This window comes from Syntrophales bacterium (genome assembly GCA_023228425.1).
Classification (GTDB): Bacteria; Desulfobacterota; Syntrophia; order Syntrophales; family UBA2210; genus MLS-D.
The window spans coordinates 57,672-107,500 of the sequence record JALOBE010000006.1; the positions used below are offsets into that span (position 1 = coordinate 57,672).

General features: G+C 56.5%; 44 protein-coding genes (2 of these 44 cut by a window edge). 18 read left to right on the top strand and 26 right to left on the bottom strand.

Annotation, left to right across the window (positions count from 1 at the left end):
- Together ptsP and M0Q23_03600 are read left to right on the top strand one after the other, a co-directional pair.
- On the top strand, positions 1-1,031 hold the 3' portion of the coding sequence (gene ptsP / locus M0Q23_03595; GenBank protein MCK9527730.1) for a phosphoenolpyruvate--protein phosphotransferase. Its footprint begins 754 nt before the window's first position; the window shows 1,031 of its 1,785 coding nt (coding positions 755-1,785); its start codon lies beyond the left edge, outside the window; its stop codon occupies positions 1,029-1,031.
- 74 nt (positions 1,032-1,105) lie between these two features.
- Entirely contained in the window at positions 1,106-3,793 is a 2,688-nt protein-coding gene (locus M0Q23_03600; GenBank protein ID MCK9527731.1) for a 1-acyl-sn-glycerol-3-phosphate acyltransferase, read from the top strand.
- A gap of 53 nt (positions 3,794-3,846) precedes the next feature.
- Here M0Q23_03600 and eno read toward each other — a convergent pair whose 3' ends face one another.
- The 11 genes from eno to M0Q23_03655 all read right to left on the bottom strand — a co-directional run bounded on the left by eno (position 3,847) and on the right by M0Q23_03655 (position 14,682).
- Positions 3,847-5,133 (bottom strand): phosphopyruvate hydratase, encoded by a 1,287-nt coding sequence (gene eno, locus M0Q23_03605; GenBank protein ID MCK9527732.1) that lies wholly within the window; start codon positions 5,131-5,133, stop codon positions 3,847-3,849.
- A 280-nt stretch (positions 5,134-5,413) separates the two neighbouring features.
- On the bottom strand, positions 5,414-5,725 hold the full coding sequence (locus M0Q23_03610; protein MCK9527733.1) for a hypothetical protein: 312 nt from the start codon (positions 5,723-5,725) through the stop codon (positions 5,414-5,416).
- A gap of 98 nt (positions 5,726-5,823) precedes the next feature.
- Positions 5,824-6,252 (bottom strand): DUF61 family protein, encoded by a 429-nt coding sequence (locus M0Q23_03615; GenBank protein MCK9527734.1) that lies wholly within the window; start codon positions 6,250-6,252, stop codon positions 5,824-5,826.
- Positions 6,242-6,892 carry a V-type ATP synthase subunit D gene (locus M0Q23_03620; GenBank protein ID MCK9527735.1) on the bottom strand — a complete coding sequence of 217 codons (651 nt, stop codon included), beginning with the start codon at positions 6,890-6,892 and terminating at the stop codon, positions 6,242-6,244. The genes M0Q23_03615 and M0Q23_03620 overlap by 11 nt, the downstream gene beginning before the upstream one ends.
- 40 nt (positions 6,893-6,932) lie before the next feature.
- Positions 6,933-8,327, bottom strand: a complete 1,395-nt coding sequence (locus M0Q23_03625) for a V-type ATP synthase subunit B (protein ID MCK9527736.1) — start codon at positions 8,325-8,327, stop codon at positions 6,933-6,935.
- On the bottom strand, positions 8,327-10,087 hold the full coding sequence (locus M0Q23_03630) for a V-type ATP synthase subunit A (GenBank protein MCK9527737.1): 1,761 nt from the start codon (positions 10,085-10,087) through the stop codon (positions 8,327-8,329). The genes M0Q23_03625 and M0Q23_03630 overlap by 1 nt, the downstream gene beginning before the upstream one ends.
- Before the next feature lie 81 nt (positions 10,088-10,168).
- Entirely contained in the window at positions 10,169-10,531 is a 363-nt protein-coding gene (locus M0Q23_03635; protein ID MCK9527738.1) for a V-type ATP synthase subunit F, read from the bottom strand.
- The gene (locus M0Q23_03640; protein ID MCK9527739.1) at positions 10,528-11,568 is read right to left on the bottom strand and encodes a V-type ATPase subunit; all 1,041 of its coding nucleotides are present in this window, start codon (positions 11,566-11,568) and stop codon (positions 10,528-10,530) included. Before M0Q23_03640 ends, M0Q23_03635 begins: the two co-directional genes overlap by 4 nt.
- Before the next feature lie 6 nt (positions 11,569-11,574).
- A complete protein-coding gene (locus M0Q23_03645) occupies positions 11,575-12,162 on the bottom strand; it encodes a V-type proton ATPase subunit E (protein MCK9527740.1) in 588 nt (195 codons plus the stop codon).
- A 25-nt stretch (positions 12,163-12,187) separates the two neighbouring features.
- Positions 12,188-12,658, bottom strand: a complete 471-nt coding sequence (locus M0Q23_03650) for a hypothetical protein (GenBank protein MCK9527741.1) — start codon at positions 12,656-12,658, stop codon at positions 12,188-12,190.
- A gap of 23 nt (positions 12,659-12,681) precedes the next feature.
- Positions 12,682-14,682: a hypothetical protein gene (locus tag M0Q23_03655; protein MCK9527742.1), complete on the bottom strand. Its 2,001-nt coding sequence runs from the start codon at positions 14,680-14,682 to the stop codon at positions 12,682-12,684.
- Between the two features lie 462 nt (positions 14,683-15,144).
- Between M0Q23_03655 and M0Q23_03660 the strand changes: the two genes are divergently transcribed.
- Together M0Q23_03660 and smpB are read left to right on the top strand one after the other, a co-directional pair.
- On the top strand, positions 15,145-15,954 hold the full coding sequence (locus M0Q23_03660) for a hypothetical protein (GenBank protein MCK9527743.1): 810 nt from the start codon (positions 15,145-15,147) through the stop codon (positions 15,952-15,954).
- On the top strand, positions 15,951-16,427 hold the full coding sequence (gene smpB, locus M0Q23_03665; protein ID MCK9527744.1) for an SsrA-binding protein SmpB: 477 nt from the start codon (positions 15,951-15,953) through the stop codon (positions 16,425-16,427). The genes M0Q23_03660 and smpB overlap by 4 nt, the downstream gene beginning before the upstream one ends.
- 530 nt (positions 16,428-16,957) lie before the next feature.
- Here the strand turns inward: smpB and M0Q23_03670 are convergent.
- The 5 genes from M0Q23_03670 to hflX all read right to left on the bottom strand — a co-directional run bounded on the left by M0Q23_03670 (position 16,958) and on the right by hflX (position 21,781).
- A complete protein-coding gene (locus M0Q23_03670; protein MCK9527745.1) occupies positions 16,958-17,860 on the bottom strand; it encodes a thiamine pyrophosphate-dependent enzyme in 903 nt (300 codons plus the stop codon).
- Complete coding sequence (locus M0Q23_03675; GenBank protein ID MCK9527746.1) at positions 17,857-19,071, bottom strand: pyruvate ferredoxin oxidoreductase; 1,215 nt, start codon at positions 19,069-19,071, stop codon at positions 17,857-17,859. The genes M0Q23_03670 and M0Q23_03675 overlap by 4 nt, the downstream gene beginning before the upstream one ends.
- Entirely contained in the window at positions 19,064-19,357 is a 294-nt protein-coding gene (locus M0Q23_03680; GenBank protein MCK9527747.1) for a 4Fe-4S binding protein, read from the bottom strand. The genes M0Q23_03675 and M0Q23_03680 overlap by 8 nt, the downstream gene beginning before the upstream one ends.
- Positions 19,341-19,934, bottom strand: a complete 594-nt coding sequence (locus tag M0Q23_03685; GenBank protein MCK9527748.1) for a 2-oxoacid:acceptor oxidoreductase family protein — start codon at positions 19,932-19,934, stop codon at positions 19,341-19,343. The genes M0Q23_03680 and M0Q23_03685 overlap by 17 nt, the downstream gene beginning before the upstream one ends.
- A 248-nt stretch (positions 19,935-20,182) precedes the next feature.
- Positions 20,183-21,781 (bottom strand): GTPase HflX, encoded by a 1,599-nt coding sequence (gene hflX, locus M0Q23_03690; protein ID MCK9527749.1) that lies wholly within the window; start codon positions 21,779-21,781, stop codon positions 20,183-20,185.
- A gap of 381 nt (positions 21,782-22,162) precedes the next feature.
- Between hflX and acs the strand changes: the two genes are divergently transcribed.
- The 13 genes from acs (at position 22,163) to M0Q23_03755 (ending at position 39,754) form a co-directional block, all read left to right on the top strand.
- Entirely contained in the window at positions 22,163-24,130 is a 1,968-nt protein-coding gene (gene acs / locus M0Q23_03695) for an acetate--CoA ligase (protein MCK9527750.1), read from the top strand.
- A 121-nt stretch (positions 24,131-24,251) separates the two neighbouring features.
- Positions 24,252-25,022, top strand: a complete 771-nt coding sequence (locus tag M0Q23_03700) for an electron transfer flavoprotein subunit beta/FixA family protein (protein ID MCK9527751.1) — start codon at positions 24,252-24,254, stop codon at positions 25,020-25,022.
- 22 nt (positions 25,023-25,044) lie between these two features.
- Positions 25,045-26,019, top strand: a complete 975-nt coding sequence (locus M0Q23_03705; GenBank protein MCK9527752.1) for an electron transfer flavoprotein subunit alpha/FixB family protein — start codon at positions 25,045-25,047, stop codon at positions 26,017-26,019.
- 190 nt (positions 26,020-26,209) lie between these two features.
- On the top strand, positions 26,210-28,423 hold the full coding sequence (locus M0Q23_03710; GenBank protein ID MCK9527753.1) for a heterodisulfide reductase-related iron-sulfur binding cluster: 2,214 nt from the start codon (positions 26,210-26,212) through the stop codon (positions 28,421-28,423).
- A gap of 79 nt (positions 28,424-28,502) precedes the next feature.
- Complete coding sequence (locus tag M0Q23_03715) at positions 28,503-28,958, top strand: NAD(P)H-dependent oxidoreductase (protein ID MCK9527754.1); 456 nt, start codon at positions 28,503-28,505, stop codon at positions 28,956-28,958.
- A 571-nt stretch (positions 28,959-29,529) separates the two neighbouring features.
- The gene (fmt, locus tag M0Q23_03720) at positions 29,530-30,471 is read left to right on the top strand and encodes a methionyl-tRNA formyltransferase (protein ID MCK9527755.1); all 942 of its coding nucleotides are present in this window, start codon (positions 29,530-29,532) and stop codon (positions 30,469-30,471) included.
- A complete protein-coding gene (locus tag M0Q23_03725) occupies positions 30,452-31,291 on the top strand; it encodes a DUF3047 domain-containing protein (protein MCK9527756.1) in 840 nt (279 codons plus the stop codon). Before fmt ends, M0Q23_03725 begins: the two co-directional genes overlap by 20 nt.
- Positions 31,288-32,682 (top strand): 16S rRNA (cytosine(967)-C(5))-methyltransferase RsmB, encoded by a 1,395-nt coding sequence (rsmB, locus tag M0Q23_03730; protein ID MCK9527757.1) that lies wholly within the window; start codon positions 31,288-31,290, stop codon positions 32,680-32,682. Before M0Q23_03725 ends, rsmB begins: the two co-directional genes overlap by 4 nt.
- Positions 32,683-32,775: 93 nt before the next feature.
- Positions 32,776-33,405, top strand: coding sequence for an MBL fold metallo-hydrolase (locus tag M0Q23_03735; GenBank protein MCK9527758.1), 630 nt, complete (start codon positions 32,776-32,778; stop codon positions 33,403-33,405).
- A 55-nt stretch (positions 33,406-33,460) separates the two neighbouring features.
- On the top strand, positions 33,461-33,844 hold the full coding sequence (locus M0Q23_03740) for a hypothetical protein (GenBank protein MCK9527759.1): 384 nt from the start codon (positions 33,461-33,463) through the stop codon (positions 33,842-33,844).
- Positions 33,845-33,964: 120 nt separating this feature from the next.
- A complete protein-coding gene (gene dnaJ / locus M0Q23_03745) occupies positions 33,965-35,023 on the top strand; it encodes a molecular chaperone DnaJ (GenBank protein MCK9527760.1) in 1,059 nt (352 codons plus the stop codon).
- Positions 35,024-35,140: 117 nt separating this feature from the next.
- Positions 35,141-38,365, top strand: a complete 3,225-nt coding sequence (gene carB / locus M0Q23_03750; GenBank protein MCK9527761.1) for a carbamoyl-phosphate synthase large subunit — start codon at positions 35,141-35,143, stop codon at positions 38,363-38,365.
- A 3-nt stretch (positions 38,366-38,368) separates the two neighbouring features.
- Positions 38,369-39,754, top strand: coding sequence for an amidophosphoribosyltransferase (locus M0Q23_03755; GenBank protein ID MCK9527762.1), 1,386 nt, complete (start codon positions 38,369-38,371; stop codon positions 39,752-39,754).
- On the opposite strand, the gene M0Q23_03760 is transcribed toward M0Q23_03755, so the two are convergent.
- Positions 39,736-40,665: a M23 family metallopeptidase gene (locus M0Q23_03760; GenBank protein MCK9527763.1), complete on the bottom strand. Its 930-nt coding sequence runs from the start codon at positions 40,663-40,665 to the stop codon at positions 39,736-39,738. The two genes, M0Q23_03755 and M0Q23_03760, sit on opposite strands and share 19 nt — an antisense overlap.
- Before the next feature lie 175 nt (positions 40,666-40,840).
- Here M0Q23_03760 and M0Q23_03765 point away from each other — a divergent pair, with 175 nt between their 5' ends.
- Positions 40,841-41,242: a DUF3568 domain-containing protein gene (locus tag M0Q23_03765; GenBank protein ID MCK9527764.1), complete on the top strand. Its 402-nt coding sequence runs from the start codon at positions 40,841-40,843 to the stop codon at positions 41,240-41,242.
- 6 nt (positions 41,243-41,248) lie between these two features.
- Here M0Q23_03765 and M0Q23_03770 read toward each other — a convergent pair whose 3' ends face one another.
- The 9 genes from M0Q23_03770 to M0Q23_03810 form a co-directional block, all read right to left on the bottom strand.
- Complete coding sequence (locus tag M0Q23_03770) at positions 41,249-42,628, bottom strand: sigma-54 dependent transcriptional regulator (protein MCK9527765.1); 1,380 nt, start codon at positions 42,626-42,628, stop codon at positions 41,249-41,251.
- On the bottom strand, positions 42,600-44,849 hold the full coding sequence (locus M0Q23_03775) for an ATP-binding protein (protein MCK9527766.1): 2,250 nt from the start codon (positions 44,847-44,849) through the stop codon (positions 42,600-42,602). The genes M0Q23_03770 and M0Q23_03775 overlap by 29 nt, the downstream gene beginning before the upstream one ends.
- A 10-nt stretch (positions 44,850-44,859) precedes the next feature.
- Positions 44,860-45,462, bottom strand: a complete 603-nt coding sequence (locus tag M0Q23_03780; GenBank protein MCK9527767.1) for a DUF4390 domain-containing protein — start codon at positions 45,460-45,462, stop codon at positions 44,860-44,862.
- Between the two features lie 141 nt (positions 45,463-45,603).
- Positions 45,604-46,515 (bottom strand): UDP-3-O-acyl-N-acetylglucosamine deacetylase, encoded by a 912-nt coding sequence (gene lpxC, locus M0Q23_03785; GenBank protein MCK9527768.1) that lies wholly within the window; start codon positions 46,513-46,515, stop codon positions 45,604-45,606.
- Between the two features lie 187 nt (positions 46,516-46,702).
- Positions 46,703-47,272, bottom strand: coding sequence for an epoxyqueuosine reductase QueH (locus tag M0Q23_03790; protein MCK9527769.1), 570 nt, complete (start codon positions 47,270-47,272; stop codon positions 46,703-46,705).
- 27 nt (positions 47,273-47,299) lie between these two features.
- Entirely contained in the window at positions 47,300-48,322 is a 1,023-nt protein-coding gene (gene ruvB, locus M0Q23_03795; GenBank protein MCK9527770.1) for a Holliday junction branch migration DNA helicase RuvB, read from the bottom strand.
- A 17-nt stretch (positions 48,323-48,339) separates the two neighbouring features.
- The gene (gene ruvA / locus M0Q23_03800) at positions 48,340-48,933 is read right to left on the bottom strand and encodes a Holliday junction branch migration protein RuvA (protein MCK9527771.1); all 594 of its coding nucleotides are present in this window, start codon (positions 48,931-48,933) and stop codon (positions 48,340-48,342) included.
- A complete protein-coding gene (gene ruvC, locus M0Q23_03805; protein MCK9527772.1) occupies positions 48,934-49,413 on the bottom strand; it encodes a crossover junction endodeoxyribonuclease RuvC in 480 nt (159 codons plus the stop codon).
- Between the two features lie 47 nt (positions 49,414-49,460).
- A protein-coding gene (locus tag M0Q23_03810; protein MCK9527773.1) for a YebC/PmpR family DNA-binding transcriptional regulator crosses the window boundary here: on the bottom strand, positions 49,461-49,829 show its final stretch. 381 nt of this gene lie beyond the right edge of the window; only the last 369 of its 750 coding nucleotides appear in the window; its start codon lies beyond the right edge, outside the window — the gene reads right to left on this strand; its stop codon occupies positions 49,461-49,463.

A 49,829-nucleotide genomic window follows, 5' to 3' on the forward strand; every position in this document is an offset into this window, starting at 1 on the left:
ACAAGAAACTTCATTACCGCCTCCTGGAGGAGACCTACCTCAAGGAGGCGCGCCTGCCCGCCGTGACCCGGGACAACCTCAGGATTGGCGTTGGCGCAAATCTTGAATTTATTGAGGAAATTCCATCAGCAGTGCATCACGGCGCCAATGGTGTCGGCCTGTTCCGCACTGAATTTTTTTACATCAACAGGGAGCAGCCTCCCACAGAGGAGGAGCATTTCAATCATTACCGGCCCCTCATTGAAAATGAGCACCTGAAATGGGCCACCATACGAACCTTTGACTTGGGAGGAGACAAATTTATATCCGACCCGTGCCTCGCCGAGGAAATGAATCCTGCCATGGGGCTTCGGGCCGTCCGATATTGCCTGCAGGAACCGGAGTTTTTTGAAGTACAGATCCGGGGAATCCTTCGGGCCAGCGCCTTCGGAAACACGGGAATCATGATTCCGATGATTTCAGGCGTTGAGGAAATCAGGAGGGTGAAAACAATAATCGAGAGGGTGAAGGAAGGACTTCGCACCGAGGGAATCCCCTTCAATGAGGGCATAAAGCTGGGGATTATGATCGAAGTTCCCTCGGCGGCAATGATGGCAGGAGCCCTTGCCCGGGAAGTTGATTTTTTCAGTATCGGTACCAACGATCTTATTCAGTATTCCCTGGCCATCGACCGTGTCAACGAAAATGTGGGATACCTCTACAAGCCTTGTCATCCGGCGGTGTTGCAGCTTATCAGACATATCGTCACCGCCGGTCATCAGGCCGGAATCAAGGTGGCCATGTGCGGTGAAATGGCGGGAGATCCCTTCTGCACCATGCTCCTGCTGGGGCTTGAACTTGACGGCCTGAGCATGACACCCCTGGCCATTCCCAGGGTGAAAGGAATCATTCGGGAATCGACCTTCAAGGAATCGAAGGAGCTGCTCCGGAGGGTTCTCGCCTTTGACCAGGCCGACGAAATCGAAGAATATGTCAGGGAATACATGGTTCAACGATTTCCTGAGTACTGTGTTGACGATCACGCTGATTGACGGGATGATCCCATGGCTGCCGTAAAACCTTCCGATCACCCCTTGTGGTCCGTACCAACAACGAGGAGCCGACAGTGCTCGAAAAACTGACGCATCGTATAGAACGAGGGGATTATCCCTCCCGGAAGCTGCTGTCACGCCTGTACCGGTGGATCAGCCGGGCCGGTGAGCATTACGAGGGGGAACTCTCCGCTCCGACCCGGTATCCGTTCTTCTGGATCCTGGACCGAATGCTGTCACGGGTTACCATAGCGCAGGAGGATGTTGAAACCCTGAAGGACCTTTCGACACGGGGTATCGTCGTATACAGTCTTAAAAACCGCAGCCAGCTCAACTGCCTTATCATACGCAGCCTGCTTGCCGGGAACGATATCGATCCACCGGCCTACTGCCACGGAACCGGCATGCTCCTCTGGCAACCGTACCGAAAGGCGATCAGAACACTGGTCTCGAGAATTATCAACAATCCTTACAGGAACAAGTACCTCAAGCGGATCACCACTGAGGGGAAAAGCAGCCTCATCTATGTCCGGGGTTCCGCCCATGTCAGCAGCCCCTACCCGAAAGACCCCCTTCTTCAGCTTATCGAAGCCCAGCCTGAGATGACCGCGCCTGTTTTTCTCGTTCCCCAACTCGTCGTTTACGGCAGGAGAAGGGAGCGGGAAGTGCGAAGTTTCATGGAGATTCTCTTCGGACCTTCCGACAACCCCGGTCCTGTCCGCCGGTCCGTCCTGTTCTTCCGATTCTCCCGGAAAGCCGCCGTTATTTCCTGCAAACCCATCGACCTTCAACAATTTATGGCAGAGAACAGAAACGCGTCGCCGGGAATCCTGTCGAACCTGCTCCGGCAGGAAATTACTTCCAGGATCAATGCCGAACGGCGCTCAATATTGGGCCCTCTGCTTAAATCACGTGATGAAATCGTCGGCCAGGTTCTCAGGGATGTAGAGATGGTTCGAGTCATGCAGGAAATCGCCGAGGAGGAAGGCAGTGAACTGCAGGATGTGGTGCGGAAAGCCTCCCGTTACCTGCATGAAATAGCCGCCGACTATCGCGACAGTTATATCGCCGTCCTCGACCGGATCCTTACCTGGGTTTGGAACAACATCTATGACGGTGTCGTTATCGACCGGGAGGGTCTCGCAAAAATACGTGAAATATCAAAAAAAATGCCCTTTGTCATTGTTCCCTGCCACCGCAGCCACATCGACTACCTCCTGATTCACTACATATTTTATTACAACAATATTCAGCTTCCCTTCATCGCCGCCGGGAACAACCTCCTGGTATGGCCTATCGGACATATCTTCAGACGGTCGGGTGCTTTTTTCCTGAGAAGGACCTTCGCGGGGAACAGGCTCTACGCACAGGTTTTTGAAAAGTACATCAAAGTGCTTCTGCAGGAAGGTCATCCCCTCGAGTTCTTCATTGAAGGGGGCCGGAGCCGGACAGGCAAGATGGTCATGCCCAAGTACGGCCTTCTTTCCATGGTAATCCAGGCATACCGCGAAAAGGCCTGTGATGATATCGCCATCATTCCCGTGTACATAGGATATGACAAGGTCATAGAAGAAAAATCCTACCTGCAGGAATTGGGCGGCGGAGTCAAGAAGAAGGAATCCACGGCGGGCATCGTCAAGTCGAGCCGTGTGCTCAAGAAACGCTACGGCCGGGTGTACCTCAACATCGGCGAACCGATACAGATCAAGGAATACCTGGACCGGGCCGATCCATCCATAGAGGAGCGGACCACCGAGGAACGGCAAAGCCTGTACCGGAAAATGGGCTACGAGATCGCCCACAGGATCAACGACGTATCCGTGGTGACGCCCTTCGCTCTGGTGGCGGCGGCACTGCTCGGGCACTACCGGCGGGGCATCGCCCACGACGATCTCAGAAGCATCATTGACGAGTTGCATGACTACCTCGAGCATCGGAAGGTCTGCTTTTCCTCGACCTTCGCTGGAATCGATTATGCCATAACCGAAGCCCTCAACTTCTTTGAATCATCGGGGAACATATCGAAGATGGGCATCGATGAGGATGACGAGCCCGACGAGGAATTCGCCGAGATCATTTATTCTGTTGAAAGTGGTCGCCGTATGGGGCTTGAGTATTACAAGAACACCATACTGCACTTTTTCCTGCCCATTTCATTTGTGGCCGCCTCGATCCTTTCCAGTGACGAGGATACCATTCTCCTCTCCCGGGTCATGGAGGACTACCGGTTTCTGAAAAGGCTGTTCTGGAATGAATTCATATTCGATGACGAAAGCGACGACCTCGAAGAAATACGGGAAACCCTGCTGTACCTTGCCGATCGCGGCATGGTCGCCCGGGATCATTTCTTCGATGAAACATCGCGTCTGATCATCACGGGCAGGGGCAGAATCAGCCTCGCGCCCTTCGCGGGCCTGATACAGAACTATATAGAATCCTATTGGATCGTTCTCCGGGGAAGTTCGTACCTGAAAAACAAGGAGCGGAGTGACCGCGATCTTCTCAGGAAAACCCACAAACTGGGAATGAAGATGTATAAAAAGGGAGAGATCGCCCGGGAGGAAGCCCTCTCACCGCCGAATTACCAGGGGGCCCTCCGTTTCCTCAACGATGCCGGAGTCGTCACCGTTTCCTCGGGAAGTGTCGAGGGAGGCCGAAAGCGGGAGAAAAAAAGGGAAACAAAAACAGTTGTCCTCAACGAAGACCGGAGCCGGCTCGAGACGATCCGGCAGAAACTGTTCAAGTTCGTATCCCCCCGCTGAAATACCGGCGCGGCGGGAGCGATACGCGTTTTCCCCCCCTTCCAGGCCCCGCGCTACATGATGCAGTACAGCGCCGCCCGGCCGCGGTAGATGCCGGCTGAACTCAGTTCCTCCTCGATTCTGAGGATACGGTTGTATTTCGCAAGCCGTTCGCTCCGCGACAGAGAACCGCTCTTGATCTGCCCGCAATTCATGGCTACGGCCACGTCGGCTATAAAGGTGTCTTCCGTTTCGCCCGATCGGTGGGAAATGACCGTTGTGTAGGCCGCCTCTCTGGCGTGCAGGATTGTCTCGAGAGTTTCCGACAGAGTCCCTATCTGGTTGAGCTTGATGAGAATCGAATTGCCCACGCCACGGGAGATCCCCCTGGCAAGCCGTTCCTTGTTGGTGACGAAGAGATCATCGCCCACGATCTGAATCTGTCCGCCCAGCCTGTCCGTCAGCAGTTTCCAGCCATCCCAGTCGTCCTCGGCCAGGCCGTCTTCGATGGAGACGATCGGGTAGCGCGAGACGAGCCGTTCGTAGTAATCGACGAGTTCTTCCGCCGAGTGTTCGGACTTCCTTTCCGCCGCAAGGACGTATCGCCCCTCCCGGTAAAAAGAACTTGCCGCCGCATCCAGGGCGATAGCCACGTGGGTTCCCGGTTCATACCCGGCCTGTTGGACGGCCTCCATGATAACCATCAGGGCTTCTTCATTAGACTTCAGGTCCGGCGCGAAGCCTCCTTCGTCTCCGACGGCGGTGTTATATCCCCTTTCTTTCAGAACAGACTTGAGGCTGTGGAAGACTTCCGCCGCCATGCGCAGTCCTTCCCTGAAGGAAGGCGCTCCCAGGGGCATGATCATGAATTCCTGTATGTCCACGTTATTGTCGGCATGCTGCCCTCCGTTTATGATGTTCATCATGGGAACGGGCAGTTCACACGCGGAGACTCCGCCGAGATAGCGATAGAGGGGAAGCCCGAGCACTTCAGCCGCCGCCCTGGCGCAGGCCAGGGAAACGCCCAGCATGGCATTGGCTCCGAGACCGCTCTTGTTGGGAGTTCCATCAAGTTCGATCATCAGCAGGTCAATCGCTCTCTGGTCCAGGCAGTTCATGCCGGTTATTTCAGGACCGATCCTTTCAATAATATTTCGCACGGCCTTTTGAACACCCTTGCCGCCGTAACGGCCGGTGTCGCCATCGCGCAGCTCCAGCATTTCGTGTTCACCCGTTGAAGCTCCCGACGGAACCGAAGCCCTGCCCATGATTTCGGAACTGAGGGTAATATCGACTTCCACGGTCGGATTCCCTCGGGAATCAAGGATTTCACGTGCGGATACGTCAACGATTTCAGTCATGGTGCCACTCCGCCTTTTTTTAGGGGATTTCTTACACCTGTTTGAGTGCTATTTCAAGAAAAGACGACTCCCTGACAAGGCAGGATGTCTGGTTGGAGCGCATCACCCGTCACCGAGACGCGCCCCGTGTGCGCCTCTTTCTCCGGGACCCGTTTACAAAGCCGTCCCGCATCGGACGTTTTTCGGCTTTGTACGGGGTCGTCAGGATTGTCATGCGATCCTTTGGAACGGGCAACCGACGAAGTGGCCATTGACCTCGTCGCGGTCTTCAGTACGTGCCCTAGTACGTGCCCTTCATATGGACGAGAATATCCCGGACGACGCTGTCGATCTTTCCGGAAGCGATTTTTTTGAGCTTCGCTGCCCGAAGCTCGGCTTCTTCCATGTTCTTGCGCGCTTCGTCCTCGGCCTGGGCGACAATCTCTTTTTCCTGGTCGGCAACGTCCTCCAGGGACAGTTCGACGGAAATAATTTCCCGGGCTTTCGTCCGGGCGGCATCGATCGCCTTCTGCGCCTCGGCCCTGGCCTCATGTATGATTTTTTCCGCTTCAGCCTCGATGTCCCTGATACTTGTATAGGTGTCCGCGGTCATAGGCTACTCTCCTTACTGTATTTGAATTGTCCACTGTTCTCCCTGTCGTCCCCCGACACGGCGGACAGGGAGAACAGGACGCTCACGGTCTGTTCCTTTCAGGGTATGAAAACATACTGGGTGCAGGTCTTCAAGATCGTGCGTATCCGCCCCAACTGGGCTTTGAAGATCAAGACCCTGCCCCCGGTGAGGGACAGTTTCATGCCGAGAATGTTCGACAACACCCTGGCTTCAATTCCCTTCGGCGAAGGGATGGCCATCGCGCTCTCCCCGGACGACACCTCGATAATCATGGGCAGCATCAGATCATTCGATTCTTCCCGGTCAAGCATGCCCGCGAGGAGGGCCAGCTCTTTTTTTTTGAAGAAATGGGCGCTTCCGTCACCGCACATAATGTGGGGCGGTTTTTCTTCAAGCAGATCCGCCAGGCTTTTGCGACGCCGCGGTACATGGGCGTTGATGGCCCTGAACTCATCAAAGAGATATCGTTCCGCCGGCGTTTCACGCATCCTGTCATCAGTAAGCATGGGCTTCTTTGCGCTCCAAAAGCTGCTTCACATACTTGAGCCGGGCCGTTTCCTCACGATCCCGCTCCTCGAATTTCATGTTCAGGTAGCGAATTGTCACGTCAAGTGCCGGAATAACGATAAATTCCAAAGCATTGTTGACCCGCTTCACTTTGTTTATTTCCGTACCCAGGAGATCCAGTGAGTTCTGGAGTTCCGTCAGTTGTATGATCGTTTCAAGGCACTTCCGCGACTGTTCTATGCTGCTGTCAAGAACTGCCGATCCGTCGATACGGTTCCGAATCCTCTCCGTTCCTCCCTCGCCTCTTTCGATCTCGAAAAAGGGCAGCTTGACCCCCGCCACGTTCCTGGTTCCCGCGCTGACGGTGAAGGGCATCGCCGTAAGGGCCATTTCCTTCTCCAGGGGAACCTTTCCATGATAGCCCGACGCGATGGAGTAGGCCTTGTAGGCCTCGGCAAATTCCGCGAGGAGCTGCTCCCGGACGGCGGCGCATTCCTTGACCGTCTGCAGAAATTCCATGATCAGGAGGGAAAGCCGGTCCTTCACGATTTTCTGAATACGCTTTGCAAGCCTCTGCCGCCGCTTCAGGCGGGCCAGCTCCATCTTTGTCGGTCGCGTTACCTGTATCTTGACAGCCATAAACCGTTGTTCCGCCTTTCACCATATCCCCGCCGGGAGGTCATCCCTTCTTCGGCAGGTACCGGTCAATGTACTCCTGCCGGATGAGCTTCAGATCCTCAACAGGCAGCACGGAAAAGAGATTCCAGCCGATCCCCAGGGTCTCCTCTACGGAGCGCCGTTCGAACTCTCCCTGGGAAATGAACTCCTTTTCGAAGCGTTCTGATACTTCGAGATAGGTCTTGTCCCGGTCGCTCAGGGCTTCTGAGCCGATCACTGTGGATATTTCACGAAGATAGTTGCCTTCGGCGTACATGGCGTAGGACTGCATGAAGACATTGTTGTGGTCCTCCCGAGTGTTCCCTTCGCCGATGCCTTCCTTCATCATTCTCGAGAGGGAGAGGAAGACGTCGATGGGCGGATATATGCGTTTCCGCTCCAGTGCCCTGGAGAGAACGATCTGGCCTTCGGTGATGTAGCCCGTCAGATCGGCGATGGGGTGGGTGATGTCATCATCGGGCATGGTCAGTATGGGAAGAATGGTAACCGAACCCTCTTTCCCCTCGATTCGGCCCGCCCGCTCATAGAGTGACGCCAGGTCGGTGTACATGTATCCGGGATATCCACGCCTGCTCGGTATCTCGCCGCGCATGGCCGCCAGTTCCCGCAGGGCGTCACAGTAGTTGGTGATGTCCGTCAGGATGACCAGGACGTGCATGTTCCGCTCCCAGGCAAGGTACTCGGCCGCCGTCAGCGCCAGTCGAGGGGTTGAAAGCCGCTCGATGACCGGTGACGACGCGGTATTGATGAAAGCCACGGCACGGCTCAAGGCACCTGTTTCTTCGAGATTGGAAATGAAGTAGCCCGCGTCATCGTAGCTGACACCGATGGCCCCGAAGACAATAGCGAACTCCTCCGCCTTGCCCTTCAGGGACGCCTGCCGCAGAATCTGTGCCGCAATCTTGTTGTGGGGAAGGCCCGAACCGCTGAAAATGGGCAGCTTCTGCCCTCTGACCAGAACGTTCAGGCCGTCCATGGCAGAAATACCTGTTTCGATGAATTCAGCGGGCGGGATGCGGGACGCCGGGTTGGCGGGTATGCCGTTGATATCCAGATAGGCGTCGGAAACGATGGGGGGGCCGCCGTCTATGGGGTTTCCGCTGCCGTCGAAGATCCTCCCCAGAATGTCCGGGGAAACGGGCAGTTTCAGGGTCTCGCCCTTGTAGATGACCTTGCTTTCAAGAAGGTCGACCTCGCTGACGCCTCCGAAAACCTGGACGACGGTCGTTTCCTTTCCGACTTCGATAACCTGGCCCGTCCTCAACTCGCCGTTGCCGAGCTGAACGTCAACCACCTCGTCATACCGAATCCCCGGAATACTCTCGATTACCAGGAGTGACCGCCGAGCCACGGCGATTGCCTTTGTTTGTCGAGTAAAGAGTTGCGGAGCCTCCATCACGTGCCTCCTCCTTCTTGATAGCCGGTGCTTCTGCTTTTTTCGATATCCGACAGAAGCTCTTCGACGTACCGGTCGAAATCCTCTCCGGGAATATCTTTCATGCGGGATATCCGCTGCCTCACGTTAAGAGCCGCTATTTCGCCGACGAGCGTGCCCGATTCAACCATCTCCCTGCTCATGTCATAGAACTTGATGATGGCGTTGATCATCCTGTGCGTTCGTTCCGGTTCGGTGTAGGTGTCCACGGGGTGGAAGGCGCTCTGCATCAGGAAGTCTTCCCGAATCATTCGAGCCGCCAGGAGCAGCAGCTTGTCGTCTTCGGGCAAGGCTTCCGGTCCCACGAGTCGCACGATTTCTTCGAGATCGGCCTCCTTCTGGAGGGTGGTCAGTGTCTTGTTCCTCACGTCGTTGTATTCGTCACTGATTCTGTTCCACCACAGGTCCACGGAATCGGCATACAGGCTGTAGCTCTGGAGCCAGTTGATCGTGGGGAAGTGTCGCTTGTTGGCCAGCGCGACGTCGAGCGAATACAAAGCATCGATTATTCTCAACGTGGCCTGGGTAACGGGTTCACTGAAGTCCGCTCCGGGAGGGCTCACGGAACCGATGACCGTGGCCGATCCCATACGTTCCGGGCTTCCTACGCACTCAACCCGTCCTGAACGTTCGTAGAACATGGACAGCCGCGATCCGAGGTAGGTGGGAAAACCCTCCTCGCCGGGCGTTTCCTCCAGTCTGGCGCCGATCTCCCGCATGGCCTCCGCCCAGCGGGACGTTGAATCAGCCACGAGAAGAACATCATAACCCATGTCCCGGAAGTATTCAGCCATGGTGATGCCGATGAAAATACTGATTTCGCGGGCGACAACGGGCATGTTCGACGTGTTGGCCACGAATATTTCCTTTTCCTGGAGCATCCTCCCCGTTGCGGGGTCCTTCAGCTGCTTAAAGCTGTGGAGAACATCGGCCATCTCGTTCCCCCGCTCACCGCAGCCAACGTAGATATTAAGATGCGTCTGGGACCACCGGGCCATCTGCTGAAGATTGACCGTTTTCCCCGTGCCGAATCCTCCCGGAATTGCCGCCTTTCCACCCAGGGCAAGAGGGAAGAGATAGTCGATGATTCTCGTGCCCGTCACCAGGAGATCGATGGGATCGAAACGACGCTTGTAAACGCGGGGCTTCCGGGCGGGCCAACGCTGCACCATGGTCAGCTCCCGACGGTCTCCGTTGTTTTCCAGGACCGCGATGGTATCTTCTATGGTGAAGTGCCCTTCTTTAATTTCCCTGATAGTACCCTCAAGACCTATGGGAATCATGATTTTGTGCTCTATGAGGCCTGTTTCCGGAACGCTTCCGATGATATCACCCTCCCGCACGGTATCACCGGCCTTGACGGTGGGAGTGAAGTGCCATTTTTTGTCTCTGTCAAGGGGGGGGGTACGGGTTCCCCGGACAATGAAATCTCCGATTTCATCCTGCATGGTCACCAGCGACCGCTGGACCCCGTCATAGATATTCCCCACCATGCCGGGGCCGAGCTCGACCATGAGTATTTCCTGCGTTCCCGTGACCGGTTCGCCTACGCGCAGTCCTGCCGTGTCTTCATACACCTGGATGACGGCCTTGTCCCCTTCGAGTCCGATAATCTCTCCGGTAAGACGGTCGTCGCCCACGTCGACCACCTCGTAGACCTGTGAACCGCGCATGTCTTCGGCAATTACGACCGGTCCTGAAATTCTCCAGATTTTCCCCATTTGTCTCGCCTCACTTTGTTGTTTTACTGTTACCGGATTATCGAGCCCGGTACCGGTTCATGACTGTCCAGCCTGGGGGTTCTATATCTCCACATTAAAACCGATAAGGTTCTTGGTATAATTTTTGTAAAAGGATTTCACATCCATGGGTTCCGTCCTCAGGCCCGGCGGATATTCAATAACCGCTTTCTTCGGGACGCCCCGCGCCTGCCTCATCCGTACCAGCATGTCAGCCACGTGAACGGTCCAGTCGTCGGGAATCATGATGATCCCCACCGACCGGTCCTGGAGAAACGTTTCAAAGCCGATCCGGATTTTTTCTCGAAGATCCACGCCGCTGTCTTCCTCCACACGGCAGTACTTGCCGACTCCGGCCAGCCTCATGAGTGATGTCTGGTCATCGGTGCCGATTATCGCTATTTCCAGATCCTGCAGTATTCTCATGATAGCATCACCAGATAGTCGCGTGTTTCTGACGGTTCCACGCCGTCATTGACTGTTTTCAGAAGCAGCCGCACGTTGCGTATTTCGAGTTCCTTGAGCAGGAAGTACCACAACAGGTTGCAGGGAGAAAGTACCCTCGGAGACAGCAGATCCTGCAGGACCTTGTATTTGTGTTTCTCGACAACGCGGTCCACGGCATCTATCATCCCCGTTTTATCGTAGAGTTTGACAAGTTCCTGGGCCGCCAGCTCGTAATCGGTTCCTTCGAGGTGTGCTGTTATCTCCAGCGGTTTCACCGTAAGAAGCTCACGGAGGGTCGCCTCGGGAAATGCCTGCCCGCCGAGAAGAAAAAACTCGCTGGACGTATCCGTTTTCCTGAAGGAGGACCGGAAGAGAAGAGACAGATTGGTGCTGTCAATGATGGTGATCAGCGCCGTCGCCAGAATAGCCCCGTCGATCATATCTGAAACCGCATGCAACAGGTGATTGAAATACCTGTTGTCGATCCCGGCTTCACCGTCAATGAGGGAGCGGCGGTCCAGATCCCTGATGCCTTCAAGAACATCGCCATAGTCAATGAAGTCTGCCTTGACAAGAACCTCGTTAATGTCCCTGACAGTTTCAGCCATCATGAGTTCATCGAGGTAGCCCAGCTCATAGATGTCACCCATGGGAACGGGAGGAGGCAGTTCCTTGCCGGTTACTTTCCTGAGGGCGATTTTCACGTTCAACAGGTCATACTTCCTGAGGTACAGGTCCATCAGCAGGGCCATGTCACGGGGCAACCTGAATGCCGCGAGGCGGTTTCGGCAAAAACGCAAATAATCCCACAGCGCCTCGTCGAGTTCGTCGATCCTGTTCACGGGCTGTTCCCAGAGGTGGTCGCCGATGTCGGTACTCCTGATGGTTTCGATGGCTTCCCGTACCGTCGAGGTCCGCTGGAGCATGCCCTCCACGTGATCCGACGTTACACAGCGTGCTTCCTCGCCCTTGAGATAGGCTGAAGCAAAGGAATAGGAAGGGCTGACAAGCTTCAATGGTTTTCAGCTCCCGAAAAGTGTCTGCCCGATTTCAGGCAGTATTTTGGGTATCAGCATCTCCAGCCTTCGTTCGAAGCTGTTGTCGATGCTGATCATACCGTCGGTCGTTTCGGCTATGATGCCGCCGAGCATGTCTTTTTCGTATATATCCGCGACTTGTTTTTTGAGGGCATCGTCCGAGCGGACGACGTTCAGGATGGTTTCACGATCCCTGGGAGCTACGAAGAGTTGTATTTCCCCATCACTTTCAAAGGCATCAACAATTTCCTTGAGAAGTATTCTCGCCTCGGCGGCGCTCAGAATACTCTTTTCAAGCTCGTCGCGCACCCGGGCAATGATTGTATTTATGACATCGTCTTTCTCCCGTAAAACCGTCTGTCGTTCTTTCAGGGTCGACTGGGCGAGGATTTTTGCCGCTTCCCGCCTGGCCCCGGCAATTCGCTTCTGTTTTTCTTCCTCGAGGAGTTTTTTTTTCTGATCTCGGGCCTGCTCAAGTATGGCGCTCGCCCTGTTCTGAGCTTCCGCAACAATCCGTTCGGCTTCATCGCGCGCCTTTTTGAGGATAGCTTCCCGTATTTCTTTCGTTTCCATGAGTATCACCTTTACGTATCTGTAATTACATGAGTCCCAGCAGGCTCAGGGCCATGATGCTGAAAACGAGCCCGAGAACACCGAGAAGTTCGACAAAGACGGCAAGCATCAGGGAAACCGTCAGGATTCTTCCCCGCGTCTTGGGTAGCAGGGCGATTCCCGAGGCGCAGACGGAACCCTGGAACATGGCTGAGAAGGCCTGTGCCAGTCCGCCCATTATGCCGATGCCGAGAACGGCAAATCCGGCGCCGATTGCCGCATCGGCCAGATTTGGAATGACAACGGTAAGTATGATGATGAGGATGATAAGACCGTAGAAACTCTGGGTCATGGGCAGCGAAGCCAGGACGATGACGTTCCTGAGCTGCCCGGGATCTTCCGACAAGGTAGCCGTTCCGGATGATGCCGCGTTGCCAATACCTATTGACGATCCCGCAAGACCGCCCCCCAGCGCCATGGCGCCTCCAAAAATAGCCAAACCCTCAATCAAAGTCATTGTCGTACACCTCTCCTTCAAGGTTATTTGCCCAGAACGACCTCTCGACGAAATCTCATGTGAAACGGCGTATACTCCCGTCCTCCCCCCTCGTAAAACTTGAGGAGGTATTCTACGAAGCAGAGCCTGAGCGAATGTATGAATGAGGCCAGGCTGCTCAACAGCATATTTAACACGTGAAACATGATGAGCAGAACCATGCAGACAAGAAAACCCGCCGCCTTGCCGGGGAATCCGGGAATCACGGCGATCGCTATTTCAGCGACCCATCCCGAAAGAAGATTGAAGGATGACGCCAGGTACGAGGTGGCGAGCCCCACTCCGGCGAGCCGGGAGTAGGACATGATGTCCCCCAGGACACCCGTGAGATCGAAGATCCAGAAAAGGGAACCAAGCGCCCCCATGGACATGAAGGAACCGATGATAAGGAGTACGATCCCGAAGAGTATGACATACAGGAAGGCGGCATAGGCCGCGGCATCGACGGGGATGATGGGGATCTTGAACAGAACAAAAACAATGTAGGGGATGCCGAAAATCTGAACCAAGAACAGCCCGATTTTATTAATAATAGTTCCCCGATCCCTCTCTTTTGCCGCCCGTATCAGCCCCAGCACGTGGGCTATGTTGAGGTGCACTACTCCGATGACCAGTGCGAGAATGATAAAAAATATGGGGTTCGACAGAACGTTCTGAACCGTCAGGATCACCGCCAGGGACGCGAGGTCGATTCCGAAAAATTTCTGTGGGAAATCACCCAGGTATGCCCCGGAAAGGATGCTGAACACAGCCGTGACGGTACCGCATATGTACAGCACTCTCCTGAAGAGTCTCGTCCCCTCCGAATCAGGGTCTTCCGCGATCTTGTCAAGGACAAAACGGGCCATGAGCAGCAAACCCAGGGCGTACACCAGATCGCACAGCATGATGCCGAAGAAGAACGCGAAGAAATAGGCAACACTGGGGGTGGGATCCCAATCACCGTAGCGGGGGAGGCTGAAAAGGCGGATAATTACTTCAAAAGGCTGAATTCCCTTTATGTTTTTGAGTTTCGTGGGCGGTCTGTCGACGGCGACAGGCCGGATCATCTCCACAAAAACAGTGTCCACAGCCTCCTTGAGATCCCGCTCAATCGTTCCTGCCGCATATTCGGGGATCCAGCCCTCGACGAGGCTGACGTATTGTGCCTCGGCCGCCTGGAGAAGGACCGTATACCGTCCGAACCCGGCCAGAAGTATCTCTCTGAAGAGAGCTATGTTTTCCAGTTCACCGCTGATCCCCTCCCGAATTTCGTTCTGGAGCCGTTCCGATTCTTCGAGCTTCCCGGCAATGTCACGGCGGTTCTGAACGATGAATTCCGACAGGGGGAGATCATGATCCGGTATGTCGAGAACGCTTATACCCAGGTCTTTTATTACCTGCTCCACCTGTTTCCCGGAATCGGCCCCGGTTATGAAAAAACACACCACCATGCCGTCTTCGGTCGACGGGGAAACATTCTGAAGCAGCTGTCCACCGACTTTGTCATTGAAGATCCTGAAGGTTTCATCTGTGAGAACGATAACGTTACTGAACAGGAAATCGCCGGAATAGTGAAGATCCTTGACGACGGGGTTGATTTCCTCTGCCAGCCGGCTCAGGTACCTGTCAAGCAATTCGGAACGATTGAGTTCTTCCCTCTGCAGGTTATATTTTTTGATCACCCGCGACAGGGACTGATGAAGCTTACCTACGGCGTCGATGACATGGGGCAGGGTGTCCCGGGTTCCCGCGTCGCCCACGTAGACTGTCCGGGGTTCCGGAAGATACGAGATGATATCGTCGAGGAGATTGATGGATTCACGTATGCGGCGCCGTTCGTTTTCGATGCGCTCGCGATCAACGGGACCCAGGTCGGAGGCTTCTTCGATATGAAGAACACCCAAGTCCTGGAGTCTTTCTAGGGTTTGTTGTGATTGGTCTTTAATGGCTATTACCCTGACCCGCATCATGGGTTCAGGAGTGTTAATGAAAATTGCTGACATAAGACTGGACTCCCCAATGCCGCTAGAGACATATTCAGGAAACCCTCTGGTTTCCTTTCAGCATCTGCCACAAAAATCTATGAGAGGCTCAAGCAACGTTCCGTTTGAATGTGCGAATCAGGTCTTTTGAAACATTACGCTTCCAGAAGCATGGTGCATTTCTGGAGAGCTTTCGGTTCAAAGAACGAGAGAAGGAGGCTTTTTACCAAGTCAGCCTATGAAAAAAAAGAAATGCCACTATAGTTTTAATATAAAGTTTATAAAAGTCAAGTATTTTCGAAAAAAATGAAAAAATCTCGGCGGAGGCACCATTTATATCAGTAATTCTGATGCTATACCCGCGGTCACAGGCCTGCTGCAACCCCACCGGCCCACAGGGTGATGATGCTATATTCTTTGCTGATGGACCCCGTTTCTGCTATAAGGCAGCATAACCCGCCACGGTTCACAGGAGAGTGCCGAGTGGAGGAAAAAAAAGATACCCGCCTGTTTCTGCACCTGAAAAAATGGCTTGAGAAGGCGGCTCTGGATTACGGAATGATCGAAAAAGGGGACCGTGTACTGGTCGGTGTTTCGGGCGGAAGGGACAGCCTGGTCCTGCTGGACCTTCTGTCCACGCCCATGCTGCACCTGCCGCCCTTCGAAATCGCCGCTGTTCACATAGATCTGGGCTTCGATCCGGATTACAGGGGATGCACCCGGGTGGAACGGATGTTTCAGGAGCGCGGGCTGGAGTTCATCATCAGAAAAACAGATATAGGGATCACCGCCCACAGTGACGTGAACCGGAAAAATCCTTGTTTTCTATGCTCACGCCTGCGCAGAAAAGAAATATTTACCGCCGCTGAGGAGTTGGGATGCAATAAAATCGCTTTCGGGCACCACAAGGATGATATTATCGAGACGCTCCTTATTAACATGTTCTATGGCAGGGAAATCAGCACGATGGTACCGGCACTGTCACTCTTCAGGGGGAAATATCACCTGATACGCCCCCTGGCCTGCCTGGACGAGGTCACGGTGAAACGCTATGCCGCCGAACGCGGTTTTCCCCACATAAAGAATGCCTGTCCCACGGAGCCCTCGTCCCGGCGGGCCTATATCAAGGATCTTCTGAAGGAACTCGAGAAAGATAACAAAGACATACGCAATAACATCGTGACATCCATGAGCCACGTAAAACCCGATTACCTCTTCAGAAGAACAACCTCTGAACCGCGTGGCGATCGGAAAAAAAAGGCGGAACTGTCCGGCACCGGTGAGATGGAATGACAAAGAAGAGGGACAGAACCGGCGAAAAGCCGATATGCCGCAACAAACGTGCCTATGTCGACTATGCCATAGGCGATGTCTTCGAAGCCGGCATTGTCCTGGTGGGAACAGAAGTGAAATCACTCCGGGAGGGAAGGGCCAATCTCAAGGACAGTTACGGAACCATAAGAAACGGTGAGGTGTACCTCGAGGGCATGCATATAAGTCCCTACATCCACGGGAACCGATTCAACCACGATCCGCTCAGAACCCGGAAACTCCTGCTGCACAAACGGGAAATAAGGCGACTCTACGGGAAGTTTCAGGAGAAGGGGTTGACCCTGGTGCCCATACGGGCCTATTTCAGAAATGGAAAGGTAAAAATCGAGATCGGGATCGGCAGGGGCAAAAAACTCTACGACAAGCGGGAAGACCTCAAGAGAAAAACGGACCGCAGAGAGATGGAGCGGGCCATAAAAGAACGGCACCGCTGAGGGACACAAACCCGTTGCCTCATACATACATGTTACTCAGAGCGAGACGATCTTTTTGAGTTTAGTCGGTCCTGAAAATTATTCTATCTATATAATATAACTTGATATATGTTTGTTTTTGTGCCATATATTTTTGCAAGAGTTCACCAAGAAAACCAAAGAAAGCTTGCAAATGATACCCATGAAACCAAAGCGACCACCCCAGCACAATCGGCAAGAAGACTTGTTCCGATCGGAGCTTTCACGGGCCATAAACAGGAGTTTCGGAGTTAATGACGGCACAGCGCCGCAAGTACCTCTTTCTTCCGGTGCGGCAGCCCGCCGCGCACCTTGGTGCGCATTGCCGACAACTCGTGACGAATCGTATCCAGTTTGCTCTGAAGGGCATACTGATGCCAGCGCGCCGTCGCCGGATTGCCGTTCTTTCATACCACCCATGTCTTGTTTGGCACCTGGTGCGGGAACCGAACCCGCACAGAACGAACTCCCGGGGATTTCAAGCTTCCACAGGACGACCCCCGCGGCGGGGATCACATCTCGGCGCGCCTCACGAACTCGTTCCAGCGCTTGTCCACCCAGGCCTGTATCTGGTTGAGCTGTTCGATGCTCATCTTTCTGAACCGTCCCTGCCGTTCCACGTATTGAATGATGGGCGTTCTCTTCCCCTTTTCCGCCAGGGTCTTGCTTCGCCCCGTGAAGCGGAGCTTGCCCTCCTCGATTTCCAGCAGCGGGAAGATGCCCGTTTCAACGGCCATCCTGCCGACTCTGACGGTGTCTTTCGACGGGTAGCCCCACCCGGGAGGGCAGGGAGTATCGATCTGAATGTAGCGGGTTCCCTTGATGCGACCGGCCTTGACGAATTTATCGTACAGGTCGATGGGAAACGAGGGGGACACCGTGGCGATGTAGGGTATGTTGTGGGCCTCCATGATTTTGATGAAATCCTTCTTGTGGTCCCGCTTGGTGAGAATCGGTGTTGTGGTGGTGAGGGCCCCCATGGGGGTCGCTCCTGAGCGCTGGGTTCCGGTGTTCATGTAGGCTTCGTTGTCGTAGCAGGCGAAGATGAAATCCGTGTTGCGCTCGGCGGCGCCGCTCAGGGACTGGATGCCGATGTCGTAAGTGCCGCCGTCGCCGGACAGGGCGAGGACATTGACGTCGGGCCGGTTCATTGCCCTCAGGGCGGCCACGAGGCCTGCGGCGCAGGAGGCGTTGGCGGCAAAGGCGCTGTTCACGGCCGGTACGGTGACCGATGTCAACGGGTACAGTCCGTGCAGAACACAGAGGCAGCTCGGGGGAATGGCCACGACGGTGTTCTCCCGAAGGGCCTTCAGTATATACCGGTAGGCCAGGGAAAGACCGCAGCCCTGGCACGCGCGGTTTCCGGGGAGTATGTACTCCCGTTCGTTGATTTTGAAAAAGTTTTCCTGAATCATTCCTCTTCTCCCTGACAGTTGATCCATACCGTCCTGTTGGCGCGGTCTCCGGCGTTATATCGCTCGAGGGCGTCCGTGGAGGCCTCGAGGAGATCGTCGGTCGTGACGTCCCGGCCGCCGAGGCCCGCGATGAAATCAATTATCGGCGCGTCGATGCCTGACCCGTAGAGGGCCGCCTTGAGATCCGACGTGAGGCCCCCCTCGTAGCCGTAACTCAGACACTTTTCGAAGACCATGATGAAACGGGCCTGCTTAAGCGCCAGGGCAAGGGCTTCCCGGGGAAAGGGTCTGAAGGACCGGATCCCCACAACGCCCGCCTTGACTCCTCCGTTCCTGAGGAGGTCCGCGACCAGCGTCGTTTCGGCAGCGATGGAACCCATGCCGGCCAGGATCACGTCGGCGTCTTCAGTCCGGTAGGACCAGATGAGGCCGCCGTAGTCACGGCCAAACTGTTCCCCAAAGTCCCTGTTGACTTCCGTTATGACTTCCTTGGCTCGTTCCAGGCTGTTTTGAAGCTTCCTGCGCATTTCCATGTAGCCGTCACAGAGAACGCCTTCATCGTTGTAACGACGGTTGGGAAAGAAAACGGGGTTGATCGTCCGGGGCCGCTCGGGATCGAGAAAGGTGTGGGGACGGTAGGGCGGCAGGAACCGCTTCACATCGCCGGCTTCGGGGATTTCCACGGGCATCATGGTGTGGGACAGGGTAAAACCGTCGTAACAGACCATGACGGGGGCATAGATTTCCTCGGCGATGCGGTAGGCCTGGACCACCGTGTCGATGATCTCCTGGTTGTTCCTGCAGTAAAGCTGAATCCATCCCGTGTCGCGCTGGGACATGGAGTCCTGCTGGTCGTTGAAAATGGACCAGGGAGCAGCCACGCCCCTGTTGACGCAGCACATGACGATGGGGAGCCGCGATCCCGCCGCCCAGTGCAGCTGTTCGTGCATGTAGAGAAGGCCGTTGGCGCTGGTGGCGGTGAAGGTACGCACTCCCGCCGTTGAGGCGGCGATGAGTACCGACAGGGCGGAATGCTCGCTTTCCACCCGTACGTACTCCGCTTTCAGCGTGCCGTTTTCGACGTATTCCGAAAGGAGTTCGGAGATCCTGGTTTGGGGCGTGATGGGGTAGGCCGCTACGACCTGCGGCTCGCAGAGGATGACGGCCAGGGCCGCCGCCTCGTTTCCCGTTATGATGCGCACCTTACTCATCGATCCTCACCTCCCGGACCATGGTTATGGCGTTGGGGGGACACTCTTCGGCGCAGATGCCGCACCCCTTGCAGTAATCGAAATCGATCGTGACGGGTATCGCCATGGAAACCACGCCTTCCGGGCAGTAGAGCCAGCAGAGAAAGCATGCGGGTTTTTCCTTCACGGAGGGAATGCATTTTTCATTGTCGATGATGGGTTTCATCTCGCTCCAGTCGCCTGTTTTTCCCGCTTCACCGATGGCGGGCGTGCAGACGCCGGAGATGTTTCTATCCTTCTGTTCCATTGGTTCTTTCTCCCAGGACAGTTCGTTCGTAGGCAAGCCGGGTCGCCTTCACATTGTCGTACGCTCCGGAGGCGGACATTTTCAGGGTCAGACCCCGCTCTATGCTTTCCAGGCGTACGGTGTTCCAGGCCCGGACCAGCGATCCGAGAAGAGGCGTGTTCACCACCGGCGCGCCCCCCACGCTGAGGCCGCATTCGCGGGCGATGGGAACGGCATCCACCGTGGCCGTCAGGACTCCCGGCTTGTCATCAGGACGGAAACGGTCCGGAGGCTTCGGGCTGTTGACGATGAGAATCCCCCCGTCCCGGAGTCGGCCCGTGACGTCCGCCACGCGAAAAATAGACTCATCGAGGACCACTACGATGTCGGCCATGACGATCTGCGAAAAGGTCCTGATGGGTTCGTCGGCGATTCTCGTGGATGCCGTCAGAGGTGCTCCCCGCCGCTCGGGACCGAAGGTCGGCGCCGAGGTTACGCCTTTGTAGCCCTGAAAATAGGCGGCTTCGGCGAGGATCTCCGACGCCATGACCACGCCCTGTCCCCCCCGTCCGTGCCAGATGATTTCATACATAACCATGACTCCCGGCGGCGAAAGGCCGCAAACAAAAAGGAAACAAAAAGGCCGCGGTACCGTTCCGCGGCCTCATCGAGTGTGTGCTGGTTAATCCTGTTGTGTGTACGCGAGTGCGATGACGAGGCCCCTATGTGGGTCCTGTAAGAGCGAGATTACCCTGCAACAGCAGCTCGTTCACGGTCATCATCGTCACTGTGTTCTCCTGTATCGGTATATAATGTTACATTGGTTAACGGAAGAATCGGGATATGTCAAGAAAAATCTTGCTCAGAAAAATCCTGTTCAAAAAACCCCGCTTCACTGAAACCATCGGTGTAGGCCTTTTCTTCCGGGAGCAGCTTTTCTATGTGTTCCATGAGCGTGCCGAAGCCGGCCGGGTCAAGGGCCGATATAAGCAGGCCCTGGTAGCGGCGGCCTGTGTTCTCAAGCAGGGTCCTGTCCGGGCAGAGGTCGATCTTGTTGAACACCCGGACCATGGGAGTCCGTGACAGCCCCAGTTCATTCAGGATGGATTCAACGGCGGCCATCTGCTCCTCGAATGCGGGGTTCGAGATGTCGATCACCTGCAGGAGCAGGTCCGCCTCGTGCAACTCCTCCAGGGTGGCCCGAAAGGCGGCCATCAGTTCCCTGGGCAGGTCCCGGATGAACCCGACGGTGTCGGTGATGACGGCGGACCGGTCACGGGGGAAACGGAGGCGGGAGCTCTTGGGGTCCAGGGTGGCGAAAAGACGGTCTTCGGCGCGGACGGTGCTGCCCGTCAGGGCGTTGAGCAGGGTTGATTTGCCGGCGTTGGTGTATCCCACGATCGATATGATCGGCAGGCCTTCCCGTTTTCTCAGGGAACGCCGCTGTGTCCTTCCCCGGCGTACCCTGGTCAGTTCCTTTTCCAGGCGGTTGATGCGGTCCCGGACCAGGCGGCGGTTGATTTCGAGCTTTGTCTCGCCGGGCCCCCGCCCGCCGATGCCGCCGGTGAGACGGGACATGGCGGTGTTTTTTTTAGCCAGCCGGGGGAGAAGGTATTTCATCTGGGCCAGTTCAACCTGTATCTTGCCGTCTCTCGAATGGGCCCGCTGGGCGAAGATATCGAGGATGAGCTGGGTCCGGTCGATGACTTTCATTTCCGTCATGTCGGCGATGGACCGGGCCTGCCCCGGGGTCAGCTCGCGGTCGAAGATCAGGAGGTTCGCTCCTATCTGGAGGGCCTTCATCACCATCCGTGACAGTTTTCCCCTGCCCAGGACGAAGCGCGGGTCAACCTTGTTTCGGCGCTGGATCAGGGAGTCGAAGACCTCTACGCCGGAAGAACGGGCCAGTTCTTTCAACTCGGCAAGGGAACTTTCGCTGTCGAATGACGGGTCGTCGGAGACGCTCACCAAAATGGCCCTGTCGGCGGATTCAACCTTCCGCAGGGCCTGGCGCCGGGCCAGCTCTCCTTCCAGGGCCTGAATGAACGAGGAAAAATCAAGGTCAAGCTCCGCCGGATGCAGGGGCTTCATGAGAAGCCAGTAGTCGCCGTGGGCGTTTTCCGGGACCAGGTGCCCCAGGTGCAGGTGATGGGGCAGACCCGTGCTGTCCATGGTCAGAGCTCCCACGAGGTCCAGCCGAAGCAGCGCCATGTCCGTCAGGTCCTCCCGGCTGAGAGCCTCGCCGGCCAGGTGGGTGTGAATCAGGCGGAGACCTGCCAGACGGGATGAGGGACCGCGGCGGGCTTCGATGTCGGGAATGACGATCTGACGGTGGTCGCCGAGAATGACGAACTCCGTTTCGCCCCGCCGGTTGACCAGGACACCGATCTGGCGGCCCAATCTGTGGGAGAGTTCCGTGAGCGCCCGCGCGTATTCCTGGCTCACCACCCTGTCGGGGGTGAGGCGCCGGCGGTAGAATTGCTCCAGGGCCCGAATGTCGCCGGACTTGAGGCCCGTTGTGTTTCCGTAAATCCGTTGTGCTATGGTAGTATCTCCATCAATGACGCTTACATCTGTTTGGTATGATAGGTCGCCGCCGGTGGAGCGTCAAGAAAATAAAATGCCACGAATTCGACCGTGTGCCTGACCGGCAGTCACCAAATCAACGGCTGCCCTCCCGCCCGATAGCCCATGGAATTGCGGGAAATTTTTCCTTGACAGAGGAGGGTGGTTACATTATATAGCACCGGATTCAAAAGGTTATGATAATCAGCAGGCGCTCCGGCGTCTCCACGAAGAATCGTCAATACATAATGGAGGTAGAACATGGCAGATGTTGAATTGAAGGAAGTGTATCCGGTACCACCGCAAGCGTTGGAGCGCGCTCACATCAAGGGCAAGGAACAATACGAAGCCCTGTACAAGCGTTCTCTGGAAGATCCTGAAGGGTTCTGGACGGAAATTGCCGAAGAGTACGTCACCTGGTTCAAAAAATGGGACGGCAAGGTCGAAGACTACAACTTCGACAAAAATAAAGGCCCCGTCTATGTCAAGTACTTCGAAGGCGGCAAGCTGAATGTTTCTTATAACTGTCTCGATCGTCACCTGGACAAGCGGGCCGACCAGGTCGCCATCCAGTGGGAGGGGAACGAGCCCGGAGAAGAGCGGGGCATAACGTACAAGGAACTTCACGAGCAGGTCTGCAGGTTCGCCAATGTTCTGAAAGCCCTGGGCATAAAGAAGAGTGACCGGGTCTGTCTCTACATGCCCATGATTCCCGAGTTGGCAATCGCCATGCTCGCCTGTACGCGGATCGGCGTAATCCACAGCATCGTCTTTGGAGGATTCAGCGCTGACGCGCTCCGTGATCGCATACAGGACAGCGAATCCCGTATCGTTGTGGTCTGCGATGGCACGTTCCGGGGAAGCAAGGCCGTTCCCCAGAAGGCGTCGGCCGACGAGGCCGTGGCCGACTGCCCCTCGGTGGAAAAAATGATCGTCGTCAACCGCGTGGGCGACAAGATCAAATGCGCCTGGAACGAAGGCAGAGACCTCTGGTGGCACGAAGAGATGGCAAAGGTGGACGCCGTCTGCGAGCCGGAGTGGATGGATGCCGAAGACCCCCTCTTCACGCTCTATACGTCGGGATCCACGGGCAAGCCCAAGGGCGTGCTCCATACTACGGGCGGCTACCTTGCCTACGTAGCCTATACGCACAAGATGGTCTTCGATTACCATGACGGAGATATCTACTGGTGTACCGCCGACATCGGATGGGTCACGGGCCACAGCTATATCGTTTACGGTCCCCTCTGCAACGGTGCTACCACCATCATGTTCGAAGGTGTGCCCAACTACCCCACCATGAGCCGCTTCTGGCAGATCGTGGAAAAATACAAGGTCAACATATTCTACACGGCTCCCACGGCAATCCGCGCTATCGCGAAGGAAGGTCTCGAGTATGTGAAGGGCCATGATCTCTCCACCCTCAGGACTCTGGGTACCGTGGGCGAACCCATCAACCCCGAAGCCTGGAACTGGTACTTCAACGTGATCGGCGGCGGGCGGTGTCCCATTGTCGATACTTGGTGGCAGACTGAAACGGGCGGTATTCTGATCACCCCCCTTCCCGGCGCGACCGACATCAAACCCGGCATGGCCACCATTCCCTTCATGGGTGTCTGGCCGGTACTCCTCGATGACGAGGGCAAGGAGATCAAAGAAACTGTGGCGAGCGGCGCTCTGTGCATGAAGAAGCCCTGGCCGGCTATCATGCGGGGCGTCTATGGCGATCCCGAACGGTTCCAGGAGACGTACTTCGAGCAGTTCCCCGGCTACTACGCGGCCGGTGACGGCGCCCGGCGTGACGAGGACGGCTATTACCAGATAACGGGCCGCATCGACGATATCATCAACGTGTCCGGTCACCGTATGGGCACGGCGGAAGTCGAAAGCGCCCTGGTGGCCCATCCCAAGGTGGCCGAAGCCGCCGTTGTGGGCTACCCCCATGAGATCAAGGGACAGTCGATCTATGCCTACGTGACACTCAACGCCGGTGTGGAAAAGTCCGACGAACTCAAAAAAGAGCTGGCCAACCATGTGCGCAAGGAAATCGGACCCATCGCCACACCGGAGAAGATCCAGTGGGCCGACGGTCTTCCCAAGACCAGGAGCGGCAAGATCATGCGCCGTATTCTGAAGAAGGTGGCCGCCCATGAAATTTCGGACCTGGGCGACACATCGACCCTGGCCGATCCGTCCGTTGTGGACGATATCGTAAAAAATCGTGTCTGATATGGTGCGGGAGCCGGTACCCGGCTCCCGTTTCCGCGTTGTTTTTTAAGAAACGGCACATACTAAGTTTACCGGCCCCGCGTCCTTCAGGGAGCCCGGGACTCGGTGAAAGGAGGTTCATGTGAACATAGTAGCATGTGTGAAACAGGTTCCGGACACGGAGGCGTTGATTAAGGTAAAGGCCGACGGGTCGGGTATCGAAGAAGGCGGAATCAAGTGGGTCATGAATCCCTACGACGAATTCGGCGTTGAGGAGGCCCTGAAACTTAAGGAAAAGCTGGGTGGTGAGGTGACGATCGTGTCCGCCGGACCCGCCCGGGTGATGGAGACCATCAGAACGGCCCTGGCCATGGGTGCCGAAAAGGGTATCCACATCAGCGATCCCTCCCTGGACAATGCCGACGCCTACACCACGGCCAGCGCGCTGGCCGCGGCCATCAAAGAAATTCCCCACGATATCATTTTCTGCGGTATGAGAGCCATCGACGATGATTCCGGCCAGGTTGGTTCCATCCTGGCGGAACTGCTCGACCTTCCCCAGGCGACGGTGATCACCAAGCTGGAGGTCGAGGGTTCCACGGCAAAGGCCACCAAGGGCATCGAAGGCGCCCAGGTTACCATCGAGACGCCGCTCCCCTGCGTGATTACTGCCGCGAAGGGCCTGAACGAACCCCGCTACGCCTCGCTGCCGGGCATCATGAAGGCCAAGAAAAAGCCGGTAGACGTGAAAGATGCCGCCGCTCTCGGCCTGAACGTTTCGCCCACGATGAAAATCATCAAGATGATGCCGCCCCCGGAACGGGCTCCCGGCAAGAAGATCGAAGGCGAAGATGCGGCCCAGAAGGCCGCCGAACTGGTCAGGCTCCTCAGGGAAGAGGCCAAGGTAATCTAAGCGAAGGGAATGGAGGAGAAAAATGGCTAAAGGTATATGGATAGTAGCAGAACAGAGAGAGGGCGCCTTTCGGAAGGTGACCTTTGAGATAGCCAGTACCGCGCGAAAGCTTGCCGATGCCGCAGGAGACGAAGTGTGCGCCATTGTCCTGGGTTCGGGCATTGAGGGCATCGCGGGGGAACTGGGGAAATACGGTGTCGACAAGGTTTACGTGGCCGATGACGCCGCTTTCGCGACCTACACCACCGATGCCTATTCGGCGGCGGTGGCAAAACTGGTAAAGGAAAAAGATCCCCTGGTTCTCCTTCTCGGTGCATCGGTGGAGGGTAAGGATCTTTCATCACGGCTTGCAGGGAAACTGGCAACGGGACTGGCCACGGACTGCACCGATATCCGTTTCGAGGGCGGGAAAATGATCGCCACCCGGCCCATGTATGCCGGCAAGGCCTTCGCCGAGATTGAAGTACTGGGAACTCCCCAGATGGCGACCCTGCGGCCCAACGTGTTTCCCATCGTGGAAAACGCCAAGGCCGGAGCCGTCGAGAAATTCGATCCCGCCCTGGACGCCTCGGCTCTCAAGACGAAAATTGCCGGTATCGACAAGGACAGCTCGGGCAAGATCGAATTGACGGAAGCCACCATCATCGTGTCCGGTGGTCGAGGTATGAAGGGTCCCGAGGGCTACCCGATGCTCGAAGAGCTTGCGGGTCTCCTGGGAGGAGCCGTGGGTGCTTCCCGTGCCGCTGTCGACGCGGGTTGGCGTCCCCTGGCGGACCAGGTGGGTCAGACCGGGAAGGTCGTGTCGCCGAATCTCTACATCGCGGCGGGCATTTCCGGTGCCATTCAGCACCTCGCCGGCATGAGTTCTTCAAAGTTTATCGTTGCCATCAACAAGGACGGCGACGCGCCGATCTTCGCCAGGGCCGATTACGGCATCGTGGATGACCTTTTCAAGGTGGTTCCCGAAATCACGGCGGCCGCGAAGAAGATTCTCTAGAGAATGAAAGGCGGGGGAACACTGATTCCCCCGCTGTCTTTCACACATCACAGGAGAACGCTGTACGGTCAACCCCGGCAGCATAGGGGTTCCTGTGAACTTCGGTTGACCTGACATCTCGCGGCGCCCTTCCCTTATGCCGCCTCGACCCCAACCGCGGGTTCCCGGGATCCATCCATGAGGAGGCGCTATGGTATCCAGCACATTACAAAATCCAGACTTATATTACGTGGGGCATGAAGGCCGGGAAGTCTTCTGGAACGCCCAGGCCTTCGAAATACCGCTGTTTCTCTTCACGGCGGTGGCTCTGGCGATATTCGCCTACGGTATCTACCGCCGCTGGCGCATGTGGAAGGCCATGGGTCTTCCTGAGACACGAACCGACAGGACCGGCGAACGGATCACCTCCCTCATCGTGAACGGCCTGTTTCAGGCGCGGACCTTCAAGGAGTCCTACGCCGGCATATTCCACGCCTTGATATTTTTTGGTTTTCTTGTTCTGATGTTAGGTGCCGCCGTCGATGCCTCGCAGTTTCACTTCGGCCTTCCCTTCTTTCACGGACCCTTCTACCTCTGGTTCTCACTGCTGATGGAGATATTCGGTCTTGCCGTACTGACCGGCGTGATTCTGGCCGTCATCCGGAGGTATATACAGAAGCCCGACCTGCTGGGATATCGGGGAGTGCCCGACAACCTTCCCGATGATGCCGTTGTGCTTGTCCTGCTGGCCCTCATCATCACGACGGGCTTCATAATCGAGGCCTTGAGGCTTCACGTGAACGTCAACGTCGACGGTTTTACCTGGGGTCACTGGTCCTTCGTGGGCTACGCCCTGTCGAAGACCCTGGCCGGCGTGGACTACGGTACAACGATGACCCTTCACAAGGTTACCTGGTGGACGCACACGTTCATTTCGCTGACCTTTATCGCCTACATCCCTTATTCGAGGCTCTTGCACATTTTCACCACATCGGCGAACTACTACCTCCGCGATCTGGAACCGACGGGTACGCTCAAGCCTATCGCCGATTTTGAAAATGCCGAATCCTTCGGCGTGGGCCGGCTTGAGGAATTCACCTGGAAACAGATTTTTGATTCCGATGCCTGCACCCGCTGCGGTCGGTGCCAGGACGGCTGTCCCGCCTATCTGTCGGGTAAACCGCTGTCACCGAAGAAGATGATCCAGGATATAAAAGAGCACTGGCTTGAACGGGTTCCCGTCGTCCTGGCGGCGAAGGCCGCAGCCGGGAAAAACGGCGACGGAGAGGTCGAGATTCCTGAGCCCGAAAAAGCCCTGGTGGGCGAGGTCATCGATCTCCATGAACTCTGGGCCTGTACCAACTGCATGTATTGTATGGAAAACTGCCCCGCCCTGATCGAGCATGTGCCGAAGATCGTAGAGATGCGCCAGTACAAGGTCCTCATGGAAGCAGACTTTTCGCCGGAACTGCAGCTTACCTACAGGAACATGGAAAACAACTCCAACCCCTGGGGCGTGGGAGCCCATCTCCGCGGCCAATGGGCCAAGGAAGCGGGTGTCCCGACGCTGGCGGAGAACCCGGAGGCGGAATACCTCTTCTACGTGGGGTGCTCCGGTTCCTTTGACGACCAGGGCAAGAAGGTCAGCATCGCCTTCGCGAAAATCCTCCAGGCCGCCGGTGTCAGTTTCGCCATTCTCGGCGAGGAGGAAGGTTGTTGCGGCGATTCGGCCATGCGGGGCGGCAACGAGTATCTCTACCAGACGCAGGCCCAGATGAACATCGAGGTCATGAACGGTTACGGTGTCAGGAAGATCATCTGTACCTGTCCCCACGGCTACAACGCCCTCAAGAAAGACTACCCCCATTTCGGCGGGAATTTCGAAGTCTATCACCACACGGAGATTATAGCCCGTCTGATCACCGAGGGTAAGATTGCGCTGAAAAAACCCTTTGAGGGCGTGACAACCTACCACGACTCATGCTTCCTCGGCCGGTACAACAATATCTACGAACAGCCGAGAAAAATTCTGCAGGCCATTCCCGGGTCAAAACTGGTTGAGATGAAGAGTACCCGGACCAAATCCTTCTGCTGCGGTGCCGGTGGTGCCCGCATGTGGATGGAAGAGGACATCGGAGAGCGGATCAACGACATGCGGGCCGCCCAGGCCATAGAGGCAAAGGCCGATACCATAGCCGTGGCCTGTCCTTTCTGTCTGACCATGATGGCCGACGGCATCAAAGATCACGCGAGGGAAGAATCGATGAAGTCCATCGACATAGCAGAAATCGTCTGGTACTCCATGGGCCTGGAAGGGCAGGCGGCTCCGGCAGAAGCGGAAACTCCGGCACCGGAGGAAGCTGAGGCGGATGCCCCCGCTGAAACGGCAGAGCCGGAAGCGGCTGATGAGACGAAGGACGCCTGATTTCGCGGGGCACCAGTCTGGTGTAAGAACAAAGCCCCCGGGGCCGTCGGCTCCGGGGGCTTTCACATAAGGATCATCCATGAAACGCATACTCATTGTCTATCATTCCCAGGGGGGAACCACGGAATCCATGGCCCGGGCGCTTCACCGGGGCGCTTTATCGATACATCACACGGAAGTGGTTCTCAAGCGGGCCTCCGAGGCGACGGCGGAGGATCTGCTTGCCTGTGACGGTATCGCCTTGGGGACACCTGAATATTTCGGGTACATGGCGGGCATGATGAAGGATTTCTTTGACAGGACTTTTTACAGCGTCCAGGGGAAGGTCTTCAGAAAGCCCTTCGTGGTTTTCATCAGTGCCGGCAATGACGGGACGGGGGCTCTGAATAGTATCGAGCGAATCTCCAAGGGGTACCGGTTCAAAACCGTCCATGATCCCGTCATCGTCCGCGGCGGGGTGACGAAGACCGACCTGGCCCGGTGCGAAGAGCTTGGCGCGGTGCTTGCCGCGGGACTCGATCTGGGAATCTATTGAGCCGCTCCGTAATGCCGGCGTTCGTGATCCGCTCTTTTTCCGGGGCTGTGAGACCTGGATTATCCCTTGTGCCATTCCGATCGCTTTCCTCCGCCATATGGACTGTTTCCTCCGTCCCTTCAACCGTTCCATCCGTCACCCGGACTACCTCCTCCGTCATTTCGACCGCAGGGAGAAATCTTTCACACTGATGGCGGCAACGAAAGATTTCTCGTCGCTTCGCTCCTCGAAATGACGGTACCTGTTCGCTCTTCGAGATGACGGAATATAAAGGCTCCTCGAAATGACGGTACATCAAAGGCTCCTTGAGGCGGTGCATCAAGGGCTTCTTGAAATGAAGGAGTGTCGGGGTTTCTCGGAATGGCGGTGTCCCGGGCGTTCCTTGAAACGACTGAATTCAATGGTCCCGTCGTGGACGTGTGGAAGTAATGGAGAGAATGTGGTACATACTACCTGTTGCGTCGTCGAGGATGATAAACTTGTAAAAAGTGCCCAGGTACGCCTCAGTGACGAAAGAGTGAGCGCACTGAAGCATCCGGATTTTGTGCAAGTTCGTCAAGGATGGGGATACATGAAGCCCACCATACTGTTCATGGGGACTCCCGAATTTGCGGTGCCGTCGTTGGATGGCCTGCTCAGGGCCGGCTTCCCGGTTCTGGGAGTGGTCACACAACCGGAACGGCCCAGGGGACGGGGCCGGAAACCGTCGCCGACGCCGGTGAAGGCCTTTGCCGGGAAGGCGGGCATTGCCGTCCATGAACCCGAGCGGGTAAGGGACGGGGATTTCCTTGATGTCTTTCGGGATATGAGGCCTGACATGGTTGTTCTCGTGGCTTTTGGACAGATTCTTCCCCGGGAAATCATCGATGTTCCTCCGTTGGGCTGCCTCAACGTGCACCCGTCTCTTCTGCCCCGATACCGCGGGGCCGCTCCCGTCAACCGCGCGATCATGAACGGTGATACCGTAACGGGCGTTTCAATCATCGCGATGGACGAGGGGGTCGATTCAGGTGACGTGCTCCTCCAGAGAGAAACCGCCATAGAGCCGGAAGAGACCTGGGGAGATCTGTCCCGGCGGCTGTCTCTGATGGGCTCTGAACTGCTCGTGGAAGCCGTGCGGGCCGTCGCGGCCGGTACGGCACGGAGGACCCCTCAGGACCACGCCCTGGCCACACAGGCCCCCCGGATTACACCGGACACGGGGCATATCGACTGGAGCCGGCCCGCGGAAGAAATCGTCAACCTGATACGGGGCCTTTCGCCGAAGCCCTGTGCATATTCATTCCTCAGGGACCGGAAACTGAAAATATATTACGCCCGTGCCGGCAAGGAAAAAGCTTCCGGGGAAAAAGCTCCGGGGACTCTGGGAGGACTGGTTGAATCAGGTCTCCAGGTGATGGCCGGTGATCGGCATGTGTACCTGCAGGATGTTCAGATGGAGGGAAGAAAGCGCCTTCCCGTTGACCTCTTTCTCCGGGGGTTTCCCCTGTCCTATGACGATATTCTGGAATAACGTCTTCAGGCGCTGTGATGGGGCGGTTCATGCCCGGACGGGAAGATTGCAGCGCCTGCGTGCCGGTTTTTGTGTCTGCCTCGGGGCGGCAATCGTCGTCTCGTCTTTCGCGAGTCCCGTCCGGGGCGCCGCCGGTTTCTTTGTCGGTTTTCGCGCCGATGCGGCAGCGACCGAAGAAACAGTTCCCGAAGGCTGGGAGCATGTGACCTACCTGGGCAGGAATCCCAACCATTTCACCTTCGAAGAGGACAAAGGGATCATGGCGGTACGCGTACGAAGCCGCAACAGCGTATCCGCCCTCATGGCGGTGCCCGATGTCGATCTTGGTGATTATTCCCGCCTGTCCTGGCGATGGCAGGTCAATCGCGTGGTGGGCATGGCCCGGGAAGACCGGCGGGACCGGAACGACAGCGCCGCCCGGGTTCGGGTGATCTTCGGAACTGACCGCCCGCAGGCTCCCTCGGGCCGCGAAATTCTGAGACGGGTTCTCGAAACACGGGGCATCGACATGGGTGAGGGGGCCGACGAACCTCCGGGTCTGAAGATCGACTACATCTGGGGAAACCACTTTCCCCCGGGGACGGTTATCGATTATGCCGGGGCACGGGGCCACAAGGTGATTTTCTTGCGAGCGGGCAATGAACATGCCGGTACATGGGTCCGGGAGGAGCGGGACCTTCTGAAGGATTTCGACGAATGCTTCCACGGATCCCCGGAAATGCTCAGGGCCATTCTCGTTCTTTCCGATACGGACCGGACCAACGAAGGCGTTACGGCCCTTTTCAGCGACATTGTCCTCAAGAGGTCCGGGGAACCATGAGGGTTTTCGATCCCCGGAGAACTGCCGTGGATGTCCTGACGAGGGTTGATGAGGATCGGTCGTTTCTCGAGCCGCTCCTGGCCGACCGGCTGTCCCGGGCGACTACCGCGGGTGAACAGGACCGGGCGCTGTTCACGGAACTGGCCTATGGAACGCTCCGCCTCCGGAATCGCCTGGACTGGGCTCTGGAGATGCACTACCGGGGTGATCCGGCGGCCATGGAAGGAGGTCTCAGAACTATTATACGGGTCGCCCTGTACCAACTGCTCTGCATGGACCGTGTCCCGGACCACGCGGCGGTCAACGAGGCAGTGAAGCTTGCCAAGAGGCGCTTTCCCGGACGGCATGGGCTGGTGAACGCCCTGTTGAGAACTATCATTCGACGCCGTGACGAGGGACGTCTCTTTCCCGCCGGGGGGCGTGACACCCCCGAATTCCTGTCGCGGTACCACTCCCACCCCCTGTGGCTCGTGGAGTACTGGATAGACCGGTACGGTTTCCGGGAGACCCGCGATCTCTGTGAGGCCAACAACAGAACGCCCCCCCTCACGTTCCGGGTGAACCGTCTTGTGACGGACCCTTCCGGGGCGATCCATTCCCTTGCCCGGGAAGGGATCACCGCCGGTCGAACCCGGTGGTCCTCCGACGGGCTGATGGTCGAGCGCAGGAAAGGACCGTCACGAGATCTCGAGTCTGTTCGGCGGGGTTACGTGCAGGCCCAGGACGAGGCCTCACAACTGGTGTCCTTTCTGGTCGGGCCCCGTCCAGGCGAGCGCGTTCTCGATCTCTGTTCAGGTGCCGGTATCAAGTCCTGCCATCTCGCGGCACTGATGAACAACCATGGAGCCATCACGGCCGTTGACATCAACGAGGCCAGGCTGGAGCAGGCCGGCGAACTGGCGGGGCTCGCCGGTGTGACCATCATCGAAAGGATTGCCGCCGACGGGCGGGAAATGCCCGGTCCGGCCTACCGGGAACAATTTGACAGGATTCTGCTTGACGCCCCCTGTACAGGATTGGGGACGGTCCGGCGGAAACCGGAAATAAAGTGGTTCGCCGCCCCCGGAGACAGCCTTGACTGTGCAGGGCTCCAGGGGGAACTCCTGCGAGCCTGCCCGGCATACCTGAGGCCCGGGGGTGTTCTGGTGTATGCCACCTGTACCATGCGGTCAGCCGAAAATGAAAAGGTCATCGAAAGTTTCTTGCGCGAGAACAATGAATTCCGGCTTGTGAGACCCCCGAAAACCATCGATGTCGGCATGATCGACGGTGAAGGGTATTTCAGAACGGCACCGCATCGTCACGGGACGGACGGGTTTTTCGGTGCCGTCATGGTTAAGGGCGGTTCGTCATCGACGTTCCATGAGGGGTTCCGACGGCAAAACAATTGACTTTGAAAGGAAAAAAAGGTATTTGAATCGCGCCGATTCCGCGCCTGTTCCTGTGGGAAACAACGTGGAAATCTTTTAACAGAGGAGAAACACATGGTACTGAAACAGATGCAGGTGAGCCCCATGGTGGTTTTCGCCTATCTCCTGGGTGACAAACAGAGCGGTGAAGCGCTTGTCATCGATCCGGCGGCGAACATTCCATCCATCGTCGAGGAAGCGAGGCGTCACGGTCTGACCATCAAGTATATTGTCAATACCCACGGGCACGTGGACCATATCGCCGGTAACGCGGAGATGAAGGAAGCGACCGGAGCCGACATAATTATTCACGAGGATGACGCCGGGATGCTTACGGGGACGCCCCCGACAATGCTGAGGATGTTCGGTGCCTCGCCCTCACCTCCGGCGGATCGCACCGTCCGTCACGGCGACACCATAGAGGCAGGATCACTGTCATTGAAGGTGATCCACGTTCCCGGTCACTCTCCGGGAGGAATGGCCCTTTACATGCCGGGGTACGTATTTACCGGGGACACGCTGTTCGTAGAGGCCGTGGGACGGTCCGATCTTCCGGGCGGATCCTGGCCGGTCATGCTCCAGTCTATACGGGAAAGGTTGCTGACTCTTCCCGATGATACCCTGGTGCTGCCGGGCCACAACTATGGAAGGAGACCCACATCCACTATAGGGCACGAGAAAGCCAACAATCCCTTTTTGCGCTGACCGGGAGATCGCGCTTCCGTCGGGACTGAAGGAATTTTCTCCCCTGGACGAACCGATTGTCCCCCCCTCGACGAAGGCGGTGCCCGGAAGCCATGACGAGCCGATGACCCTGGAAGATATGAAGAAATGCATCGGAGAAGAGCATGCCCGCGAGGTCATCGATATCAGTCTGCGGGTGTACCGGCCGGCTTCTGAAATCACCGCCGGGGCAGGGATGGTTATCGGCGATACGAAAATGGAGTTCGGTATCAGAAACGGGCGGCTTCTTCTGATCGACGAGCTGTTGACGCCGGACTCATCCCGCTTCCGGCTCAAGAAGGATCCGGATGCCGGTAAAAGACCCGAAAGTTTTGACAAACAGTACCTCCGTGATTATCTTACGGCCGTACGATGGAATAAAGAGCCGCCTGCTCCTCTTTTCTGCCCGCCCATGTCATAGCCCGGACGAGAGAGCGCTACGATGATGTGCTGAAACGTATCACCGGGGCGGGGGAAGCGTGGCGGCAATGATCGGTCCTGCCAGGAAGGTCATGCTCCCGCTTACAGTATTCGAAAAACCATGAGAGAAGACTACTACACAATCCTCGGTGTCGACAGAAACGCGTCAGACGACGAAATCAAGAGGAACTACCGGAAACTGGCTCTGAAGTATCATCCGGACCGGAACCCGGGAGATCTTGAAGCGGAGGAGAATTTCAAGAAAGCCGCCGAGGCCTATGAAGTCCTTCGGGACCAGGAGAAGCGGGCCATTTATGACCGGTACGGCCATGAAGGTCTCAACGGAACGGGATTCAGGGGATTTTCCGGCTTCGACGATATATTTTCCAGCTTCGGCGATATATTCGAAGATGTTTTCGGGTTCAGGGGGCGCAGGACCCAGTCGAGAACGGCCCCCCGGCCCGGAGCGGACCTTCGCTACGATATGTCCATTTCCTTCATGGATGCCGTTTCGGGCGTCACCACCGACATAGATATTCAACGGCTCGAGAACTGTCCCGGGTGCAGCGGTCATGGAACGGCTCCCGGAACGGAACCGGCACTCTGTCCAACCTGCCGCGGCGTGGGACAGGTGACGCGATCGAGCGGCTTTTTCAGCGTCAGTTCAACCTGCCCCCAGTGTCGCGGCGCGGGGAGGGTCATCGAGAATCCCTGCCGGGAATGCCGGGGCGCCGGGAAGGTCGAAGTCACCAAGAAGGTGCAGGTGAGAATTCCTCCGGGAGTGGAAACGGGCGTCCGCCTCCGTCTTCGCGGAGAAGGAGAGGAGGGGATCTTCGGCGGTCCCCGAGGCGATCTTTATGTCTTTATACACGCCGAACCCCACGACTATTTTCGCCGGGAAGGCGATACCCTTTACTGTGAAGTTCCCGTTCCCATGACCTTGGCGGCCCTTGGAGGCGAAGTGGACGTACCCACCCTCGATGGCGTCGAAAAGATCAAGATCCCCCGGGGAACACAGCACGGACGCCTCTTCCGCCTGAAAGGCAGGGGGGTTCCCCACCTCCGCGGCTCCGGGCGAGGGGATCAGGTTATCCAGGTTGCCGTTGAAGTGCCGACGGACCTGAGCAAGAAGGAAGAAAAGCTCCTCAAGGAATTCATGAAGTTGCGGGAAGGCCGTTGACGGGTATCACTCGGCGGTCTTTGCACCTTGACAGGGGAGGGTGACTTTTCTATATATCCGCCAGTTCACATCACCGGGACGGAAACGAGAACCAGGGAAAAGAAAGGGTCCTGCCCCATGCCGGCGCGCACAGACATCAGGAAAATCATGATCATCGGATCCGGTCCCATAATCATCGGCCAGGCCTGCGAATTCGATTATTCGGGAACCCAGGCCTGCAAGGCGCTCAGGTCGCTGGGATACGAAATAGTGCTTGTCAACTCCAACCCGGCAACGATCATGACCGATCCAGGCATGGCCGATTATACGTACATCGAACCGCTCAATGTTCATTCTCTCAGCGAAATTATTAAAAACGAGCGTCCCGATGCCATCCTCCCCAATCTGGGAGGGCAGACGGGACTGAACCTGACGGCGGAACTGGCCCGTGAGGGTGTTCTCGAAACCTTCGGCGTCGAGGTCATCGGGGTCAACGTGGACGCCATTAAACAGGGCGAGGATCGCATCGCCTTCAAAAAAACAATGAACCGCCTGGGCATAGAAATCCCCCGGAGCGAGCCGGCCTACTCTGTGGAAGAGGCCGAGAAAATCGCTGAGGAACTGGGGTACCCCGTGGTCATACGCCCCGCCTACACAATGGGAGGTACCGGCGGCGGTCTGGTTTACAACCCGGAAGAACTTCAGGCCGTGGCGGGACGGGGTATCGCCGCAAGCTTTATCGGCCAGATTCTGGTCGAAGAATCGCTTCTCGGCTGGGAGGAACTGGAACTGGAGATCGTACGGGATCAGAAGAACCGGATGGTCACGGTGTGTTTCATCGAAAACGTCGATCCCATGGGCATTCATACCGGCGATTCTTTCTGTACCGCCCCCATGCTGACCATTTCGCAGGAACTCCAGCATCGATTGCAGCGCCATGCCTATGACATCGTCGAGGCAATACAGGTCATCGGAGGGACCAACGTGCAGTTCGCCCACGATCCCGATACGGGGCGCATCGTGGTCATCGAAATCAACCCGCGGACATCCCGCTCCTCGGCCCTGGCCTCCAAGGCAACGGGTTTTCCCATCGCCTTCGTTTCGGCTATGCTGGCCACGGGAATCACCCTTGATGAGCTACACTGGTGGAAGGAGGGGACGCTTGACCGGTACGTACCAGGCGGTGATTACGTGGTGGTCAAATTCGCCCGGTGGACTTTCGAGAAATTCGAAGGTGCGGAAGATACTCTGGGAACGCAGATGCGCGCCGTGGGCGAGGTGATGAGTATCGGAAAGCATTACAAGGAGGCCCTTCAAAAAGCCATCCGATCACTGGAAATCGACAGGTTCGGGCTGGGATTCGCCCGTGACTTCAACGAGCGCTCCCTGAAGGATTTGATGGGGCTGCTCAACAAGCCCACGAGCGAGCGACAGTTCATCATGTATGAAGCGCTTCGCAAGGGCGCTTCCGTGGAGGATCTCTGGAAAAAAACCCGGATCAAACCGTGGTTTATTGAACAGATGGCGGAGTTGGTGGCCCTTGAAGAGGAACTGCTGGCCGCCCGGGAGAGCGGGCCCTCAGACGAGCTTTTGAGGCGAGCCAAGGAAGACGGTTTCTCCGACCGGTACCTGGCGCGGCTCCTTGGACTGACTGAACGGGAAATACGGGATCGGCGACGGGTCCTGGGGATAACACAGGGATGGGAAACGATACCGGTGAGCGGTGTGCGGGAAGGGGCTTATTATTACTCCACCTATAACGGAAAGGGAACGATTTCCGTCGACCCGACCCCCGATCGTCGTAAGGTTATTGTGCTCGGCGGGGGACCCAACAGGATCGGCCAGGGGATTGAATTCGATTACTGCTGTGTTCACGCCGCCTTTGCTTTGCGGGACGCCGGCATAGAATCGATCATGATCAACTGCAACCCTGAAACGGTCTCCACCGATTATGATACTTCGAACCGGCTCTACTTCGAACCCCTCACCGTGGAGGACGTGCTTGCCGTCTATGAGCATGAAAAGCCCGAGGGAGTGATTGTCCAGTTCGGTGGTCAGACTCCTCTTAATATTGCCAATGAACTTGCCGCGGCCGGTGTGACGATTATCGGTACGGCACCGGAAATGATCGATCTTGCCGAGGACCGGGACCAGTTCAGGCATATAATGGAAACTATGGAAATTCCGCAGCCTCCTTCGGGAATGGCGAGCAGACTGGATGAGGCCCTTGCCGTGGCAGTCCAGATCGGCTTTCCCCTCATGGTCCGCCCTTCCTATGTCCTGGGAGGGCGGGGCATGGAGATTGTCTACGATGAGCAAGCGTTGAAGCGCTACCTGGCTGTTGCCGTGGAGGTGACGCCCGAGCGTCCCATTCTGATCGACAAGTTTCTTGAAAACGCCATCGAGGCCGAGGCGGACGCCATCGCAGACGGGACGAGCGCTTTCGTACCGGCCGTGATGGAACACATCGAACTGGCGGGAGTTCATTCCGGTGATTCGGCCTGTGTCATTCCCCCCATTACCATAGACAAGCGCCACATCAAGACGATGTACGATTACACGAGGCGGATAGCCGTGGCCCTGAACGTGAAGGGCCTCATGAATATACAGTACGCCATCGCCGACGACAGAGTCTACATCCTGGAAGCAAACCCGCGGGCATCCCGTACGGTGCCCCTGGTTTCAAAGGTCTGCAACATTTCCATGGTCACCATGGCGACGAATATCATGATGGGCGGCAGTGTTGCCGACATGGGCGATCTGAGGCGGAATACCTTTCCTCATTTCGGTGTCAAGGAATCCGTCTTTCCCTTTAATATGTTCCCCGAGGTGGATCCCCTCTTGGGCCCGGAGATGAGATCGACCGGAGAGGTGCTGGGCCTTGCCGACTCATTCGGACTTGCTTTTTACAAGGCCGAAGAAGGGGCGGGCCAGCGGCTTCCCTATGACGGCGTCGTACTTATCACCGTCTATGACAAGACCAATCCGGCCCTTCTCGATGTGGCGGCCGAGTTTCACCGCCTCGGTTTTACTCTGAGGGCCACCGAAGGAACCCACCAGTTTCTCGCCCGCTACGGGATTCCCTCAAAGATGGTGTTCAAGATGCACGAGGGCCGTCCCAACATCGTGGACGGTATCAAGAACAAGGAAATTGATCTGATCATCAATACGCCCAGCGGACGCATGAGCCAGTTTGATGATTCTTACATACGGAAAGCGGCCATCAAGTACAAGGTGCCCTACATCACGACCATGGCGGCGGCAGTTGCCTCGGTGAAGGGTATCACGGCTGTGAGGAAGGGCCATGGAATTGTCAGGTCCCTCCAAAGCTACCACCGGGACATCCGGCAGGAAAAGAAATAAGCTATGCATTTCATTCAGGAAAATTGCGGAGTATTCGGTATCTGTTCGCAGTACGACTGCTCGGGAGAAATTTTTCAAGCCATTGATTTTTTGCAGCACCGGGGACAGCAATACTGCGGAATATCAACCTACGACGGTACAATCCACCATGAAACCCACCGGGGGAAGGTGGCCTACTCCTTTCCCGAGGAGGAGCTCATGCGACTCAGGGGGCGTTGGGGTATCGGTCACGTAAGCCTCCGGGACAGGCAGCCCCTGAGGTGGCGAACCCGGCTTGGAGAAATATCCGTCTGTTTCAGCGGGAATGTCATCAACGCCCACGAACTGGTCAGGGAAATGATGGGCCGGGGAAAGTCCTTTCTCGAAGCGACGGACGTGGAGATCATTTCCAAGATCATTATAGAAGGTTCCTCTCTGACCGACGGTATCGCCGATCTGGCCGGAAAAATTCGCGGCGCCTACTCGCTGGTGGTTCTGTCGAAGGACGGTATCTACGCCGCGAGAGATACCTATGGTTTCAGGCCCCTGATCCTGGGGCAGGACGCGATGGGGACCCGGTACGCCGTAGCTTCCGAATCACGGGCCCTGGAGAACCTGGACATGGAAGTCTATCGTGACGTGGCGCCCGGCGAGATTGTCCTCATCAATAATGACGGTATCAGGACCCTGGCCCGGCTTCCGTCGCCCCGTATCGCCCACTGCGCTTTTGAGTGGGCCTATACGGCGAGCATGGATTCCATAATAGACGGCGTGTACGTTCAGGAAGCCCGGGACAACCTGGGTGAAAGCCTCGCCCAGAGAGACCTGGAAGAGGGGGTAATTTCCGCCGATATCGTGGCGCCGGTGCCCATGTCCGGCATCGGCCACGCACTGGGCTATCATAAACGATCCCGGATCAACTACCAGGAAGTGTTCCTGTACAACCGTTACGCCGATCGAAGCTACACCCAGGCGACCCAGCGGGACCGGGAAAAAATGGCCAAACGCAAACTGTCCATTCTTCCCTATGTCAAAGGCAAGCGCATAGTCCTCTGCGATGACTCCATCATCCGGGGTACCCAGATCAGGTACAAGGTCATGGATCTCAAGGAAGCGGGTGCCAGGGAGGTTCATGTTCGTGTAGCCTGCCCGCCCCTCATGTATCCCTGCGACTTCGGCATTTCAACCCGTTCCTACGGGGAGCTTCTGGCCAGGTCCTTTCTCAGGGTCGGGGACATCATATCGATTGAGCAGCAGCGGGCCCTGGAAGCCTGGGTCGCGGCACAGGTCGGAGCCGACTCCGTGAAATTCAATACCATTGATGATTTTGTCGCCTCTCTTTTGACGGAGCGGGGGAATCTCTGCCTGGCCTGTTTCGACGGTATCGTACCCTATTCCGCCGATATCTGAAAAGGACGCTCGAATGGCAGGTGCAGGAGCGACAAGGGATCCACGTTGACGCCGACGATCCTGGCGCCCCAGTGCAGATGGGGTCCCGTGACCCGTCCCGTGGCCCCCACGGTTCCGACTGGAGTTTCCTTGCCGATGAATTCCCCTTCCGCGACGGTTATATCCGAAAGATGGCAGTAAAGAGTGAAAAGGTCCATGCCGTGATCGATGATGACGATGTTCCCGGCATAAAACAGGGACCGGGCGAGCAGGACGTTGCCCGCGTTGGCTGCCAGGACCGGCGTTCCCGGGGGAGATCGAAGGTCAACCCCCCGATGGCGCGACTGAACGGTTTCATTGAAGATGCGTCTGACGCCGAAGGGACTGCTCACGGATCCCGCCAGGGGCCTGGAGAAGTTTCCGTCACCAAGCCATTCCGCCGTCCCCCGGGCATAGAGTTCGTCGAGGAGGGCCCGCTCCTCCCGTATTCTCTCCAGTTCTTCCGGCGACGGGGATACGAACCGCGGATCCACGCTGAGCGTCGTTGACGGAAAGACTCCCCCCTCAAGGGACAGCGTAAGGGGTGCCCGAAGCTCGGATCCGTCGTGAAAGGACAGGGAAACCTCGAGGTGGTAATCCCGGGGCTCCAGGTCAAGGTCAAGGGGAAGAAGAACACCGAAGGTCCCCTCTGTTCCAAGGGGGGTAAACCGATGGGCGGTACCGTCGAAACGGGCGACGGCCGACGAGAAGGCCGGAGAAGACAAACGGATCAGAACCGCTTCACCTTGGGTAAAGGAGCGGCAGTGAGAACTGATCGCGACGGGACCCAGGGCCGTTTCGGCCCGAAAGGCAGCGGCCGATGCCGTGCCCGTCGCCAGGACCAGGAGCATGATACCCAGCGCGACCCCGCGTACAATTGTGACAGGAGCCATAGGAGCGACCTTTCTTCCAGGGGGAGCGTGACAATCACACATCCGGGTTCACATACTATCGGCAGGGGGTCCCGGAGCGCAAGAAAAATTATCATCATGGCTGGACAAAGAGCGTCATATCAATTATACACTACACCAATGCCGTTCCTGTCATTTCAGTCGAAGGGAGTGTCCCATGAAGCGTCGTAAAAATTCAGTGATGTATGTTGTTGCCGCCCTGCTGATGCTGGGGTCGGCGGGGTGCGCGCCGCTCGTTATCGGAGGTGCCGCCGTTACGGCAGGAGCCGGTACGTACGTGTACGTCCAGGGTGAGCTCAAAACGGATTATCCGTATCAGTTCGAGCAGGTGTGGAACGCCACAGAGCGAGTTTTTGCGGACATGCGGGGCATCGATGTGATTCCCGAAAAGGAAATCGGCAAGGGACGAATCGAAGGAATCATAGACAGCGAGAAAGTTCGTGTTACGATCACCTACAAGGCCCGGGAGCTGACCAATGTGTCCGTGAGGGTGGGTCTGATCGGCGACAGGACGGCCTCGCAGCGGATCCATGACAAAATCGGGGCCATCCTGCAGTAGGATGCCCTATTCGGCCGAATGCCCGCGTCTTTTTTCTTCAAGACCGTAGTGCTTGATTTTTCGGTGGAGATTGCTTCGTTCCAGCCCGATTGCTTCCGCGGTCTTTGAAATGTTCCAGTCGTATTCAGACAATTTTCTTGCTATGTAAGCTTTCTCGAAGATTTTTTTCGCCTTTTTGAAGGTGTCTGAAAAGGCGGTACCCGTCACTAATTTTGACGGGTCCGTCGACCGGAGCAGGGGGGGTATATCCTCGACGGTGATAAGGTCGGAGCGCGACAGTATCACCAATCGTTCGATGATATTCTTCAATTCCCTTACATTACCGGGCCAGTCGTGGGTCATGAGTACTTCGAGGGCCTTGTCTTCGATACCCTTCAGCGGCTTTCCCTCCTTGAGGGCGAACTCACTCATGAAATGTTCCGCCAGAAGGGGGATATCTTCCTTCCTGTCTCTCAGGGGAGGCACGTGAAGGGGTATGACGTTGAGCCGGTAAAAGAGATCCTGCCTGAAGCGTCCCTCTTCCATTTCTTTTTCCAGCTCCTTGTTGGTTGCCGCAAGGACCCGAACGTCCGTTTCGATAATCTTTGTTCCGCCCACCCGCTGGAATTTTTTTTCCTGGAGAATCCGGAGTATTTTTGCCTGGGCCTTGAGGCTCATGTCGGCGACCTCGTCGAGAAAGAGCGTTCCTTCGTTGGCAATGTCGAACTTTCCTCTTTTCTTTGCCGTGGCTCCCGTAAAAGAGCCTTTTTCATGTCCGAAGAGTTCGCTCTCGATCAGTTCTTCCGGTATAGCGGCGCAGTTAATCTCGACGAACGGTTTTGCCGCCCGGCGGCTGCAGGTGTGTATGGTCCGGGCTACCAGTTCTTTGCCGGTGCCGTTTTCTCCCATGATGAGTATCCAGGCGTTGGTGGGAGCGATGATCTCGATCATTTCCTTCAAATCACGAATAACGGCACTTTCGCCGTGTAGTTCGTAATCCCGGCGGATGCGTTCCTTCAGGAGGCGGTTTTCTTCCGCGAGCCGTCCCTGTTCGATGGCATGGCTGGTGATGAGTACGACCTTTTCCAATGAAAGGGGCTTTTCTATGAAGTCGAAGGCGCCCAGTTTGGTGGCCTTCACTGCCGACTCAACGGTTCCGTGGCCGGAAATAATAACGACGGGAATAGCCGGAAATTTCGATTTGATCTGTTTCAGTGTTTCAATACCGTCGATTCCCGGCAGCCAGATGTCGAGAAGAACCAGGTCGGGGAGTTCCTGCTCCACCAGATCGAGGCACTCCTCGCCGCTTTCCGCCGTAATAACCTCGTATCCCTCGTCCTGGAGGATGCCCTTCAGCGACAGGAGGATGCTTTCTTCGTCATCGACGATCAGTACCGTTCTGTTCATGATTCCAGTCCTCTGCCCGGGGTATTTCGAAAAAAATGACGGTACCCCGGGGTGAATTGTCTTGTATGCCCACAACGCCCCTGTGGTCGCTTATGATGGAGCTGACGATAGTCAGTCCCAGGCCCATGCCGGATTTTTTTGTCGAAAAATAAGGTTCGAAGAGCTTGACTCTATCCTTTGGTTCGATACCCGCGCCATTGTCCCGAACCTCGACGCGCACGTTCCGGTTTTCCGGGTTGATGGACGTGGATATCTCGATCCGGCCCTTTTCCGAATTCGAGGCGAGGGCGGTAACGGCGTTGTCAAGGAGGTTGACCATGACCCGTCTGATTTGCTCCTCGTCGATCATGACCAGAGGCAGTCCCTCCTCCCTGGTATATTCGAAATCAATGGTCTTGTGGGCATCCTGGAAGAGCAGAACGGGCTCGGCTATGGTCTGGTTAATGTCATGGGGGGCGGGATTCGAGATAGGCAGCCGGGCAAATTTTGAAAACTCGTCCACCAGGTTCTTGAGCGTATCTACCTGATTGACGATTGCCTGGGTACACTCGCTGAAGACGGCCTTTTCTTCCCCTTCCATCTTGTTGCCGTATTTTTTCTGAAGCCGTTCCGCAGAAAGCTTGACCGGCGTGAGAGGGTTCTTGATTTCGTGGGCGATCCGCCGGGCAACTTCGCGCCAGGCGGAGATGCGTTCCGCTTTCTGAAGTTGCGAAATGTCCTCGAAAACAACGACCATGCCCATGGAGTGGTTCTGATCGTCCCGAAGGGTTGTGATGGAAATGAGGAGTGTCAGAACGGTGTTTCTCACCACGATCTGTGCCTGTTTTTCCAGAAAATCAGAGTCACGCTCGTCCATCTCTTTCCGTATCCGGGAGATCATGTCCGCGTGTTCGGCGGCGAGTGCCCGGTCGAAGGTGGTATTGAGCGCTCCATCGGCGGTGATATCGAGCATGATTTCGGCGGCCCGGTTGACGGTGGTGATCACACCTTCCCTGTCCAGTGATATGACTCCGGCGGAGACGTTTTTGAGAACCGTTTCCATGTAGTGACGGCGCTCGTCGAGGACGATATTGGCCTTTTTCAACTCGTCACTGCTGTTTTTCAGATCCTCCGTCATTCGATTGAAGGAATCGACCAGCACACCGATTTCGTCGTCGGCGAGAACGTCGATATGATAGTCGAGATTTCCCCGCGATATTTCGTCCGTGGCCTCCGCGAGGTCCTGGATGGGGACGGTGATTCCCTTGGCAAGAAAGAGGCCGAACCAGGTGGCGGAAAAAATGATGAGCAGGGTAACGATGGACAGAGTGATAATGAAGCTCCATTTGATGGGGTTCTTGAGCAGGTTGAATTGTCGATATTCTTCCGATGTTTTCGAGATTTCCGAGAGTTTTCCGGCGAGGTCTCCCGGTACGATGTAGCTCACCGCGGCCACACCGATGACATCGGTGAGTTCGAAGTTGATGTAAAGCGGGACGATTCCGCTTACCAGGTCTCCGATGCCGAGACTCTGGACCAGGGAAAGCTCGTGCCCCCGATACAGGTCGTCCACCATCTGCTCCGTGAGTTTCGGGGGATTGACGTCCGGGTGGGCGGGGTCGCGAAGAATGTATCGTTCCTCGCGATTATCGAAGGTGACTTCCAGGAGGCCCCGTCCAAGGGCTGACTGTCGTTCTTTCAGGAACTGTTCCAGCTGGTCCGCCATGTCCCGTTCATACAGTCTTCCGGCGGTTATTTCGTAGCCGATTCTCTTCGCCAGGTTCAGGGTTTCTTCACCATGCGTCTGGTAATAGGTCTGTCCTATGGACAGGGATGAGTCCAGGGCTGAGCCGATCTTCAGGTTGAACCAGTTGTCGATGCTGTAGGAGAGAAACTGAATGGAAACCAGAAACAAAACGATTGTGGGTATCAGCGAGAGACTGACGAAGGCCGCCACCAGTTTGCTGCGCAACTTGGAACCCAGAACCCCCCGACGCCGTTCGAAGATGAGCTTGACCAGGTTCCTGACGATGAGGAAGACGAGAAGAATGATGAGAATCAGGTTAACGTTGATGAGGCCGAAAATCAGCACCTCGCCCGAAAAGGGCAGGGGGGTGTCGGACCCCACCAGGCGGCTTTCGAGGAACGTGAGCCCCAGGACGAGCAGTATGGTTATGACGATGATAACCCGTTCCCTGCGCCGCCGTTTCAGCTCCTGTCTGTCCTGTAACGTCGTGTTCATGATGGTCCTGTCAGTAGACAAAGTCCTGGCGTGCCCAGTCGGTTTCAAAGTACCACAGGGAGAAGAACAGCATGGTGGTTCTTACGTCCTGCGGCAGCGCCGCTTTGTCGAGTCTCGCCCTGACCCTCACGTAGTAGGGTTGGCCGCGCACCAGCCTGTCCAGTCGGACTATGGGCAGACCGCTCACGTCAGCCATGGCCCGCTGGGCCCTGATCATTTCCAGTTCCGGGAACTGGCGGGGTTCTCCGGGCAGGTATGAATGGGAGAGATAGAACGTTTTCTTGATGCTGTCGTATTTCAGGGAGTGCCGGACCTCTATGGTTGTCTCTTTTCGGTCGTACCGGATGCCCCGGTGCTGATACAGTTCGATGGTAAATATAAAGGTCGTCGTTATGCCGGCGAGAACGGCCTCCTCCATCGCCGACGTAAAGGTGTTGCTTACCCTGAAGTACAGCAGGACCTCGTCTTCAGTGTTGGTGACAAAGAGATCCCTGATGGCGGCATCCCGGGCGCCGGCCTGTCCGGGCGCCATGAGTGACAAGGTCACAACCGCCAGTAGGAGCATGGGGAAAACCTGCCTGATGAGGGGAGCCGGACCGTGTTGGCGAACCATGGGTGCTCTCTTTTGTAAGCGTCATTCCGGTCGGTCATTTGGCGGGCATATCCGTCACGGACTCCGCCGGATAAAAGCCTGTCCGAATTCCTTACGGAATCCGTAATTTTAAGAGAGGGGCTTTAAAAAAGCAAGAATTATTTAGACTTGGAGAGAAACAGCAGCCATTTCGTCGTCGTCGCGGAAGGCTTCGACGGGGGAGGAGAGGGGGAGCCCGGGTTCCCAGCAGTCAGGACGCCTGAGAAGCTCCCGAAGAAGCAAGTTGTTAAGCTTGTGGCCGGACCGGTGGGCCGTGATGTGCCCCCGAATCGGTACGCCCAGGAGCGACAGGTCTCCTATGATGTCAAGTATTTTGTGTTTGACGAATTCATCGGGGAAACGAAGCCCTTCCTTGTTGATCACTTTCGTTCCGTTGAGAACGATGGCGTTTTTGAGGGAACCTCCAAGGGCCAGGCCCTTTGCCTGGAGGTATTCAACTTCGTGGAGAAATCCGAAGGTCCTGGCGGGAGCGATCGTTTCTTCATATGTTTTCAGGGAGAACACGATGTGGTGCGACTGTCTCCCCACGGCGGGATGATTGAAATCGATATGGCAGGTAATTTCAAAATGGGGGGAGGGCTGTATTGACACACTGCCCGTTCCATCCGTCACCGACAGCGGTTTCTTGATGATGATGAACTGCTTCTGTTTCCCCTGTTCTTCGATGCCCCCGTCCTTCAGGAAAGACATGAACGGCGCCGCGCTCCCGTCCATGATGGGTATTTCAAAAGAATCCGTTTCGACGACGGCGTTGTCGATACCCAGGCCATACAGGGCGGAGAGCAGGTGTTCAACCGTCGACACCCGGATTCCGTTAAGCCCCAGCGTTGTTGCCAGTGTCGTTTCAGAGACATTCGAGGGTGTTGCCTTGATGCGGTTGTCCTTCCTCAGGTCCGTTCTTAAGAAAACGATACCTGTATCGACATCGGCGGGTCTGACCTTCATCCGTACCTTTCTTCCGGAATGAAGCCCGACGCTTCTGCAGGTTATGTCCCGGGCAACTGTTTTTTGCATCCGACGAAGTACTCCTCCCGTGCTGTTCTGTCTGTTGCTGGTTGTGTTCACTACTTAATGCAACTATGATGCCACAGCCCGTTTGCTTCTAACTGACTGATATTACATGAATGCTGCCGGGACGTGCCGGCAGGCCCTGTGTCGTCTTCAGGGGGTTTCTCCGGTGAAATGTGTCGAAAAGACCACATCACGGCCCGGTCTTTGCCTTCGATTCCCTCCGGCGCGCGCGTTCCTGAAGATACCGTTCCTTCTCGCTGTACAGGCAGCCGCAGTACCGCTGGCGGTACATGCCCATCTTCCGGGAAAGGGACACGCCCTCTCTCCATCCTTCCCTGAAATCGTGACAGGCCAGACACAGGCCCTCTTTCCTTGCGCAGCCCTCGGCTATGTCTTTCATAAGATCGTGATCCTGGTACACGCTGTAAAACAGGGTTGAGGTGAAGCCTTCAAAACCTTCCCGGCGAGCCGTTCGGGCGGTCCGGCTCATGCGCAGGTGGTAGCAGGCACCGCACCGGTTGTGTTCCCTGAAGGTAACGGCCCTCATGAAGGCTTCCGGATCATATTCATCAGCCCGGATCAGGGGCATTCCTTCCTGTTCGGCGTATTCGATGAGCGTATCCAGGCGTTTCAGGTACTCCTGGAGAGGATGAATGTTTGGGTTGTCAAAGTAACCCGTTACCTGGTGCCCGTCCAGTCGCAGTTTCCGGAGGGGATATATGGCGCAGGGAGCGCAGCATATGTGAAGCAGTATCTTCATGGGGTTTTGCGGGTGTCTTCCCGGGGGTCACAACAGTTGTTCCTGGGGATCCCGGGTCTTCCAGACCCGGCCGAAATGCTCATAGGCGGTCCTGGTGGCCACCCTGCCCCGGGCGGTTCGGTGCAGATATCCCTCCTGGATCAGAAAGGGCTCGTAAACGTCTTCGATGGTGTTTTTTTCCTCACCGATGGCGGCGGCGAGGCTGTCGATGCCCACGGGGCCGCCGCTGAACTTGTCGATGACCGTGAGAAGTATGGTACGATCCATAAGATCGAAGCCGCGGTGATCCACTTCCAGCATTCGCAGGGCTTCCCTGGCCACAGTTTCCGTGATGACCCCGTCAGCCCTGACCTGGGCAAAATCACGGACCCTGCGGAGCAGACGGTTCGCAATTCGTGGGGTTCCCCGGGATCGTCTGGCGATTTCCCGCGCGCCTGAAGGATCCGTCTCGATTGAAAGGATGTGGGATGACCGGGCGATGATGGTCGCGAGATCATCTTCTGTGTAGAATTGAAGCCTGAAGGTCATGCCGAAGCGGTCCCTCAGGGGGGAGGTGAGGAGACCTGCCCGGGTGGTGGCTCCCACCAGTGTGAACCGGGGAACGTCGAGTTTCACCGAGCGTGCCGAGGGACCCTGGCCGATGAGGATGTCGATGTAGTAATCCTCCATGGCGGGGTAGAGCACCTCTTCGACCACGTGGGAGAGCCGGTGAATTTCATCGATAAACAGGATATCATGGGAGTTCAGGTTGGTGAGCATGGCCGCCAGGTCTCCCGGGCGTTCGATGACGGGACCGGAGGTAACCTTGATGTCAACAGCCATCTCTTTTCCCATGATGTGTGCCAGAGTGGTTTTCCCGAGCCCCGGCGGTCCGTAGAGCAGGACGTGGTCGAGGGCTTCGCCCCGTCCCCGCGCCGCCTCGATAAATATTGAAAGGTTCTCCTTTACTGTGGCCTGGCCGATGTATTCATTCAACAACCGGGGGCGGATCGTGTGTTCAAAGCCCTCTTCACCTGATGAGGGCAGGGGGGTGACAATGGTTCTTTCCATGGAAGGGGCGCCTTCATTCATTTCGATAACACTTTCAGTGATTCTGTTAAGATCACTTCAAGGGAAACCTGATCCTTGCACTCTTTGGAAGCCCGGTCAATGGCTTTTTTGGCGATGCTTTCCTTGTAGCCCAGGTTCATCAGGGCCGAAAGGGCGTCCTCCATGAGGGATTCCTCCTCCGAACGGTGTCTTTCGGTATCGATACCGGAGGCCACCAGTTTTTCCCTGAGCTCGAATATGAGCCGCTCCGCCATTTTCCGCCCGATGCCGGGTATGGTCACGAGCCTGCCCATGTCTTCGGCCATGATGGCCCCGGTGAGTTCATCGGGGGTTATGCCGGAGAGTATGTTGAGAGCCAGCCGGGGGCCGATGCCGCTCACGGTGATCATGCGCTGAAAAATCGCTTTTTCGTCCGCCGAATGGAATCCGAAGAGGCTGATCGAGTCCTCCCGGACGTGGGTGTGGATGGCCAGGGAAACGGTTGTTCCCACCTCGGGCAGCAGGTAGAAGGTGCTCAGGGGGACAAAGACGTGGTATCCGATGCCCTGGACGTCGACGATAACATGCCGGGTCGATTTGTAGGACAGTACACCTCGCAGTGCCGCTATCATTTATGTCTGATCCTTTCTCATTGAATGGGCGTGGCATATCGCCATGGCCAGGGCGTCCGAAGCGTCCGGCGGGGGAGGTGAGTCCAGTCCGAGGAGGCGTGTCACCATCTGCTGAACCTGGTGTTTTTCCGCCCGCCCGTAGCCGACGACGGCCTGCTTGATTTCCAGGGGACTGTATTCGTAAACGGGAAGACCGTTCAGGGGTCCTACCAGCAGGGCAATACCCCGGAGGTGACCCTGCCTGATCAGGCTCTTGACGTTTTTCCCGTAAAAAATGGTCTCTATAACCAGGGCGTCCGGCTGGTGTGCTGAAACCAGGGCCATGAGACTTTCAAAGACATCGTTCAGCGCGACCGAGAGGATTTTTTTGTGGGGCGGTTTGATTTCTCCATGACCGATGTGAGTCAGTCCTGCCGGCGTCTTCTCCAGGATACCGTATCCCGTGACCCGCGTACCCGGGTCTATGCCGAGAATAACCATCCTGCCGGTCCTTTCTTTCGGGTTCTTTGCGGCGCTCTAAGAACCGGTCAACTTAACCGTTCCATCACGTCATCAGGAATATCAAAGTTGGCGTAGATATGCTGAACGTCATCGTTGTCTTCCATTCTTTCCAGAAGCTTGAGCATCTGGCCCGCTTTCTGCTCATCCAGGGGAACCGTTGTCTGGGGTATCATGGCTATCTCGGCTGTGAGACAGGCTATGTCCGCCGCGTCGAGGGCCCCCTTCACCTCCTCGAAGTCCTCCGGCGCGGTAACGACTTCGAACTCATCTCCCTGGTCCCTCACATCCTCGGCACCGGCTTCCAGGACGATTTCCATGAGAGTGTCTTCACCAGCCGCCTCCTTTGAGACGATGATGCTTCCTTTTCTGTCGAACATCCAGGACACACAGCCGTT

Excerpts from the sequence above, each read along its gene's own strand:
- eno (MCK9527732.1), bottom strand. The coding sequence starts at position 5,133 with ATGACTGAAATCGTTGACGTATCCGCACGTGAAATCCTTGATTCCCGA.
- M0Q23_03610 (MCK9527733.1), bottom strand. The coding sequence starts at position 5,725 with ATGACCGCGGACACCTATACAAGTATCAGGGACATCGAGGCTGAAGCG.
- M0Q23_03615 (MCK9527734.1), bottom strand. The coding sequence starts at position 6,252 with ATGCTTACTGATGACAGGATGCGTGAAACGCCGGCGGAACGATATCTC.
- M0Q23_03620 (MCK9527735.1), bottom strand. The coding sequence starts at position 6,892 with ATGGCTGTCAAGATACAGGTAACGCGACCGACAAAGATGGAGCTGGCC.
- M0Q23_03625 (MCK9527736.1), bottom strand. The coding sequence starts at position 8,327 with ATGGAGGCTCCGCAACTCTTTACTCGACAAACAAAGGCAATCGCCGTG.
- M0Q23_03630 (MCK9527737.1), bottom strand. The coding sequence starts at position 10,087 with ATGGGGAAAATCTGGAGAATTTCAGGACCGGTCGTAATTGCCGAAGAC.
- M0Q23_03635 (MCK9527738.1), bottom strand. The coding sequence starts at position 10,531 with ATGAGAATACTGCAGGATCTGGAAATAGCGATAATCGGCACCGATGAC.
- M0Q23_03645 (MCK9527740.1), bottom strand. The coding sequence starts at position 12,162 with ATGGAAACGAAAGAAATACGGGAAGCTATCCTCAAAAAGGCGCGCGAT.
- M0Q23_03650 (MCK9527741.1), bottom strand. The coding sequence starts at position 12,658 with ATGACTTTGATTGAGGGTTTGGCTATTTTTGGAGGCGCCATGGCGCTG.
- M0Q23_03655 (MCK9527742.1), bottom strand. The coding sequence starts at position 14,682 with ATGTCAGCAATTTTCATTAACACTCCTGAACCCATGATGCGGGTCAGG.
- smpB (MCK9527744.1), top strand. The coding sequence starts at position 15,951 with ATGACAAAGAAGAGGGACAGAACCGGCGAAAAGCCGATATGCCGCAAC.
- M0Q23_03670 (MCK9527745.1), bottom strand. The coding sequence starts at position 17,860 with ATGATTCAGGAAAACTTTTTCAAAATCAACGAACGGGAGTACATACTC.
- M0Q23_03675 (MCK9527746.1), bottom strand. The coding sequence starts at position 19,071 with ATGAGTAAGGTGCGCATCATAACGGGAAACGAGGCGGCGGCCCTGGCC.
- M0Q23_03680 (MCK9527747.1), bottom strand. The coding sequence starts at position 19,357 with ATGGAACAGAAGGATAGAAACATCTCCGGCGTCTGCACGCCCGCCATC.
- M0Q23_03685 (MCK9527748.1), bottom strand. The coding sequence starts at position 19,934 with ATGGTTATGTATGAAATCATCTGGCACGGACGGGGGGGACAGGGCGTG.
- acs (MCK9527750.1), top strand. The coding sequence starts at position 22,163 with ATGGCAGATGTTGAATTGAAGGAAGTGTATCCGGTACCACCGCAAGCG.
- M0Q23_03705 (MCK9527752.1), top strand. The coding sequence starts at position 25,045 with ATGGCTAAAGGTATATGGATAGTAGCAGAACAGAGAGAGGGCGCCTTT.
- M0Q23_03710 (MCK9527753.1), top strand. The coding sequence starts at position 26,210 with ATGGTATCCAGCACATTACAAAATCCAGACTTATATTACGTGGGGCAT.
- M0Q23_03715 (MCK9527754.1), top strand. The coding sequence starts at position 28,503 with ATGAAACGCATACTCATTGTCTATCATTCCCAGGGGGGAACCACGGAA.
- fmt (MCK9527755.1), top strand. The coding sequence starts at position 29,530 with ATGAAGCCCACCATACTGTTCATGGGGACTCCCGAATTTGCGGTGCCG.
- M0Q23_03725 (MCK9527756.1), top strand. The coding sequence starts at position 30,452 with ATGACGATATTCTGGAATAACGTCTTCAGGCGCTGTGATGGGGCGGTT.
- rsmB (MCK9527757.1), top strand. The coding sequence starts at position 31,288 with ATGAGGGTTTTCGATCCCCGGAGAACTGCCGTGGATGTCCTGACGAGG.
- M0Q23_03735 (MCK9527758.1), top strand. The coding sequence starts at position 32,776 with ATGGTACTGAAACAGATGCAGGTGAGCCCCATGGTGGTTTTCGCCTAT.
- dnaJ (MCK9527760.1), top strand. The coding sequence starts at position 33,965 with ATGAGAGAAGACTACTACACAATCCTCGGTGTCGACAGAAACGCGTCA.
- carB (MCK9527761.1), top strand. The coding sequence starts at position 35,141 with ATGCCGGCGCGCACAGACATCAGGAAAATCATGATCATCGGATCCGGT.
- M0Q23_03755 (MCK9527762.1), top strand. The coding sequence starts at position 38,369 with ATGCATTTCATTCAGGAAAATTGCGGAGTATTCGGTATCTGTTCGCAG.
- M0Q23_03760 (MCK9527763.1), bottom strand. The coding sequence starts at position 40,665 with ATGGCTCCTGTCACAATTGTACGCGGGGTCGCGCTGGGTATCATGCTC.
- M0Q23_03765 (MCK9527764.1), top strand. The coding sequence starts at position 40,841 with ATGAAGCGTCGTAAAAATTCAGTGATGTATGTTGTTGCCGCCCTGCTG.
- M0Q23_03770 (MCK9527765.1), bottom strand. The coding sequence starts at position 42,628 with ATGAACAGAACGGTACTGATCGTCGATGACGAAGAAAGCATCCTCCTG.
- M0Q23_03775 (MCK9527766.1), bottom strand. The coding sequence starts at position 44,849 with ATGAACACGACGTTACAGGACAGACAGGAGCTGAAACGGCGGCGCAGG.
- M0Q23_03780 (MCK9527767.1), bottom strand. The coding sequence starts at position 45,462 with ATGGTTCGCCAACACGGTCCGGCTCCCCTCATCAGGCAGGTTTTCCCC.
- lpxC (MCK9527768.1), bottom strand. The coding sequence starts at position 46,515 with ATGCAAAAAACAGTTGCCCGGGACATAACCTGCAGAAGCGTCGGGCTT.
- M0Q23_03790 (MCK9527769.1), bottom strand. The coding sequence starts at position 47,272 with ATGAAGATACTGCTTCACATATGCTGCGCTCCCTGCGCCATATATCCC.
- ruvB (MCK9527770.1), bottom strand. The coding sequence starts at position 48,322 with ATGGAAAGAACCATTGTCACCCCCCTGCCCTCATCAGGTGAAGAGGGC.
- ruvA (MCK9527771.1), bottom strand. The coding sequence starts at position 48,933 with ATGATAGCGGCACTGCGAGGTGTACTGTCCTACAAATCGACCCGGCAT.
- ruvC (MCK9527772.1), bottom strand. The coding sequence starts at position 49,413 with ATGGTTATTCTCGGCATAGACCCGGGTACGCGGGTCACGGGATACGGT.